This is a genomic window from Pararhodobacter sp. SW119 (assembly GCF_017811755.1).
In the GTDB taxonomy this organism is placed as follows: Bacteria; Pseudomonadota; Alphaproteobacteria; order Rhodobacterales; family Rhodobacteraceae; genus Pararhodobacter.
Map to the genome: position 1 here is coordinate 1 of NZ_JADDJF010000018.1, position 55,949 is coordinate 55,949.

A 55,949-nucleotide genomic window follows, 5' to 3' on the forward strand; every position below is an offset into this window, starting at 1 on the left:
CAGGAAAGGCTGAACGCCAGCTTCTGTCCAGGTAACGGGCAAATCCACGGCTGGGCCGCCCATAGGGGGGCGGAACGCGCCTTCAGCGGGAACCTCGGCGACAACGGTAAGCACGACAAGCATCTCTTGCCCACCGCGCCCGTGCTCATGAGCTACGGCGCGAGAAACGGCCTTCACGAGGCTCATGGGGCGGTCGAGAGGCAAGGGGCCGCGAGGGGTGTGGACTACCTGCGCCAGGTCTGACACGGCGTTTTCGTCCATGACGAAGGCTGGATCCATGTTCAGCACAGGCGACCAATCAGCCTGGAACACGGAGGGACCGAAGGGGATGCTGATCGGCGCCCGAACGCCGCGATGGATGCGGTTCGTACTTGCCTGAGCCGCATAGCTGTCGAAGCCCTGCTTGTCGGCGTCCGAGGGGTCGATCTGCAGGCCATGGACATAGCGGCCGATAAGATTGCGGCCGGCATAGGTGAAGGCGTGCGTGTCGTCGGTGCTTTCGACCCGGCGGCATGCCGGATCGGTCGCGGTCAGCTTGAGGCCTGGCTGCATCACCACGAACCAATCGCCGGTGCAGTACTGTCCGACCTGCGCGGGTTCGTTGAAGAAGAATGTCACGCCGTCCTTTTCGACGCTCGTGCGCAGTTCGATCGCCGCCGGCGTGTAGTCGGGCTCTGTCCCAGCATCTTCGCGCTCGAGCGTTATCTGGAAGCTGCTCGCGGCGCTGCCGCCAGAGTTCTGCGCGGTCACGGTGACTGTGCCGGAGGTCCAGCTGCGGTCCGTGTCGATCGAGACGCGGCCGGTCGTGACGTCGATCGTCACCCCCTCGGGGCCCGTCACGGCGAAGCGCAGGTTCTCGCCGGTGAAGTCAACCGCGACTTCGACCGTCCGGATGCCCTCGCCGTGATCGAGGATCTCGTCGGGCAGCGCCTTCGCCGCGGTGGGGGCGGGATAACGCGCGACGATTCCCTCGGTCACGGCAGAGCCTTCGCCCTCGCTGTTGCGCGCCGTCAGGCGACAGGAGAGCGTGGCAAGGTCATCCTCGGGCCGGATCGTGTAGTCGGGGCCGGTCACCCCGGGGATCGAGGTGCCGTCGCGCCGCCATTCGTAGCGGAGTTCGGGCGCCGGCTCGCCGGTGGCGAGCGTGCCGTTCAGCGACAGTTCCGTGCCGATCGTGCCGGTGCCGACCAGCGTCGGTGTTTGCGGGAACCGCGGCGCCTCGAGTGCGGCCGGCGCGGCATTGACGATGAGGCGGAGGATCCCGCCAGGAAGCTTAATGGACATCATTCACCTTTTGATGGGGGATTGTGGTGTTTCAGGCACCAAAGGAAAAGAGGTTGTGCCGAAATCACCCTTCCCGAATACGGAGGACGACGGCGCCCGACCCGCCCGGCGGGCTATCGTAGCCGAAGGCGCCACTGCCGCCTGCGCCGCCACCCAGCCCGTCGACGCCCCTCGCACCGATTTCGTTCGCGCCGCCGCCGTTGCCGCCGCCGCCCAGGCCGCCTGCGCCGCCCGGGATGGCAGTCGAGCCGCCACCGGCCCCGCCGCCGCCGTAATGGGCCGCCGCGCCGGTGATCGCGCTGGCAATGCCGTCGCCGCCATTGCCGCCACGGGTTTCCAGGCCGTCCTGGCCGGACCCGCCAGCACCGCCGCCTCCCGATCCATGCAGCGTGCTGAGGGGCGAGGAGCCGCCCCCATGGCCTGGATTGCCTGCCCCGCCCTGCGCCACGCCGCGGCAGGAACCGCCGCCGTTGCCGCCATTGGAGCCATTGCGCTGGCCGGCCGCAGCCGTGCCGCCGCCGCCGCCGCCCGCTGCTTCGATGCCGGCGAAGGCCGAGGTGCCGCCCACCCCGCCGCGGGCATTCGAGACGAAGGTGCCGCCGGCGCCCACGGCGACCGGGTAGGTCCCCGCCTCTACCGCCAGCGGGCTGGTGCCGGTATTGGCACCCTCGCCCGCGACGAATTTCGTCACCCAGCCGCCTGCCCCGCCGCCCGAGCCGCGCTGGCGCGACCCCGCCGCCCCGCCGCCGCCAACTATCAGGTATTCCACCTCACCGGGCTTGGCGAAGGTGATTGAGCCGCCGGCCGGGTCTTCGAAGCGGTAGACGGCGAATTTTCCGTCCTGGGTGTCGATCACCGTCTTGGTGCCGCCCGCGAAGCTGTCGACGGCCGCCCAGCCGTCATGCACCGCCGCCTCGATCTCGAAGGCGATCGACTGGACCTCGGAGAAGAGCCCTTGGTCATCCTGCAGGACAGCATGCAGGTGCCAGGCGCCCGGATCGAGCTTGGTAAGGTCGATGTCGTTCGAGGCCGTTCCCGACCCGACGGCGAAGGCGCCCGCGGCGGCGCCTCCGGCTGCGATCTCGGCCGCGCCGAGCTCTTTCTGCGCATCGATCCGCCAGAAGAAGGTACCCGGGGCATCTGTCGCCCACGACAGCGAGGGGGGCGTGGTCTGGAGATCGATCACCAGCGCCGAAAGGACCGGGGGCCGGGCTGCCGCCTCGACCGTTATGGCAAAACCGCGCTCGACCGCGCCACCGCTGTTCTCGGCGCGCACGACCACCGCGGCGGCCTCCATCACTGTCTCAGTGGGAAGGCTCACCCGGCCGGTCGTCGCTTCGACCGACACGCCGGCCGGGGCGGCGGCCAGGCTGTAGCTCAGCCCCTGCCCGGCAAAGACTGCGCCGGCCTCGACGACCTGCATCCCGGTGCCCTCGGTATAGTACACGTCGGCCAGTTGGCCGGTTGCCACCGGCGCGGGGTAGACCGCCTTGCGCGGCGCACTCTTCACCGCGGCATCACCGGCCTGGTTGGTCGCCACCACCCGGCAGAGGATCTCGGCCCGGTCGTCGGCCGGCTGTAGGACGTAGCGCATCTCGCTCGCACCGGGGATCGTCGCACCGTCGCGGCGCCACTCGTAGCCCAGGACCGGCTTCGGCGTGCCGCTCACGCTCAGCGGGCTGAGGATCAGCTCTTCGCCGATCAGCCCGCTGCCCAGGATCTCGGGCACGCCGCCGAAGGCGGGCGGTTCCTGCACCTGCAGGCTGAAGGTCGCGCTGTCCGAGCCGCCGGAATTGACCGCCGTCACCGTTACCGCGGTTGCAGCCATCGGATCGTCAGTGACGACCGAGACCATGCCGGTCTGCGGATCGATCGTCACGCCGATGACCGCATTGATGCTGAAGCGTAGATTTTCACCCATGAAGCTTGCCTCTGTTCTTATGGTTTGCAGACCGCTGCCGCGGTCCAAGGTCTGGTCGGGAAGGGGAAAGGCGCGGGGCGGCGACATCCCGATAAGGACGGGTTTGCGCCCGCGCTGTGTGGTGGCGGAAAGGGACAGGCCCAAATGCATGGCGGCCGGTCCTCAACTCAGCCCCACAAGCCCGGTTGCCGTCGTCCCGGTCGCCAGCACCTGGCGCAGGCGCAACGGATAGGACATGCCCGCCTGCATGCCGGCGAAGGTCACCGCTTCGCCCGAGATCATTCGTACGCGCAGATCGCCCGCGCCGCCGACGTAGATGGCGCGGGTTGCCCGGGGCAGTTCCGCGCTGTCGCTGGGAACGATCGCCTCGGCCCGCTCGGCCGGCGCGGTCAGGCTCGTCTCGTGGCGGCGGAAGTCATCCTGCATGGCAGCTCCGGGATCGGGGGACGTCGCGGCGGCGGGCGGTTCGGAGCGAGAGAGGTATCGCGAATCTCTGAAATCCCTGACGCCTGACCGTGCGCTGCTTCCGCAACACCCCGGCTCCGCCTTGCGGAGTGAGACGCGGTATATCGTCGCTGACTATCCCCGGTGACAGCGCTTGCAGGATCGGGCAGTCTTGCATCCATGTGGTTTCCCCTGCTGCCGGCCGCTGGCCTTGTCCTTCTCATTGCTGCCGCACCGGTGGGTGCCGACGAGACGCCGACGACGGGGCCTCTGACGGCACCCCCGTTGCGGATCGGGCTTGAGCAGCTGGCCCCGGGTCCGGCCCTGATCTCGCATGTTGCACCCGGCCCCGACCGGGCGGCACTGACGGACTTGCCGGTTCTTGACGCAGGCGTGCGCGACGAGGCCGCGACCCTGTTGCGCAGCCTGGCGGCGCGGGGCCGGGCGGCGGGGCTGGTGGGTGTGCTCTACGACAATCGGGATGCGGGTCATTCCCTACTGGACGTTTCCCGTTTTCCCCAGCTTACGCCTGTGGAATACGCCGAGGACGCGATCGCCGAGCGTCTGCACTACAGCCTGGCCGGGCCGATCCTGTTTCGCAGCCCGGTGATCGGCAATGCCTCGGTCGCGATGACCTCGGGTCTCCTGCAGCGCAGCATGGGACGGCTTGCCATGACCAGTCCCGGCGGGCCGGAGCGGGCGGCGATCGCCTATCTGTCCAACCACCTCTATGTCTATCCCGAGCATCGCGACCACGACGATGTCGACCTCTATCCGGCGAACTGGCCCTACACGCTTTTCAGCCAGGGGTCGTCCTACAGCGACCGCCCTTTCCTCGAGGCGCTGGTCTATGCGCTGGCCGCCTTTCGCCCCGAGACCCGCGCCCGGCTCGAGGCGGAGCGGCTGATCGCGCCGACGCTGCAGATGGTCCTACGCCGATCGCTTACCACCGTGCGCTCGCGGGAGGCGTATCTTTCAGGCGTTGCCCATCCGACAGTCTTCCGGCGCGGGGATCTTGCGGCGCAGCGGATGGTGGCGCTGGCCAATGCGATCACCCCCGCCGATATCCCTCCGCTTGTCGTGCTGCGGGTGGAGGCCGAGAGCTTCCGCCCCGTGGCCGGGCTGGCCGAGATGTCCGAGGGGCTCTTCGACACGCCCGCGGCGATCGCCCGCATCTGGCGTGGCTGGGAGAGCCGCAAGGAAATGATCGTCTCGGCAGCGGCCACTCGCGATCCGAACGGGCGGCCGCTGACCTTCACCTGGGTGCTGCTGCGTGGCGATCCCGAGAAGGTCCGGATCACGCCGCTCGATCCGGCGGGCACGCGCGCGCGGATCACGCTCGACTGGCACGACCGCTATCCGATCAGCCCGCACGGCCCGCGTCTGACCGAGCGGGTCGACATCGCCATCATCGCGCATAACGGCGTGCATGACAGCGCGCCGTCCTTCGTTTCGGTCAGCTTTCCGACGCATGAGTTGCGCCGCTACGAGGCCGGGCCCGACGGGATGCTGCGCCTGCACGAGATCGACTATGACGCGGTGGCGCGCGAGGCCCGGTTCGATCCGGTGCTGCACTGGTCGGCCCCCTGGCGCGACGTCTTCGACCATGACGGGGACGGCCGGATCACCGGCTGGACGCGTCATCACGCCGACGGCGGGACCAGCACGCATGTCCTGCCGGAAGGGGCGACGGGCTATCGGATCGTCCAGTCGGGCAACAGGGTGCCGCGTCTGGCCCCGCCCGAAGCCGCCGAGGCGTCCGAGGGAGGCGAAGACGGGCCCCCCGTCCTGGACGGATCGGACGGCCTGCCCGACCCGGCCGAGGCGGACACCCCCTGACCCTCGTTCCGGCGCGTGGGGCGAGGGCATGATCCCCGGTTCCGGTCTCGGCCCCTTTCGGTAGGGGGCGTGCAACTTGCACACCCTGCCCTCTCGGGCACGAAAAGCGTCTGCATATTGCGCAAAATGCCTCTGGCGTGAGAAATCGAAACGAAAAATCGCCTCAGATGAAATGAAGCGACGTTTTTCGACCCGCGACTTTCGCGCGATTTTCGGGTCGTTTTGGGGTTGGGGGCGTGCCGCATACCATATCTGGTGGCTCGCGCGGGCCGTGCGGCGCCATTTTCCGTCCGTGCCCGGTTAGTTCCTTGCAACAAAGATCGCTTGTCTTGCGCCGCACCCGATGAAGGTATATACATATGTATACACAAGGAGGGCGCGATGATAAAAACCAGGATCCGGAAAGTCGGAAATTCCGCTGTCATGACGCTGACAACGGAAATGCTGACCATACTGGATGCCAAAGAGGGAGACACCCTCTTCGTGGTGCGTGGAGATGATGGAAGTCTCAGGGTCATGGCGCATGACCCCTCCGTGGCCGCCGCGCTTGCGGCTGCCGAGGTCGTGATGGATGAGAACCGCGATCTGCTTCAGGCCCTTGCGTGAAGACACCCGTCTGGGTTCCGCTTGCCGCTGTCGTCATCATCCACGATCGGCAGATTTCGCGACATGGCGGGGCATCCGGGATGCGCGACATGCCCCTTCTGGAGATGGGCTGTGCCCGCGCGATGAATGCCGCCTATTCGAATGCGGGAATCGCGGAGATCGCAGCAGCCTATGCCTTCGGGATATCGAAGGCCCAAGCCTTCGTGGACGGCAACAAGCGCACGGCTTTCGTGACGGCCGTCACGTTCCTGCGCCTGAATGGATACGCCTTTCGTCCCGATCCAATCGATGGCGTCAGGATGATGGAAGCCCTGGCGACGGGGAAAGTCGACGAGGCCGGGTTTGCAGAATGGCTGACAGCCGGCTTGAAGCCGATCTGAGGCTTCGAAGATGGTCGCGGGGCGATAGGGCGCAATTCGGTCGATCTCCGCAGCGATCCGGCGCGGCTTTCAACGTCCACCGGGGGGCTGGACCGGCGGCTTACTTGCCGGTGCAGAGGAAGACGACGCGGATGGTTCCCAGGATCACCCTCAGGTCGGTGATCAGCGACATCTTGCGGTCATAGGCCGCGTCGAACTTCGCGCGGCTGGCGAACGAACTCCGGTTGCGCTGGGAGATCTGCCAGAAACCGGTGACGCCGGGCCGCAGGCGGTAATAGGCGGTGCCCGGGTAGAGAACCTGCTGGCAGGGCATCATCGGGCGCGGGCCGACAAGGCTCATGTCGCCGCGGATCACGTTCCACAACTGCGGCAGTTCGTCGAAGGAGGAGCGGCGCAGAAAACCGCCCAGCCGGGTGATGCGGGGGTCGTCGTCAAGCTTCTGCGACGTTTCCCATTCCGCGCGCGCTTCGGGGTTGGTGGCCAGATAGCCATCCAGCAGCGCGTCGGCATCCGTCACCATGCTGCGCAGCTTCCACATCCAGAAGGTGCGTCCGTCCTTTCCCACGCGGCGCTGGCGGTAGAAGGGCTGGCCACCGTCGCGCCATACCAGGATCGCCAGAAAGGCGACCAGCGGTACGAACACAGGCGACGCGAGCACGACCAGCAGGATGTCGACGATGCGCTTGATGCTGTTGCGGTAGAAACCGCGGGTGGCGGCGAAATCGGAAGAAGACGGAGATCTGGACAGTACCTCGGCATGCGGCTCGAAATGATTCAAATGAACCGTCATTCTTTGTCCTCACCCAAACTGGCCCGAATCGTGGACCCACCACCACACAAGGGCCGAATGACACACACATCGCCGTCGGCCCGATCAATCACACGACTTTACAAGAATCTGTCAGGAATTTGCAGAGAATTATTCCGATTCTGGCGGAAAAAAGCCAATGGCTGGTTAATGATAGGCCTTGACAGTGGGTTGCCGGGATGCGCTTCGGGGATCTGCGTCCCGCGCTTGCAACCAGAGCGGGCGACACTCCGAAGGCCCTACAACCCGGGCTTCCATCGGCGGAGGAAAATTCCGTCGGGGGCGGTTTCAGGGCGGGGTGATTCGAAGGTCACGAGCGATGGGCAGGCGAATCGTGAAGCCGGCGTGGAAAGATCAACGCCGATAGACTAAAAGACCTGATCCTCCGGCCGAGCCGGAAAAGCCGTGCGCGCGGCACGAGGGACAACGCAGATGCAGATGACTGGTTCGCTCGATCTCTACAACGATTTCTTTGGCCTGACCGAACGCCCCTTCTCGCTGGTGCCGGACCCCGACTTCCTGTTCTGGTCGGACAACCACCGCCGCGCCTACACGATGCTTGAATACGGCCTGATGACCGGCGCGCCGATCACGCTGATCACCGGCGAGGTGGGCGCGGGCAAGACGACGCTGGTGCATCACCTGCTCAAGCAGCTGCCAATCGAGATGACGGTGGGGCTGGTGTCGAATGCGCAGGGCGACCGGGGCAAGCTGGTGCGCTGGGTCTTGATGGCGCTGGGGCAGGAGGCCCCGACGAACGAGCCCTATGTCGACCTCTTCAACCGGCTGCAGACCTTCCTGATCGACGAATACGCCGCCGGGCGGCGCGTGATCCTGATCTTCGACGAGGCGCAGAACCTTTCCCGCGACGCGCTGGAAGAGTTGCGGATGTTCACCAACATCAACTCCAACAAGGACGAGCTGGTGCATCTGGTCCTTGTCGGCCAGCCCGAGCTGCGCGACATCATCCGCCGGCCCGACCTGAAGCAGTTCGCGCAGCGCGTGGCGGCGAGCTTTCACCTCAAGGCGATGGATGCCGAGACGGTGCGCGCCTATGTCAACCACCGGATGGCGAAGGCCGGCGCCAAGACCGAGATCTTTTCCGAACGCGCCTGCAAGCTGATCCACAAGGCGACGGGCGGCGTGCCGCGGCTGGTGAACCAGCTGTGCGATTTCTGCCTCGTCTATGCCAGTTCGGACGGCCAGGCCGGGGTGAAGCTGGAAACCGTGCAGCGGGTGCTCGACGACGGGGTGTTCTTCGGCGCCCTCTCCGAGCCGCTGAAGGACGACTGAGCCCTTCTCCCCCGGATATCGAACCCTGCGCGGGCCTGACGGATGCAGGGTCGGCGCGCGCCGCACGAGGGACCGCCATGCCCGATTTTGCCAGCCTCGACTTCTCCGACCTGCCCAAGCAATGGATCGTCGCGCCGAGCCCCCTGCCCGATCCTGTGGCGGGCAAACGCGACCGTTTCGCCGGATACGATCTGGCCATGGCCGACGCGGTGCCTGTCCAGATCCTGCGCGACGCGCGCGGCGCCGAGGTTGGGCGCCTGATCGGCTGGCCGATCCACGGCGAGACGCTGCATCGCGCCGACGGCACTCTCCGCCTGGCCGAAGGCGAAGGCCCCGAGGATTTGTTCGACACCCTCGGCGGGCGGTTCGTCCTGCTCTGGCAGGCCGAGGACGGCCGTGTTTTGCTGCGCGAGGATTCGGCGGGCAGCCTGCCGGCGATCTTCGCCCCCGCTGCGGGGATTGTCGCGGCGACGGTCACGCTGATGGACCAATTGCACCCGCTGCCGGTTGCGACAGAGGTCGAGGCGATCTTCGATTTTCCCACCCGCCGGGGCTTCCTGCCCTTCGGCCTGACCCCGCGGCAGGGGGCGCACCGGCTGATGCCGAACCATGCGCTGGACCTTTCCACGATGAGCACGCGGCGAGTCTGGCCCGATGCCGCCTTCGCCGCCCGCCCCCCCCTGACTGACACCCGGATCGCCGCGGGCGTGGCCGAGACCGCCGCCATCCTGCGCCGTCACATGACCGCGATCCTGAAGCAGGGCGAGACGGTGCTCTACCTCAGCGGCGGGCAGGATTCTCGCACGGTCCTGGCCGCGGCGCGCGGGATGACCGAAAACCTGCGCGCCGAGACACTGGGCGACGCGGGGCTGCTCGATGCCCATGTCGCGGCCCAGGTCGCCCGCGCCGCCGGCATCCCGCATGCCCGCGTCTCCGTCCTGCCGGTCTCGGGGACCGAGATCGAGACCTGGCTCACCCGCTCGGGCCGGATGATGTTCGACCCGGTGACGCTGCTGTCGGCGACGGCGGTGAAGATCCACACCGGCAACCACCCGATCTCGGGCACCGGGGCCGAGATCATGCGCGCCTCGAACTGGGGCGCGGACGACCTGGAGGCGCCGGAGATCGACGTCGACCGGCTCCTGGCGCGGGTGCGCATGCCCGACTTGCCGGTGACCCGCCGCGCCGCCCAGGCCTGGATCGACAGCCTGCCGCCGATGGATGCGGCACTGGCCATCGACCTTGCCAAGATCGAGCAGATCCACGGCTGCTGGTCCGGCGCCGAAGCTTATGGCCACCCGCTGCCATTCCCCACGCTCAACCCTTTCTCCGGCCAGCAGTTGAACGAGATCGCGCTGGCCATGCCGGGGAAGTATCGCCTGTCGAACGCGATGTTCGGCGAACTGATGCGCAGCCTCTGGCCCGAGCTTCTGGAGGTGCCGATCAACCGCGCCACGGGCCTTTCCCGCCTGCGCTTCTGGCGCGCCGAGATCACCCGGATGATCCCCGCGGGATTGCGTCGGAAGCTCAAGCCCTTGCGCTAACGAGGGCTCGCCCTGAGGTTGCGTAAGTAACTGAAAATACAGCTTTGTTTTCCATTCTGTACACGTCACCTTCAGCCGGCCGGATTTCGGCGCGATGGTTTTTGGGGTGAAGAATGTTCTGGAAAAAGCTCTTTCTCGTTTTGATCGTCTGTCTGGGAATTTCAGGACCTTTGGGGAGCCAGGCCCGCGCCGACAGCTGTTGGTCCTTTGAAGGAAATTTCTGGGAGGCATCGTCATCTGTCATGAGGGGGGTGCTGCATGACTGCATGCGGGAGTGGTACGTCCCGGGCATCGACATAAGGCCTTTTCAGTGGATGGGCTGGGGCAATGGTTCGTCAGGATCGGTTTCGATGCTTGAATGGCTCGGCGGCGAAGAGGACCATGCCGTCGCAATCTTCGATTTTCGATACGACCTTTCCCGGCACGGATTCTCGTCGTCCTTGGACGATCTTCCTCTCGGAACGTCTTTTTCATCCATCTCCTTCAGCATGAACCCACAATACATGGGCATTACCCTCGACGAATGGGCGTCGGGCGTCATGGCCAAGGGAACCGCGTCCCTGGCTTCTGCCAGACTGGATTTCGTGCTCGCCGGGCCTGTCGTCCTGACCGAACGCCCGGATAGCAAGGCGCTCTTTCTCTCGAGTTTTGCGAACGCTTACGGTGGCTGGGGCGAGTATGGCGAAGGACAATACATCGACCATCTCGGCACATGGGCCAACCTTTCTGGATTTCACGCGGATGTCTTGAAGGTGGTTCCCATCCCCCAGCCCCCCGCCCTGCCGCTCCTGCTCGGTGGCCTCGCCGGACTCGGCTGGATGGCGCGGCGGTCGGGATCGAGAACAGCTGTCGGCTGACCCCCGACCCTCCCCGCCTCGTCTTGCGACACGGCTCCGGGACCGTTGCAACCAGTCTTAGGCCTTTGTGTTCTGGGGCCGGGGAGGCTGGACAGAGAGTTGTGCGGACTTCACCCCCTGCAACTCGCAGGCCATCCGACCCACCGGCGTATCGGCTAGGCCGCCCCAAGAGTCTTCGAATATGTCCGGATCCCAGTTGTGGTTGGCTTCCAGAAGAAGCACGCCCTCTTCGGTTATGGCTACATCCCAACCAAGGGTTTGCAAGGGCAGCATCGCATCTGCGGCACGCGCCACGGTGTCGCGAAGAAGTTGCCAATGTGGCACGACTATCCCCTCGAAAACCACGCCCGTATCCGGGTGATGGTCATAGACCTTGGTGCTGAACTTCGGCTTCTGGCGGCCGACAGACTGAAGCTTCCCGGACTCCACGTCGATTCCGATGGACACTCCCCCCGCCGATCCGTTGTCCACGATGCTCTTGCCGACGCCGGCCTTGAGAACCGCGGCACTGTTGACCCAATGATCCTCAACGCGAAGCGTGTCTATGCGCACGGTGTTCGCCGAATGCGGCGAGAGTTCTTGCAGCAGTGGATGCTGACGAATGCGCGGCTGGACAATGACGTTGCGTGCAGTCAACACGAAGGTCGCGACATCATCCCCTGGGCGGATCAGCCGGACATCTCTCCCCATTCCTCCGTCGATTGGTTTTACGAAAAACTCACCCTCGCGGACCAGCATTGCCGCGTCTTCGGGTGCAAGCACCTGTCCATCGGGACTCTGGATCGCACCCGCTGCATCGATCGTGAATACCTCCCGGATCGTCGGCAGGCCGGCGGCTTCGATCCGCTCCCGGAAAAGCCGCTTGTCTTTGACAAACTTTTCTGCCTCTTTCGGATTAAGTTGGTTCTGCAAGCGCCGGATGAAAGCATATGGAAGTCGGTCCTGCCAATCTGCCGGCGCCGTTTTCATATAAAGGCCGTAACGCAAGTACTGCACGGGGGGATATCGATACCGCCAGAACATCTGGGCGGCCTCCACCGCTTGTCTTGCCAAAGATTTGCGGCCCGGCGATGCCAGCATTCGTTGAAAACGCTCTGCGTGAATTCCGCGCCAGTTGCGCACAAAACCTTTGAGCTTCATCAACCATTCCCTTTTAAAGCCGCCGACCCGGTCAGCCTACACCGCGATCACGGTATCTAAGAGGATATGCGTGGTTTTCGCCAGTAATTTTCCCAGCCCAGTCCGGCAAAGCACGGGCCGACCAAAGCTTCAGTGACTTCCAGGCCCGGATTGAAGTTCCACTCGAGAATGACGACCGACCCATCCTCCTCAACCGCAAGATCCCAACCAATCAACCGAACGTAAGGGAAGGCGGCATGCAAGCGCCGGGCCAATTCGACGGCTTCGGGGAAGCTTGGCAACGGATGCCCGTCGAAGACAATCCCCGTATCGGGGTGTATCTCGAACTTTTGCCAGTTCGCATCATATCCCGGGCTGCTCAGGCAACCGGTCGTGAAGTCAACGCCGGAAACGAAGCGCTCTCCCGATCCAACATGTGGCTGCCCTCGTCGGCCCATCCGCAGGGTGCTTCCCCGAGTAGAAACTTGCCCACTCTCATCCAGCCAGGTGAGAATGCGCAGGGTCGCAATCGGGCCGGGAGAGACCGCAGCCAAGTCTTTGTGTTGCGTAACGAAGCGCTGGAAGACGCCACTGCCGAAGTGTGTGAAACACGCGGTGTCGAATTGAGCGGAATCCAGTACACTTATTGATCGTGCCCCAAAGCTTGCATCTCCCTTGAAGATTATTTGATCATGATCATCTGATATCCTTTTGAAGAAATCCGATCTTGACTGTGCTTCACCACTAGCACTGATAAACATACCGTTGCTGAAGTATCCAATATCCGGAAGGGGTGCCTCCGGAAGCAACCGACGCGTGATCGTCTTCAGGCCAGATACTCTGAAAAGGTGGCCAGATGCAATTTGATCGACATGGCGTTGGCGATAGATCGCCGGAATCCATTCCCGGCGAAACTCTCCTGCTACAGCAGTGTTGAGCGCCAAGGGAAGCCAGTAGTCTTCTGACCCAAGCACTTCCCGGGCATGGGCACGAATCTGCTCGCGTGTACTGCTATCGATTTTACCGTAGATCTTCTCAAGCTTCGTCAGCTGAGATTTTTGACGCCAGCGCCGAGATTCGCGGTTCTTTAGGTCATCAAGTTTGCGTACAATCCTGGCCGGAGCATTGACCGAAAGCCGCGCAAAGTTTTTAAGAGAGGTCGATGAAAAATAACGATTAAGCATCATCTGCCTTTCGAGAATTATCTACGAATCTGTTCATTGTTCCGCACAATAGAGGCTTGTCAAAGACCGCTTGTCTTCCGCGAGGCTTTCAGCCTCCTTGGGGTTCCAATTGCGCAAAGTGCTCCTGATCACCATGAAATTTTAGCCTCTGAATGGATCAGATACGACGCACTCGTGCTCATCCGGATGACAGACCTCAGTTGCCGGCTTCTTTTCTAGGCTTCAGTCCATGCAATTCGCAGGCCATCCGCCCGACCGGGGTATCAGCCAGTCCGCCCCAGCCAATCTCGAAGATGTCGGGATCCCAGTTGTGGTTGGCTTCGAGGAGCAGCACGCCGTCTTCGGTGATGGCCACATCCCAGCCGAGAGTCTGAAGCGGCAGCATCACCTCGGCGGCGCGTGTGACCGTTTCACGCAGCAAGGCCCAGTGCGGCACGACGAAATCCTCGAACACCACGCCCGTATCGGGGTGACGTTCATAGACCGCGGTACTAAACTTTGTCTTCTGGCGCCCGATTGCCTGAAGCGTTCCCGACTCCAGATCGATGCCGACAAACACACCGCCGGCCGAGCCGTTGTCCACGATACTGTCGCCGACGCCGGCCTTCAGCACCGCGGCACTGTTGATCCAGGCCTTGCCAACGCGCAGTGTGTCAATCCGTACCGTATTCACCGAATGCGGCGAAAGCCGATGCAGAAGCGGGTGTTGGCGGATGCGGGGCTGGACGATAACCTTGCGTGCATCGGCCACGAAGGCTTCCACATCATCCCCCGGGCGGACCAGTCGAGCCTCCTTCCCCTGGATGCCGTCGATGGGCTTCGAGAAGAACTCGCCCTCGCGGATCAGCGCAGCGGCATCTCCGGGTGCAAGCTCCTGGCCGTCCGGATCGCGGGTCATCCCTGCCGCATCGACCGTGAAGACCTCGCGGATCGTTGGTAGGCCGGCGGCTTCCATACGCTCTCGAAAAAGTCGTTTGTCCTCGGCAAACTTTATGGCCTCTGCCGGATTGAGTGACTTCTGCAGACGAAAGATAAGCGGGTGCGGAAGGCGTTCTTTCCAGTCCGACGGAGCAGTTTTCAGATATAGACCATAACGCAAATATTGTGTGGGAGGATTCCGATACAGCCAGAACATCCTGGCTATTTCCACTGTCTGGCGTACGAATGACTTCCGATCGGGAGACGCCAGCATCCTAACAAATTCCGTGTGATAAAGTTCGCGCCAATTACGAATACGTGATTTCAACCTCATCATTAATTCCCATGGTTGATACGCGCCAATTGCCCAACCGGCGTGTTGCCAAGCCCCCCCCAACCTGCCTGAAAGAGATTTGCGCACCATTTGTCGTTCGCTTCGAGCAGGATCACGCCGGTCTCGGTGATCACGACATCCCAGCCTAGGCTTTCGAGTGGCAGCGCGGCCTCGGCCGCCCGCCTGATGGTTTCGCGCAACAGATCCCAGTGTGGAAGAACAAGTCCTTCGAAAGCGGAGCCCGTAGTGGGGTGATGGGTGTAGAGGCGATCGCCAAACTTCATTCGCTGACGGCCAAAGGGACGCAGCGTTCCAGTCTCGATATTAACGCCGACGATCAGTCCCCCGGCCGAGCCGTTGTCCACAATGCTGCCGTCGACCCCCAGCTTCAACACGGCGGCGTTGCTGATCCAGCGAGCCCCATCGCGCATCGTGTCGATGCGCACGGTGTTGACCGCATGCGGATAGAGGCGGTCGAGCAGTGGATGCTGACGGATGCGGGGCTGGACGATGGTGTTGCGCGCCTCGGCCAGGAAGGCGGGAACATCGTCACCGGGGCGGATAACGCGGGCGCCGCGGCCATAGGTACCGTCGGTTGGCTTGGCGAAGAACTCTCCCTCCTGCAGCAACACGGCGGCGGCCCCGGCATCCAGAACCGCGCCGGCGGAATCACGGATCACGCCCACATGGTCCAGCGTCAGCACTTCGCGCACGACGGGCAGGCCCGCTTCCTCCATCCGCTGCCGGAAGAGTTGCTTGTTTTTGGCGAGGATGCGCGCCTCGACCGGGTTCAGGCGTTCCTGCAGGTAGCGGATTAGGCGCGGCGGCATATAGGCGTCGATCGGCTCGGGTGCCGATTTCAGATAGAGGCCGGCCTTGAGATACTGATAGGGCGGATACCGGTAGCGCCGAAAGAGCTGCGACGCCTCCCGCAATTGCTGGATGAGCGGCTTACGGTCACGGGCTGCAAGGTAGGGCCGAAGCTCTTCGGCATGGATCTCTTTCAGCTTGTTCAGGAGCGAGCCAAGACGCACCAATATCACTCCTGAAAGACGACCCGGGTGCGGCGGGGCACCATCGGATCTGAAGTTGCGCGAAGAAACGGCATTTCGTCTGTCATCCTCAGGTTTTCAGCGGTTCCGACGCGATCGGTACGGATGCGCCAATGTGGCGCAGCCCGTGCTTCTGCGCGGCGTAGCGGCCGATTGTCGTGTCACGCAGGCCACCGCAGCTTTTTTGCATGACATTGATGTTCCAGAAATCGTTCGCCTCGACCAGAAGCGGGCCGTCCTCGGCGATGGCCACGTCCCAGCAGAGCGTGCGCAGGTCCGGCAGGGACAGGGCCGCGCGGATGACCAGATCCTTGACTGCGTCCCAGTGCGGCAGTTGATAGCCCTCGAACGCCACTCCAGTATCAGGGTGGCTTTCATAGGCGGTGTGATCGCCAAAGCGGGACTTCCGGTAGGCCAGCGGAAAGAGCTTTCCGGTCTGAAGATCGATGCCGACGGCCAGTCCCCCTGCCCCCCAGTTGTCGAAGACCATGGTGCCGGATCCCATCCGCAGCGCGCTGGCACTGTGCCGAACGTTGCCTCCGTCAAGGAAACTGTCCAACCGGATCGTGTTCAGCGCACGCGGAAAAAGCGCCGAAAGCGCCGGATGCTGGCGCACGCGGGGCTGGATCAGCGTGTCCACCATCCCGGCCAGGGCCTCGGGGGTCAGATCCTCGGCGCGCACCACTCGGACATCACGACCGAAACTGCCGCGTACGGGCTTGGCGAAAAGATCGCCGGTAAGGGCCGTCGCCGTCTCGCGGAAGACCTCATGGGGCACAACCTCGTCACGGGCGTTGCGCAGAACACCCCCCTCGGTCACCAGGCACGAGGGCGTGATGCAGCGGACGCCATGGGCATTCATGTGCGCCTCGAAGCGGCGCTTGTCGCGCACGATGCCGAGTTGTGGACCGCGGTTTTCAGCCTCCTGCACGTTTCGGATCAGCATCGACGGGATAAAGGCCAGGATGTCGCCCGAGAAGTCCTTCGCGTAGAGTTCGTACTTGACGTACTGGTAAGGTGCGTAGCGCCAGTAGCGCCAGAGTCGGTACATCTCGGCCAGTTGCACGTACAGCGGCTTCTTGCCCCGGTAGCGAAGATAGGGGCCGACCTCGCTGCTCAGGAAACTGCGAACGGCCGAGGTCAGGGTACCCATGGGATCCGTCCGTTTCCTGTCTGCGCGAAGACCTCAAATCCATCCGCCCGCAGCGATTTCCGGTAAAGGAATTTCGCGCGCCGTTCTTTCATGGTGCGCAGGATGGTGTCCAGCCTGCGATATTCGGACGACCCGTAGGCATAGGCCCCCGTGGCCAGGGCGTACTGAGTTCGCCGATAGAGATCGGGGGTGAACTTGTAGTGCTTTATCGGCAGCAGAATGTCGGAAGCGACAGGCAGGTCGGACCAGTGCGAATTGAGGAAAATGTCCCCTTCCTGCCATTTCACCACCGGCAGCTTGAAGGTCCAGTTCGCCGATGCATAGGCATTTCCGCGCCGCAACCGACGCAGGAGGCGCCACAAGATCGTCTCGCGTTTGAGGTAGTGAGATCTCAGCCGAGCGCGCACGCCGTGGTGCAGCATCGTCGGCTGTTCCGTGCCGTTCAGCTTCAGATGTGGCTCACCATCGAAATACCAGTCCCCGTCGGGATCGAACTCCGTGTTGCTTCGTAATGCCGAGACATCTTCGGGATACAGGTCCAGCATCACGCCAGCCACGCCGCGTACGCCCATCTTTTCGGCGTGGCGGAACAGGTCGGGGAAGTCCATTTTTTCAGGCAGGACTATGAATTCGTCAGCATCCAGGACCAGCGCCCAGTTTCCCAGGGTGAAGCGGCGCAGCAGAAGGGTTCTCCAAGCATGCACCATGCGAACCCTGCGCCGGTCCGGATCCGGATCGTCGGGAAAGATAGGCTCTCCGAAATGGCGGTCACTTGCTACCAGCAGCACATCGTCCTGAGCGGCCAGAAACTCTCGGCTACCATCGTCGGAACGGTCATCAAGCAGGACGAAACGTTCGATCCCCAGTCGCCGGTAATAATCCAGGAAATGGGGCAGGAAATAGAGTTCGTTCTTCACGACTGCGGTAACGCTTGGACCGGCTCGATCCGCCAGATGCGCGTTTGCGACCACTCGCAGATCATCACAATGCTCATACATGTTGCACACACTCGTTCTGATCTCAGTCTGCCTCCGCAGGCAGGCTGTCGAGCGTCTCGCGCGCGGTAAGGAACTGCGGCAACGGGCTGTTGCCGGCCAGTTCCAGGGCATGTTCCAGCGCGACGCGGGCGTCTGCGGGGCGTTCCAGCGCCGCGTAGGTCATGCCGAGGTGATATTGCACCAGGGCGCTTTCGGGCAGTCCGGCGGCGGCCGGTTCGAGATGTTCGAGCGCTTCGGCATAGCGGCCGCGGCGATAGGCAATCCAGCCGTAGGTGTCCTGGAAGGCCGGCATGTCGAGCCCGCGCAGGCGCTGTGCCACCGCATGGGCGCGTTCGAGGCTTTCATCATCGTCGCGATGGATCGACAGGAGGCTCGCAAGGTTGTTGGCGATCAGCGTGTTGTTGCGATTGGCCTCGTAGAGGCGTTCGTAGATGGCGATCGCCCCCTCGAAATCGCCGGCGCGCTCCATCTCGCCGGCGCGCAGCCAGTTCAGGAAGACCGACTCCGGCATGCGGTCGAGCGCGGCCTGCAGGGTCGCGCTGGCGGCCTCGGCATCGCCGGACTGCACATCGAGTTGGTAGAGCGCGCGCACCGGCGCCTCGTCGGTCGGGTACTCGGCGATCAGCGCGACATAGGTCGCACGGGCATCGTCCAGCCGTCCCTGCGCCGTCTGCAGCCCCGCCATCAGGAAGCGCAGCGACGGATTGGACGGATCCTCGGCCAGCCGCGCCGTCAGATATTCCTCGGCCTCGGCCATGCGGCCGGCCTGCAGGTGGCCCTGTACGACCAGCGCGGCGGCGCGGACATCGGCCTCGCCGCTCTGGATCAGTCCCTCCAGGAAGGCGATGCTTTCCTCGGTGCGGCCCTGGGCGACCAGGAAACGGTTGCGCAATTCGTTCGCGGCGGCGCGGGCCTCGGTCGTGCCCAGCTGCTGCAACGCGGCGATCATCGATTCCGCGCGTTCCCATTCCTGCAGCGCCAGATGGACCTGGCCCAGAACCAGCATCAGGTCGGCGTTCTGCGGATTGAGGCGCAGCGATTCCTGCAAGGCGGCGCGGGCGGTGGTCAGACGCTCTTCCGACACCAGGTAGCGCGCGTAGCGCAGCGCTTGCTCCGGCGCCTGTCCAGAAGCCTCCATCGCCAGCGCCAGCCGGTCGCCCATCAGTTGCCGATCGCCCATCCGCTCATGGGCTTGGGCCAGCAGGGTCAGCGCGCCCACATCGCGCGGCGCCCGGTCGAGCGCCCGGCGCAGAAGCGCGATGGCTTCCTCGGGGCGGTCGGCCCCGATCTGCCAGCCCGCCTGCATCTTCAGCGCCTCGACATGGCTGCCGTCCTCGGCAAGGATCGTCTCGATCTGCGCGCGGGCGCCGACGCTGTTGCCCTGCGCCTGGTAGACCCGCGCCAGAACCAGGCGGATATCGCGCAGCCGATCCGAAGCGGTGCCACCCTCGACCAGTGCCTCAAGCTCGGCCACGCCCTCGTTGACGCGCCCTTCCTCGATGTTCAGAACCGCCCGCGTGGCGCGGAAGGTCTCGGGATGGTTGCCCTCCGCGATCAGCCGGTCCAGTTCGGCAAAGGCCGCGTCGCTGCCTTGGGTCTGGCGCAGGAACCGTACTACCGCCACCGCCTGATCGGGGGTCTCGGCGCCCTCGGCAAGCTGGCGCAGGAAGGCTTCGGCGCCTTCCAGGTTCTCGGTCGAGATGTACCACTGGATAAGCCCGCTGCGCAGCGCCTCGTTCTCGGGGAAGCGGCGATACATCTCTTCGAACTGCTCGGTCGCGGCAGGCACGTCGCCCCGCGCGATCAGAAGGCGCAGCTTGACCTCCTGGTATTCCAGGTTGTCCGGGTCCTCGGCCAGCGCCGCCTCCAGTTCGGGCATGGCCGCCTGCGGGTCCTCGCCGGCGAGAAGCTCGTTGATTACCACCCGGCGGGCGATGATCCGGGCGCTATCCGAGACCGTCTCGTCGCCCAGCGTGGCTTGTGCCAGCTGCACCGCCTCCGTCCGCCGGGTGCCGTCCTCGGCGACAAGCGCCTCGCGGTATTCGAGCGTGGTAAGCATCGCTTGGACCAGAGAGTCCTCGGGCGCCAGGGCCTGCGCCTGAGTGATGTGGCGCTCGGCCTCTTCCCAATCGCCCGAAGCCAGCGCCATCTCGCCAAGCGCAAGGCGGCCGTCCAGATCCTCGGGGTATTGTTCGACGAGGCGCAGGTAGTGCCCGTAGGCGTCGCGCAGATTGCCGCGCTCGCGCATCAGGCGCGCATAGGCGGCGCGGGCCTCTCGGTGCTGACCGTCAAGGTTGAAGACGTTGCGGAACTCCACCAACGCGCGGTCGATGTCGCCATCTTCGACCAGCGCCATGCCGGACTGGTAATGCGCTTCGGCCCGTTCCGCCGCGCTGTCGCATTGACCGAGGATGAGAGGCAGCGCGACAAGACCGGCAATGAGGGCGGGAGAACGCAATATCATGGTCAATCCACTCAGAAATCCGGGGGCGGAGCACCGTAGCGATGCGCTAACCCGGCAAGGTTACGATGCCATGAAGTCTATGCCAGCTTGCGCCCCGATGCGAGGGGGGAAGCGGCTCACGTCTGCGCGCTTAGCGCTTACCCGGAGGGCCTGACCGTCGCCAACGGAGCCGGTATCCGCTTTTCCCGGTTCAACTCATGCTGAATAAGTGGGAAAATACGCTTTCGGTAATGGCATGGTGACCATCCTGACGCTAAAGGGGGCATGAGTTTGAGAAATTGCGCCAGGGGCGACGCCCTGTGGACGGGACCCTGTCCATACCGGCAAACAGTGTCATGATGCGACCGGCCGGGTCGAATGGAGAACCTGCATGAGCTTCGACATCAAGTATTACCTGTCGATCTTCTGGCGGCGGTTTCCTTATTTCCTGATCGTCGCCACGCTGATCGGCGCGATCGGCGTCTCTGTCGCTTCGGTCCTGCCACCCAGCTACCGGGCCGAGGCACTGCTCCTGGTCGAAAGCCCGCAGATCCCGACCAACCTTGCGGTCTCGACCGTGCAGACCGATGCCGCGACCGAAGTAGCGATCATCGAGCAGCGGCTGATGACGCGCGCCAACCTGATCGACACAGCCAACCGGCTGGGCCTTTACAGTGATGCACCCGGGGTGTCGCCCGACCAGGTGGTCGCCGACATGCGCCGGCGCATCCAGATCCGCTCGGCGGGTCTGGGAAGGCGCTCGACGGCGGCGCCGACCGTGCGCGTGAGCTTCCAGAGCCGCGATCCGCAGATGTCGGCCCGGGTCGTCAACGAATTCGTCGGCATGATCGAGCGCGAGAATGTCGACATGCGCCGCGGCGTGGCCAGCGAAACGCTGCGCTTCTTCCGCGAGGAGGCGAACCGGCTGAGCGAGGAAATCAGCATCCGTCGCGCGCGGGTGCTGGATTTCCGGGTAGAGAACCGCGAGACCCTGCCCGAGAGCCTCGATTTCCGGCGCTCCCAGCAGGGTCGACTGGAAGATCAGTTGCGCCAGCTGTCGCGCGAGGACACCCAGCTTGAGCAGCGCCGCACCGAACTTGTCGCACTGTTCCAGAGCACCGGCCGGCTGAGCACCGAACCGAGCGCGCCCGAGCGCGAGCTGGCTCAGGCCCGCGAACAGCTTGCCAGCGCGCTGCGCCTCTATTCGGCGCAGAACCCACGGGTGCGCGTGATCCAGGCCCGCGTTTCCGAACTGGAAAACATGGTAGAGGAACAGACGGGCACGCGCGGCGAGGCCGCTTCGGCCGAGTTCGAGCAACTGCTCGCCTCAATCGACGATTCTCGCGCCGCGCTGGACGAGGAGCGCGCCCGCATCGAGGCCGAAATCCTGGCGCTGCAGGAAACGATCGACGCCACCGCCACGACCGGGCTCCGCCTGGCCGAACTGGAGCGCGAGCTTTCGGCGATCGAGGCGCAGCATCGCAACGCCGTCGACCGGCTGACCCAGGCGCAGATGGGCGAGCGGATCGAACTCATGTCCCGTGGCCAGCGGATCACGGTGCTGGAACAGGCCTCGGTGCCCAATGCGCCCACCAGTCCCAACCGCCCGGTGATCGCCGCCGCCGGCGTCGGCGGGGGCATGGCGGCCGGACTGGCGCTGGTGGCGCTGCTGGAGTTGCTCAATCGCTCGATCCGCCGCCCCGGCGAGATCACCCGGCGGATGGGCATCACGCCCCTGGCCACCCTGCCCTACGTGCGCTCGCGCAAGCAGCAGATGGCACGCCGGGCTATCATCGGGGTGGCGCTGTTTGTCACGCTGGTCGGGGTGCCGGTCGCACTCTGGGCGGTTCATAATTTCTACCTGCCGCTCGATCTGCTGATCGACCGGCTTTTTGATCGGCTGGGCATCAATCGCATGTTGCAGAACTTCATGTGAATGTTGTCCCGCCGCGGTCTGGTGCGGCCTGAATTGGCGGGTATTCGAGAGGACGGGTTATGGAACGGATCCAGATGGCGCTGGAAAAGGCGCGGGCAAAGCGGACCGGCTCGGCGGGAACCAAGCCCGCGGCCCACGATCCCGCGGAGCCGGCGGGTCCGACCGCGGCGAATGCGGATGCACCGGCCCCCGCCGCACCGAGCCAGACGGCAGCAACCCCGGCTCGAACCCCCCCCGCCCCGCCGGACGCCCCCCGCCCCGCCGCCAGTTCTGCTAACGTAGCTGAAATCGCACCCGAGATCCGCGCGCGCTGGGAAGCCCTGCCCGCCTTCACGCCCAAACCCGCGCTGATGGCCAGCAACCGGATCATCGGCTATGCCGGCGGCCGTGACGCCGGACCGGTCGACATGATGCGCACGCGCATCCTGCAGGAGATGCGCAAGAACGGCTGGCGCCGGCTGGCTGTCACCTCGCCCAATCCCGGTTGTGGCAAGACCACGACCTGCCTCAACCTCGCCTTCAGCCTGGGCCGGCAGGCCAACCAGCGCACGGTTCTCGCCGACCTCGACATGCGACGGCCCGGCCTGGCGCGGATGCTCGGGCTGCAGCCGCCACACCGCTTCGCGCAGGTGATCGCCGGCAAGGCCCCGGCGCGGGATCACATGGCGCGCTACGGCACGAACCTGGCCTTCGGCACCCTGGACGCCCCCGCGCGCAACCCGGCCGAGTTGTTGCAGGGCGCCGAGATCGGCCCCGCGCTGGCACAGATCGAGACCGACTACGCGGTCACGATGATGGTCTTCGACATGCCGCCGATGATGATGAGCGACGACATGATGGCCTTCGCCCCGCATGTCGACTGCGTCCTGCTGCTCGCCGGCGCCGAAACCACCGCGCTCGACGACCTCGACCGCTGCGAACGCGAACTGGCCGGCGTGACCAATGTCCTGGGCGTGGTGCTGAACAAGTGTCGCTACATGGAGCCCGGCTACGGCTACGGCTACTACTGAGCCGCCGCACCGTTCCTGCGGAAGACTGCTGGGCGCTGAGGTCTTCTACTCGCTCAGGGAGGCCCAGATCCTCATCAAACGGTGGCGCCGCCACTACAACACGGTCAGGCCGCATAGCTCGCTGGGCTATCGGCCACCCGCAACGGAGACCTTCGTCCCGATAGACCAGAGACCGACGATGCACCAACAATCGACCCGCACGGCCTATTCGTCGAAGCACTCCGCCAGCAGCCCGTCGACCATGTCCTGACCCTTGCGCCGCTGGGCGGCGGCCACCGCCTTGCCTTGGTAGTAAACCTTGCTGCGCTCATCGCGTTGCGCTTCGAGGGCCAGGGCGGCCTCCACGCCCTCGGGGCCGAGCTGGCCCAGCTCGGTATGCACGCGGCTGCGCGAGACATGCGCGCCGGTCCCAAAATGCGCGCGCCAGACCTTGGAGGGGTAGGTTCGGGCGAGGATGCGGCCGTCCACGTCACGGAAGAGCGGCAATTCCTCGTTCATGGCCCGTTGCCGCATCTCGTCGAGCCAGGCCGGATCGAGGCCACGCAGCACCAGCGCATCGAGAAACGGCGTCAGCACCCTGTGCAGGGCGCCCCGCAGCGGCTCATCCTCCTTGGCGGTCTCGATATCGACCCGGTAACGGGTGCCGTCGAACCGGACGTCCCGACCCCAGCAGAGCTGCCCGTCGCGCCGCCGGAGCGGCAGCAGCGTCCAGATGGCGACGACGGCGGCCTCGTTGAGCAGGCGCAGCGCGGTCTGACGCCGTGCCGCCTCGGCGCTCTCTGCCAGAAGGCTCGCGGCCAGCGTCCAGGTGGCCTTGAGGCCGGGCAACTTGTCGAGCCTGGCGAATTTCAGCGGAACCACGGTTCCCAGTTGCCGGCGCAGCACGTTCTCATGGGTGCGCAAGTCGGCCAGTATCGCCGGATCGAGCCCGAGCGCCGCGCCGAACTGCTGCAAACGCATCACGGCGGTATGCCGTGTCGCGGGCCGGTTGCCCTGGTCACGGTATTTTGGCGCCTCGCGCGCCGCCGCATGGGCCGCGCGCGAGGCTTCGAACCGGCGCACGCCCTCTACGGAAATCTCGACCGGGGCGCCTGCGTCGAGCTGCACCTTCGCATACTCGCGCAGCACGTCCTCCATGCTGTCGACGAGAGAGGCCGGCGGCACAGCAACATGCAACGGCAGGGCGCCGAGGCGCATGTTGCGCAGCAGCGATTGCCACGCGTCGGGAAGCTCGGAGACATCGACACGCCGCACCGCCGCGGCGCGCAGGTTCCGTTTGCCGCAGACCGGGCGCGCGGGGGTCTTCGTCTTGATCGCCGCCGCCAGGACCACGTGCACCGCCGGATTGCCCGGCAGCAGGCGGTCGAGCGCGGATTTGAGACCGCGCAGACGCCGGCTTGAGCCGGTATCGGCGGTGAACGCCAGGTAATCCGCCTCGGTGGGCACGGTCACGCCCCGTTCCTCGGCGAGGGCGAGGAACCGCGCCAGCAGACGCAACTCCTCCAGCGGTACCTCCGCAAAGGCCGGCAGGTTGCGATAGGGCGCCAGCAGCGTATAATTGCGCAGCGCCTCACGGTTCCGCCAGTCGCAGGCCCGGCTGCGCGGGCGTTTCGCGCGGATCGCCGCGCGGACCGTGTCGCACACGGGCGTGCCTGCCGGCAGCAGCCGGTCGAACGCGACGCGCAGGTCGTCGAGCCGCCGCGTCGAGCTGCCTTCCCCGGCGAAGGCCAGAAAGTCGCCGACCGCCGGCACGGTGACACCGCGCACCTCGGCGAAGGTGAAGAAGCGGTCCAGCGTGCGGAGTTCGCGCAGATTGACCTGCGCCATCCCCGGCATCTCCCGGAACGCGTCGAAGTGGCCCGCCGCGAGGATGTCCTCGCGGCCTCTCGTGTCATAGGTCATCTCACTCCTCCATCAGCCCGACGAGCAGGTCCTGGCCGCGCTCGACGAGCTTCATCGAATTCAGCCAGCCATAGAACTGGCGCAGGGTCCCCGGCGTGTCGTCGATCCGCTTTGCGATCACGTCGACCTCAGTCGGGTGCCTGTCGAGGAGCAGCGAGGTCTGCCCGTGGCGCATCTGATGCGGCGTCATCGGGAGATCCACCACCGTCCGCATCAGCCCGGCGAATTCAGCCCCGAAATAGTCGGCATTGAGATGCGCGCCCGGCGTCGTCACCGCCGGGAACAGGAACGGGTTCGCCGCGGCATGCGGAAACAGCGGGCGGACCGCTTGCAGGTACCAGCGGATCGTGTCGTGACAGCCGAACCTGTTGGGCTTGATCGGGAACGCGATCTCGACCTTGTTCTTGGTAAGCTCCGCCGGGATGAGCACCTGGATCGCCTTCTTGCCCTTCGCGGGAACCCGGATCTGCGCATCCTCGCCGTCGCAGGTCAGGCACATGGCGTTCTCGACGCGGATCGGCGCACCGCCGATCTCGATCGCCGCGAAAGCGGCCGCGGTCCCGAGCATCCGCACGCGCACGATCTCGTGCGCCGTCGGCTTACGGTTTTCCGCGGCGGCCTGTGCCAGGATCGCCTCCGCGGCCTCGCGCAGCACCTTGAACGAGCCGAGAAACCGCCCGCGGATGGCCGGTGTTGCAACAACTTCCTCGCAGAACTTGCGGTTCTTCGGTGTCATGCATTTGTCGGCCTTCCTGCCCGCGCGCGCGACGGCGTTGTTGGACAGAACCAGGTCCAGCATGTGCGTGTTGATGCCGAGATGAGCGCGCACCTGATTCAGTGCCTTCAGGTATTTGCGCGCCGTGCGCGGCTCGAGGCGGCCGTCCTTTTTCGAACGCGTGCGCCGGGCAAACATCTCCCCTGCGATGGCACAGAGGATCTCGTCCTCGGCGAGAACGGCCTTGAGTTCCGCCTGGTCCGGGCGGATCTGGCCAAGCTCGAGACCTATCCGTAGGGCGGTGCGGAACGCCGATCGCATGACATGGGCGTGTTTGGCGTGATCGTCTGCGAAGACCTTGTCGACCGGATCCCAATTGGATTTCGTGACCTCCTCGATCCACGCCAGGAACTGCGCCTCCCAGTCCGGGTTCAGTGCCGCCAGCAGCGGGACGCGGCGCACGGCGGACAATCCGATCGGTCGCGCTGGCAGCAACGGCAGGAGCTGCGGAAAGTCCCGCAGCTCGTCGAGCCGCCGGAGCGCACGGTGGTTCGCGTCCCGCTTGTTGCCGCGGAAATCGGCGTCGATCCGCTGTGCCTTGACCAGCGTCAGGTCGCGCGGCTGCCAGCCGTAGGACCGGGCCACGAGCGCGAAGGTCTTGAGCGCCGCGAGCTTCATCGGGTGCCAGTCGGCGTTCTTGCCGACGCGCCCTTCCGTCAGCGGCTTGATCGCGGCGAGGAGCTGCGTCCAGTCATCCTGCTGCGCCCGCAGCGCGGCCTGCGCCGCGTGCACGCCCAGGAACTCCCGTAGGGGGGCCTGGAGCCGGCGCCGAAAGAGGTTGTAGGCGGCATTCGTGGTCCAGTGGCTGGCGTCATAGCCGTCGAGCGGAAACCGCTCCTCGACGAGGGACAGCTCGGCCAGGATCGCGGCGAGCGGCCGGTTGATGATGCGTCCCGCCTCATCGATCGCGCCGAGATATCGGGCACGGACCGACGGCTTGAGATCGGTGCGCGCCGCCACATGGGCGCGGAGCTCGGCGAGTGTCGGGCCGGGCTGACCCGACATCACGGGTGCGGGGCCGGCGGCGGCGATGGCCAGGGCGGAGGTTTGGGGGCGGCCGGTCAGATCAAGCATGGGATTTCCTTTCCTGTTGTGCTTGCGTCGAATTCGAGAGAGGGGGTGGGTCGCTTGCGCGCGCTTCCGGTCGCCAAAGCGCGCCCGGGACACACACGCCGTCGAGGTTGCCGCCCGTGAAACCGGCCGGACGTTCGTATCCCGGTCGCTTACGCGTGGGTCCGGTCGCTTGGGCGTGCAGCGCCGTGTCCCAGCCGCGGAAAGGCATCGATTCAGACCTCATGGCGTGGGGGTGAGGGCGCCGAAGACCGGCGCGGGTCTGGCGTATCGGGGAAGCTCATTACCGGTATGCCACGCGAGCACCTCGGCCCGGCGCCAGCGCTTGGCGCGGGCTCCCTTGCGACCGTTCGAGAGGTCGATGGAGGCGGGGAAAGACGACGCGCCAGCCGGCACCTTGCCTTTCTCCCAGCGGTAGACGATCGACGGATCAGCGACGCCGACGAGGTCGGCGACGCCCCGCGCCGTGAGCAGCGGCGCGGTCAGCTCGGCGTGGTGCGCGTGGTCCTGTTCGGCGGCGAGACCGAGCGCGCGCCAGACCACCGGCCAGCGCGTGGTACCGCCGCGCAGGGTGATCTTGAGATGGCGCAGGACACGGGCCAGCGGCCGAGTGTCCTCGGTCTCCGGCAGAGCGAAGAAGGCGATGAGATCGGTGCGGGTTAGGGGCTTGTCGAGCATGGCCCGACCGAATTAGGCCCCGTTTCAGAGATCCAAAAAATGGTTCCCGGAATTTTGGGTAACGGATCAGATGGCGTGTTTGCGCGGGCATCTATCCGGGTGAAAATCGGCTCCGAGGCGGCTTTTCCGGGTGCGTGAGAACGGACCTATCTGCTGATCAACGCGGTTCATTCCGATCCGCGCTGATCAGCAGAACAAGGACCTGCCCATGCTCGATAGACCCATAATCTCTACTTCCGACTGCCAACCCGTCTGGAACAGCCGTTTCAGGCAAACCGAAACATGGACGTTCGAGTGTGACGCTGCAAACCTGCGGTTCGACATCACCCGCGTCAACGGTGTCACGAATGCCCAGAGCATCCATGTCTGGACCGTCCACGGGGGCATGCAATACATCAAGAGCGTCGGGGAGCGCCGATGGACCGTCGGCATGGCGACCGGGCGTCTTCCCCTGGAACCTCCTTCGGAAGCCCGCGCACGAACCTTCGCCGGTGCCGCTCTCGCCGCGTTCGATGCGGTCTGGGAAAATCTTCCCGCGGACCACCTTCCGGGCTACGCGCTCGCCAACCTCGAAAGCGAAGACCGTGACCTCGTGCACAGTGTATTTCCCGAGGCCTTCGCGGCCAGCGAGGTGGTCTGTGCAAACTTTGGTGAGGGCTTGCTCGCCCTTGCCCGCGAAATCGTCGCCGGGCGGGATTTCGAGATCCGCCAGCGGGAGGAGGCTGAGTGGCACAGACGGGTCAAGAAACAGTTCAAGCAGTTGCCGAACGGGACCGTCCTGGTGCATCGCGACCACGCCGCGATGATTGGCGTCATCTCGAACGCGCCCGGGCGACGGACGAAGCGCAGCCTCAAGGTGTATTGGGGAACCGCCTGCATCGGGCGGAAGGACCTCACCAAGGCATTACGCACCAGTTACCGATTGATGACCCCGGAGCAGGTGGCAAAGCTCCCGCGATCCGTATTTTCGTCCCATGAGATTCTCGTGGCGGTGGGGCACGCAGGCAGGCTCGCGGCGCATTGCCCGGACCTTGCCTGATCGTAGAGAAGACATCCGCTCTGCCAAGAGCGACACATGCATGAGACCGCGGTTTTCAGCCCGCGGTCTCATTCGTTTTGCTGGCACCCGCGCCTCAAGCCCTCAGGATGGGCTGCGACAGTCCTGCGTTGCATCAGCCGGCGCTGTGGCCGCTATCGCGGATTGCGCGGCAGGCCTATACGGGCGTTAATCGTCTCGTCGCGCTCGATGAAGTCCTGCAGTCGGTCGGCATGCCAAAGGCAGGACTCCGCGACGGCACTCTGCGGATCGAGCGCGGCCAGAGATACGGGATGGGGGCCGAAAGGGCCGTCGAGATGTTCGAGCGTCAGAAACTCGAACAGGCCTGCGAGCCGAGTTGCGAACGAACTTTGCCAGGTTGTGGCGGAACGGATCGCAGCGCTGAGTTCACCCGCCTGCTTAGCCGCCGGCGCACCCGCGACCGCGTGCAGGGCATCGATCAGCGTGGAACCATGCTGGTCGAAGAACAGGCGGCAATTCGCGAGCAGCGCCGCGCGCCGGATCAGGAGCGAAGTGGCCGAGGCCTCATGGGAGAGACCCAGGCTCGGCGGTGTCTCGCCCGCGCGGGCATCGCCGTCGGTGTCGTGGTCGTCAGGGATTGTCATGTTGTCGCTTTCCTTTGCGTGAGGTCTCGGGGCAACGATCGCCGCCCAAGAAGAATGTGGTTTTGGGCCGGGTCGTCTGGAAACGCCGACAGGATATTTTCTGGCTCTGCCGGCATTTTTCGGGAGGAGCGGACCGGCTCCTTGTCGCCAGGGACGGAAAGAACCGGGCGTCGCGCGCCACGTCAGGCATGCGCGGATCCAGCGCGACAGCTGCAGCAATGTCCGGGGCCCTGTTTCTATTGCTGATCGCTACTCCGGCGTTCGCGTAAAAAACCTCTGCGTCGCCGCGGCGGCGTCTTTCCGGTTCACCTCGAGGCAGGTTTCCTGGTCGACGAGCAGAATCTTCCGCACCGTGCAATTCGGCATTGGCGCGGTCAGCGCCTCCCAGCTCCAGCGAGAATGCTGGTGGCGGAGACGAATGGTGGCCGTGTCCACGCCACGCCGCGTTCCCCGGCATTCCAGCAGCACCACGCAGCCAGACTGAAACCTTGCGGCGGACTTTTGCAGCGCATGCACGACATCTGCCCGCATGCGGTGCCATTCTGGCGCGCGGCCGAGCGAGGCTGCATATCCATCAAGCGACAGCGAAACCTCCGGCCGCCTCATCGCGCGCACGATTCCGAGCTCGCCATAGACCATGAGGTCAAGGGGCGCCCGGAAACCGGCGAGATCGCGGATGTTGAAATAGCCGTAGGGCTCGGTGCCGAAGAGGCGTTCGAAGAGATCGTTGCGCAGTCGCCAAGAGAGCCAATGATGGTCATGGACAAAGCCGATCCAGTCGAAAAGTTGAGCGACGCGCAGTTCCTCGATGCCATCCTCGAGGGCCCGATTTCCGTTCGAGCGCTCGAGGCCGAGGTGCCGACGGAAGACAAGGCATCCCTGCCCATCGCCCGCCTCGGGCTGGTCGACCGTCAGCCGGTGCCAGTCGGGCACCTGTCGGCAAATCGCATGAGCGATGAGATGCAAGAGCCGCAGGCCCTGGAGTCCGAGCCCGCGGCTCTGAACAATATCGAGGAAAGGCTGCGAGAGCCGGTAGAGCCCGTCGCGCGGGCGATCGGGGGCGGGTGTGAGGGTCTTGGCAATATGCATCATGAGGCTCCTTTGGATGGGAGGAGAATGATGGTGTTGACCGCGCCGCTGCGGAAATCGGATGGCTTTCAGGAACCCCGCTTACGGGCGGGGCCGCTCCGGATGTCAGCCACGGGACCCCGATCAGATACGGTGATCTCCCGGCGATCCCGGTGATTTGCCCGCGGTTCTGCGGGACCGGTCCCAACACGGGATTGATCTGAAATGGAAATAGCACCGCGGAATCCCTGAAACTCAGAACCCCCAGAAAAAGGAAATATTGGGGGCTCGCGAGCGCCGCGACCGGCCGGGCCTCTTCCGTTCCCTGTCAGGCGATCAGGGCGAAGGTTAGACATTTCCGCCGAAGCCGCCGCATCCCGGATTTTTTTGGCCACCTCAATCGACCCACGTCCTTCGGATAAATCACCGAAGGACCTCCTGTGCAATTTTCCCCCGTATCCGCCGGCGCTTTCGGCACCATTCCGGTCTGGCCCGCCGCGGCCGACTTGCCCGGCGTTTCCGCGGCTCTCGCCACCGCCCGCGTCCTCGTCAAGGATATCGACGCCCCGAGCGCAGTCACGACGGCGCGCGGTGTCCTGGTGGCCGCCATTGGCGCCTTTTGGACCGTCCTCTCTCCCGGCTCGAAACCGAGAGAGCCGATCTGGAAGGACGAGATCGTGTCGGTATCCCCGGACCTCATCGCGATCGCAGACCGAATTGGAACCGCCGCAGCGGGCCTCTGCCTGGAGGTGGCCTGCGACCTGCTCGGCAGGCTCTATTGCTCCCTTCTGCCCCGTAGCCTGCGGGCGAACCAGGGCAGCTACTACACACCGCCGGCACTTGCGGTGCTGTTGCTGCAACGGGCGACCGAGGCCGGCACGGACTGGCGTAGTTGCCGCGTCCTCGATCCCGCCTGCGGCGGTGGTGCGCTCCTGCTGCCAGCCCTGCGGCGCCTTCTCGCGGCAATCGGCGATTGCGGTCCAGTAGTGGTGCTGGCAGAGGTTGCGGATCGGCTCCGGGGCACCGATCTCGACCCGGCCGCCGCCTGGCTTGCCCAAGTCATGATCGACGCGGCGCTTCTGCCCTGGACCTCGCAAATTGGCCTTGGGGCGCCGCGCATCGTGCAGGTGGCGGACAGCCTCGACACGCGCCAGATGGCCGCCTTCGACCTGATCGTCGGTAATCCGCCCTACGGTACTATCGCACTTTCGGGCGAGCAGAAGGCGCGCTTTGCGCGCAGTACCCATGGCCGTGCCAACTTGTACGGCCTGTTCCTCGACCGGGCCCTCGACCTCGTTCTCCCCGGCGGCGTCATCGCCTATCTGACTCCGACGAGTTGCCTCGGCGGCGAGTACTACAAGAACCTGCGTGCGCTGCTTGCGCGCGAGGCGCCTCCGAACACGATCGACTTCATCGTCCAGCGCGGCGGTGTCTTTGATGCGTGCCAGGAGACGATGCTCACGACCTGGTGGCGGGGCGCATCGCCCGGTCCGATCCGGGTTTCGGAGATCCGCGTCAAGGGGCAGCAGACCGCGATCCGGCCACTGGGCCTGGGCCAGCTTCCCTGCGATCCGGCCGCCCCGTGGCCCTTGCCGCGCCGGGTGGCGCATGCGCTCGTCGCGCCAGCGTTGCATCGCGCGCCGCACCGGCTGGAGGATTGGGGCTACCGGGTGCGGACGGGTCCGGTCGATGCCAGCCGACACAAGGGCAGCGTCGCCGCCGAGCCAGCGCCGGGATATGTGCCGTTGATTTGGGCCGAGGCTGTCCGGCCGGCAGGTCTCGTCTGGCCGGGATCACCACGGCGTCAGGCCGCCTGGTTCGATGCGCGCGGCAACGAGCGGCTTCTCGTCCGGACGCCGGCCCTGCTGCTGCAGCGTACCACCGCGCCCGAGCAGCCGCGGCGCTTGGTTGCGGCACCCCTCACTGCGGCTCTTCTTCGGGAACACGGCGCCACGGCCATCGAGAACCATGTGAATCTTGTCGAGCCAATCGCGGCGACGCCGCCGGTTTCGCTGGAAGCGCTGGCAGCTTTTCTGGGCAGCGCTGCGGCGGACACGGCGTTCCGCTGCTTGAGCGGCAGCGTTGCCGTGTCAGCGTACGAGCTACGGGCGCTTCCGCTGCCACGCGCGGCGGAAATGGGACCGCTGTCGCGCATGCTATTGGCCGACACCGGGACGGTCGAGGTGGAGGCAGAGTGCCGACGCCTCTATCGCAACTGCACTGGCAGCTGATCCAAGCAGGTCAGCGGGGCCTCGGCGGTTCCACCTCTGGCCCGGCCACATCAGCATGAACGCATTCCCGATCGCTTTTTTGCGCTCGCCAAGCGACACCATATCCAGATTCCCAGTCGGAGGACGGGCATGTGAGCCACCGCACAGGCGGCTGAGAGCAAGGCAACGGAGTATCCGTCACCGAACCCGGCATCGCAAAGATGCATCAAACAGGTCCCTGCAGTCGCGGGGATGATCGAACCGACTGGCATCCTGCATTCGCGGGGGGTATTGAGGCGCTCCGGTCCGATTACGGAACCGGAACGCCTCAAGACGTTCGGATTTTCCTTATGATCATGCAGGTCTCCTGTCTTGTTGGGTAGGAAAAGCCCGGCCTCCAGCCGGGCGCCGCAGGTGGCCGCGGCGGAAGCGCCGCGGGTTCACTTGACGAATGCGGTCAAGGCGCGGACGGTAGCTATCGCCAAGCCGGCCGAGGACGGCCGTGCCATCGCGGCACTCGACGAAGCGGTCGCAGCAAAGGGGCACTTGGACGCGGCGCGCGCCGACGAACCGTGTCGGCCGGTTCAGCGAGGCCTCGTCGCAGTCGGCGCGCCCAGTGACGTGCAGTTCATGGCCTCGGTTCGGACCCGTCCAGCGGGACGTGCCGTAGACGACGACAGCATTGCCGGCGATCCGGTCGACATCGACGACGAGGCAGGGGCGTGGCTTCTCTGCCAGAGGCTCGTCAAGGCAGGGAAATCTAAACGCAACGATGTCGCCGGCCGCGAGCGTGTCGCGCCAGGTCAGGGGATGGGCGTTCATGTGGGAAACTCCTTGGCCCGCGCCCGGCGGTGCCGGAACGCGGGTGTCAGTCTGGGAATGCGCTCAGGCCGAGCGCAGCGGCCGCCGGACGGGAAGGCGCGGCAGGCGCATGGCGTGGGCGGAGATGGCGTCGCTGCGCGCGATCAGTGCCTCCAGGCGTTCGACATGCCAGCAGCAATCGGTCACGCGCGCGGGATCGGGGTCGAGCACCTCGGTGGGCACCGGATAGGGGGAGTCAGGATCATCGAGATGATCGAGACGCAGCAGCCCACACAGCGTGCACAGCCGTCGCGCGAAGGCCGCATGCCAGCGGTCAGCCGCGGCGATATCGCTACAAAGCTGATGCGCCAGGCGCGTGCCGGTGTCGCCTGCGGTGAAACCCGCCACTTCGATCAGCGAGGCCTTGTGGGCTTGAAGGTAGTTCTGGCATGTGTCGAGCAACTCGGCATGCGCCTGCGCAAGCGTGGTGGGGTATTGGATAAGAGAGGCAGTCGTTGGCATCGTTTTCTATCCCTTTTGCGGTTGATCCGACCTGCCCCTCTCCTTCCCCTTTCTCGGGCCGCGGAGGTTCGGGCGTGTCAAACCGACCACGCCCGGACCAGCCGCCGGCCCCCTTGCCAAGCTTCGGCGATATGCCTCCGACGTTTTTCCTGATTACAAGCAACCGCTAAACACTATATGATAGCGCAAGGTATTACCTTTGCTCGGAGGTCACATGGCGTCGGCAACATCCATCAAACTGGACGACAACATGAAAGGACGCGTCCAGCATCTCGCTAAAGTTCGTAAACGCACATCCCACTGGATCATGCGTGAAGCCATTGCGCAGTATGTCGAGCGAGAGGAGAAGCGTGAGGTGCTGCGTCTGGATACACTCAAGGCATGGGAAGAGTTTCAGGATGCCAGGCTGCACACGACCGCTGAAAAGGTCGACGAGTGGCTGGCGAGCTGGGGACTTGAGAACGAACTACCTGCCCCTGAATGCCACAAGTAGAATTTGCTCCGGCGGCAATCCGGGACCTGCAACGACTGCGTGATTTCCTGCGCCCAAAGAGCGCCGATGCAGCGCATCGGGCGGGTGAGGCGATCCGGCAGGGCTTGAACCTGCTTGGTACGCATCCCCGCCTCGGACGGGTGGTCGACGATCTGCCCGAAGAGTTTCGGGAATGGCTCATCGACTTCGGCGACAGCGGCTATGTCGTTCGATACCACCTTGACGATGATACCGTGACAATCCTCGCAATCCGGCACCAGAAAGAGGCCGGATATCACTAAGGTGTTGCTTCAGAAAAAGCGCCCCCGCAGAAATCTGCAAAGGTGATTATCCATTTGAAAGCACATCCCGCTTCGCTTCTGGCCGTTTGGCACCTGCACGTCCGGACATAAACGGTCGTTTTTGTTCCTCCGGTGACGGCAGACGATCCGTCAATCGCTTGACGCAGACAAAAATCCCTCCCAAAACCGTTGTGCTTTTGGGAGGGTTTTGGCCATGATCCTGGGCTATGCGCGCGTCTCGACCTTGGAACAGAGCCTCGACAGCCAGCGCGATGCGCTGACCGCCGCCGGGGCGGAGCGTATCTTCGCCGACACAATCACCGGCACTGCCCGCAACCGCCCCGAACTCGACCGGCTGCTGGAGCAACTGCGTCCTGGCGATGTGGTCGTGGTGACCAAATACGATCGCCTTGCGCGCAGCCTGAAAGATCTCCTGGAAATCGTCGAGCACATCAAGAAGCACGGAGCGGGGTTCCGCTCGCTGGCCGAGGATATCGACACCACCACCCCGGCCGGGCGGCTGGTCTTCCACGTCTTCGCCTCCATCGCCCAGTTCGAGCGTGAGCGCATCGCCGAGCGCACGCGCGAGGGGTTGGAAGCCGCGCGAAAGCGGGGCCGGGTCGGCGGACGGCCGCGCGCGCTGACGCCGGCACAGGTGACCGAGGTGCGCCGCATGCGCGACGAAGAGATGCGACCGCTTCCCGAGATTGCCGCGCTTTTCAAGGTCAGCACGAAGACCGTCAGAAGAGTGACGTGATCGGCGCAATCTCGTCGCCGGACCCCCTCGGTTCCGGATCGATCCGATCCGACGGCTGGCCCGCGGCCCGCGCGACCTTCGCCGTCCGCCTTGCAACTTCAGCGGTTTCGATGGCGCAAAAAGCGGGTTTCCGCGCAACGTCGCAACTGTGGCGGGAACTGAAGGAACGGCCTCTCCTTCCTGCTGTTGTGTTGCGAAGCCGCCGGACGGCTTCCTGACAACTGAGAGGAAAAGACCATGAAGAAGCATCTTGCAATCGCCGCCAGCGTGATCGCTCTTGCCGGCGCGCCGGCCCTGGCCGACAGCCATGACGCTGCCGAGCATGAGTTCCCGCTGACAATGGCAGACTTCATGATGGCCTATCCGGACGTCACGCCCGAGGAGTTCGAGCAGATCGACACCGATGGCGACGGTCAGGTCTCGGAGGACGAATACAACGAAGCCCGCGAAAGCGGTGTGATCGGCGACGACGAAAGCGAAGGCTGATCACCACACGGTTGCCCGCGCGTCGGGCACCACAGGACGGCGGTGCTCCGGCACCGCCGTTCGTCGTTGCGCCCCGACCCGGCGCAGTGCCCGCCTGAAAGGCCCTCCTTTCCGATCTGGTCCCGCCAAAAGGCGCGAACTACGCTGCAACGCGAATCGCGGCACGAACGCGGAACCGATACAGCAAGGGCCTGATAAGGGACGGGCACCCGGGCGGGCAGGAACCGGATGACAGCGAAAGACGGGCCGGCCTTTCGGCCTTCCTTCCGGCGATGGCCAGTGATCTCGGCCCTGGGTGTCGTCCAGATCCTGGCCTGGGGCAGTTCCTATTATCTGCTGGCGGTGCTGGCCGCCCCGATCGCCCGGGATACCGGCTGGCCGCTGACCTGGATCGTCTTCGGCCTGTCGATCGGGCTGTTCGTGGCGGGCATGGTTTCACCGCGTGTGGGAGAGGCCATTCGCCAGAACGGGGGCCGGCCTGTCCTGGCGCTGTCGGCCCTTCTTCTCTCGGCGGGACTGCTGACCTTGGCCATCGCCCCGGTGCTGCCGGTCTTCGTCGCCGGCTGGGTGCTGATCGGGCTCGGCATGGGCGCGGGGCTTTACGATGCGGCCTTCGCCACCTTGGGCGGCCTTTACGGACGCAGCGCACGGCCGGCGATCACGGTCCTCACGCTCTGGGGAGGGTTCGCCAGCACGGTCTGCTGGCCGCTCTCGGCGTTTCTGGTCGCGCATCTGGGCTGGCGCGGGGCCTGCGCAGGCTATGCCGCGCTTCAACTGGCGGTCAGCCTGCCGCTGATCCTGATGGTCCTGCCCCGAAAGATCGCCACACCGCCTGTAACGCCCGGCGCCATGCCCGCGAATGCACGGCTGGCACCGATGGAGCGGCTGGTCTTCATCCTTCTCATGGCCATCGCGGTGCTGTCCGGGCTGACCGTCACCATCGTCTCGGTCCATCTACTGACCATTCTGCAGGGCCGCGGCCTGTCACTGGCCGAGGCGGTCGCCCTCGGCGCGCTGATCGGCCCGGCGCAGGTGGCGGCACGGCTGCTGGAAATGGCCAGTGGCGGACGGCATCATCCGGTCTGGACCCTGGCCGGCGCCACGGGCCTGGCGGCCGCGGGGCTGGGCATGATGGCGCTGGGGCTGCCCTTCGTCGGCGCAGCGATCTTTCTCTACGGAGCCGGCAACGGCATCTTCTCGATCGCGCGCGGCACGCTGCCGATGGCACTGTTCGGCCCCGACCGCTACGCCCCGATAATGGGGCAGTTGGCGCGCCCTGCACTAATCGCTCAGGCGCTCGCCCCTTCGGTGGGGGCGGTCCTGCTGTCCGTCGGCGGTGCCGACCTGACGCTGGACACCCTGGGCCTGCTCGCCCTGCTCAACGTGGTCCTGACGGCGCTCCTGTGGCAGAGCGCACGCGCCTTGCGCTGAGTGGCAAGCCCGCCCCCCCTGCCCCGCCGCGTCGGCGCGATATCGGTTCGGGGTGTTTCGCGCGCGAAACGCCTGCTTCACCCCAGACGCTTTTCCAGCCAGCCGAGGAAGGCGCGGTCGGGGTTGCGCAGGCGCCGCCGGCCCGAGCGCAGCCAGAACCCCTGCCACTCGGCAACAAGCGCATGCACGTCCCAGCCCGCGGCGCGGGTGCGCGCGCGATCCAGCGTGGCCTCGGCCAGAAGCGGCACGGTGCCCGGCTCGATCACCACGGCGCGCGGGCAGACGCGGAAGATATCGCCCGGCTCCTCGGACAGCGTGTAGTCGGGCAGCGTGTCGGCGACGATCATGTCGCGGATCATCTTGCGAAAAACCCGCCGCGGGCTGGCCGAGCCCGACTTCTTCAGGAGCACCTCGAGCGAGACGCGCCATTCGGGCTGGTGGCCGCAATGCTTGCGCGCCAGTTCGTAGACCCGGCGCTCCAGCGGCTTTCGCAACCGGAAATACTGCCGGCTCAGGGTCAGCACCGACTTCGCCAACACCGCGCGAAAAAGCCATTCCGACAGCTGCACGGTGACCGAGATCATCCGGCCGCCCTTCGACCGGCGGCGGATCTGCCAGGTCTCGATCATGCCGAAGCCTGTCGTCACCTCCTCGCCACCGGTCACCACATTGGTGGTGATGCGCGTGCCCGAGAGCCGCTCAAAGGCCTCGCGCAGGCGAGTGTAGCCATCGCCCGAGGTTTCGCGGTTCGTCGCCACCAGCAGGTCATGGGCCTTCAGGTGCAACACGCGCGCGACGGGCCGGCCGGCGTTCAGCGCCGCCATGAGCTGGCTGATGCAATAGATCAGGATGTCCTTGTCGAAGATCGTCGCCAGCCCCTTGACCGACGGCGTCACGGTGATCGCGACGCCGTTGTGGTCGTAGCGCAAGATGCGCCGGTCGGGCCGGGTGGAGAGCGAGAACATCGGATGCTCCATGCTCGCCAGATCATCCTTGGGCAACGCGCCCAGGATGTCACACAGAAAGAAATCCGCTGTCGGGTGACGGTCGGGCAGAAGCCCCTGCCCCGCTGCTATCGCCTGGCCCATGCCTGCCCTCGTGCCCAAGCCTTGCCGCCCCGTTCCGGGATCTGATCGTGGCTCTCTGGTCTGCTCGCGGGGCGACTTCGGACCGTGAAATCCGGCCACCCTCTATCGTGGTTTCAGTGACACCGAGCCTAAAGTTATCCACAGCCTGCGTCCAGCCTGGAATGACCGAAGGATCGGGGGTTCGGAATCGTTTCTTCGGGGGATCCGATTCACCCTATCGGGGGTTCGGATTCACTGCCCTTCCGACCAGTAGGTTCAACCGCTTGGGAAACAAGCCATATCCAAAGAACCCAGAAGGCTGTAACTAATGAAATAACTGGAAACTAACTGGGAAGAAATCTGCGACACGCCTGACGCACCATCGGTCATACCCTCCCACAGCCTGAAATTGCTGAGAAAAAGCAGTGATGTGCGGAAAATGCTTCCGGGTGCTGCGAATCGTGATATGCTGTGAAAAACACGATACATGACCGGATCGAACGGTCGGGACATCGAGCAACCGGCAAAAAGGGCGGCACCAGAACCGGGCCGCCTAAACACCGGACAGGAGGCGGGCATGGCAGAGGTGCCGTCCTATTTCAACATCGCGCCCGACCAGGCGATGGCCGCGCTTGACGCGCCGACGACCTCGGCCGGCTTTGCAGCCATCGCAGAAGCCTGCGCGCGCGGACGGGCGGACCTAGCCGGCCGGGGGCTGGATGCGCGCGGCGAGCGCGTACTCCGGCGCTTCTCGACCTGGGAAATCACGCGCTACCTGATCCCTGTCGCGCCGGCCCATTTCCGCCGGGTGCTGCGCGCCAACCCCGAGCTGCCGCAAGGCCTGAGCCAGACCGAAGGCGGCGCGAAATGGTTCACCCTCGACGAGGTGCTGCGCCTGCGGGCCCACTTCGCCGCGGAGGGATCGCGCGCCAAGGAGTACCTGCCCTACCGGCCCCAGGGCCTGCCCGCGAAGATCGTGGCGGTCGCCAACTTCAAGGGTGGCGTCGGCAAGACGTCGACCGCGGCGCATCTGGCGATGTCGGCGGCGCTGGATGGCTACCGGGTGCTCGTCGTCGATCTGGACAGCCAGGGGTCGATGACCTCGATCTTCGGGGGGCAGGTCGCCGACGAATGGGGCACGGTCTTTCCGCTGCTGGCCCGCCACTACGCCCGGCATCTGCGCGAGGCCAACCAGGCGCGGCTCGAGCGCGGCGAGAATCCGCAACCGCTGGACGACACGCTGGCCGAAGCGCTGAAGATCACCGCCGGCGATCTGATCCGGCCCACCCACTGGCCGACCATCGACCTGATCGGCGCGCAGCTGAACCTCTACTGGGCCGAATTCCAGATCCCGGTCTGGCGGATGGCGGCGCGCGGCTGGAAACTCTGGGACGCGCTGACCGAGAGCCTGGAGGCCGATGGCGTCCTGGACCGCTACGACGTGATCTTCGTCGACACCCCCCCTGCCCTTGGCTATCTGACGATCAATGGCCTCGCCGCGGCCGACATCCTGCTGGTCCCGTTCGGCGCCTCGTTTCTGGAATTCGACTCGACCGGGCGCTTCTTCGACATGCTGCATTCGACCTTTGCGAGCATCGAGGAGGCCGAAAACATGGCCGCCCGCGCGCTGGGAACCGAAGGCCTGCGGTTCGAGTGGGACGCGGTGCGCGCCGTGCTGACGCGCTACGACGCCAACCAGCAGGGCGAGCTGGCGGCGCTGATCCAGGCCTATCTCGGGCGCACGCTCTCGCCCTCGCGGCAGGAATTCACCGCGCTCATCGGTCAGGCCGGCGAGCAGGTCTCGGGCATCTACGAGGCCGACTACCGCGACTTCAACCGCGACACCTATGCGCGCGGCCGGGAAACCTTTGATGAAACCTATGCTGCTTTCAAGAAGCTGCTGGTCGGCGTCTGGCGGCGCGACGAACTGGCGGCAAGGGCGGCCGCGGAATGAGGAGGTCAGGCATGGACGAAATGGGCGGGAACGGGACGGGCATGTTTCGCGCGCGAAACGGCACGACTGCTTTTAAGGTGGTTTGCCAATGGGACGCGGGTCCCCGGCGCGCGGTGTTTCGCGCGCGAAACGCAGGCAGGGTCTGAGCCATGGCCAAGCGTCGTCGCCTGACCGCCGCGCCCCTGCTCGCCGGATCCCCACCCGCCGAAGCGGCCGCCCCGATCCCCCTGCGCCGTCCGCCGATCGCCGAAGTGGCCGGCGAGGCGGCCGCGACCTCGGCGCTCGCCGACATGGCGCAACGGTTCGAACGCGCGCGGACCGAGGGACGCATGATCCAGTCCCTGCCGCTGGATGCGATCGAGACCGACTGGCTGGTCCGTGACCGGCTGAGGATCGAGGACGAGGGGCAGGCGGCGCTGATCGCCTCGATCCGGGCGCGCGGCCAGCAGGTCCCCGTCGAGGTGGTGGACCTCGGCGACGGGCGCTACGGCCTGATCTCGGGTTGGCGGCGGATCGCGGCGTTGAGATCGCTGCACGAGGAGACCGACGAGGCGCGTTTCGACGCCGCGCTCGCCATCCTGCGTCGGCCCGCCGATGCCCCCGAGGCCTATCTGGCGATGGTCGAGGAGAACGAGATCCGCGCCGGGCTTTCCTATTACGAGCGCGCCCGCATCGTCGCCCGCGCCGTCGAGGCCGGGGTCTTTCCCGGCGACACGGCGGCGCTTCAGGCACTCTTCGCCGCCGCCTCGCGACCCCGCCGGTCCAAGATCGGCTCGTTTCTGCGCATCGTGCGGGAACTGGATGCGGCGCTACGCTTTCCCGCCGCGATCCCCGAGCGGTTGGGGCTGCGGCTGTCGGCCGCGCTGGCCGAGGATCCGGACCTTGGCGCGCGCATCACCGGCGAACTGGGCCAGAACCCGCCCGAAAGCGCCGAGGCGGAACTTGCGCGCCTCTCCCGTCTTGCCGCGCCTGCCCCAAGAACCCCCCCTGGCCAAACCCGGAAGCCGGCGGGGTCCGCGACCGAACCATCGGCGCAAACGCCCATCGTCACCTACGAGCCCGAACGCGGCCGCATAACCCTCACCGGTTCGGGTATCGACGCCGCGCTGGCCCGCCGGCTGCGCACCTGGCTGAGCGACGGGCAGGGCTGACACGCGGACGACGGACGGGCAGGGCGTTTCGCGCGCGAAACGGTTTCGTCGCGGTTCTCGCGTCGTCAGGCGGCGCCGCTATTCGGGGATGAACCGGGGCAGGGCGGGGATGGTCTGGCGCATGAACTCCTGCAGGCGGGCATCGGCCGCGCCCTCGGGTTCGGACGGGTCGATCGGGGTGATGAAGCGCACGATCGCGCCGTCGGTGCGGTCGATCATCAGGCTGTCGTAGACCACGGTCATCTTCGCCACGAAGTCGTTGGTGATGCGCCGCCCGCGCTGTTCGAACCAGTAATAGACCAGCTGTTCTTCCATCCCCTTGCGGATGACCGCGCGGTTGACCGCGAAATCGCCGAAGGGCGTGGCGGACATGTCCAGCGGATGGTTCTCGAAACTGGCGATCTCCCAGCCGCCGGCGGGCAGGCAGACCTCGGGCGAGTGGATGCCCGAGCCGCCGGTCTGTTCGTCGTAATAGGCCACGAAGAGGTTGATCCGCTCGCCGCTTGCGGGGTTGGCGAAATGCATGTCCATGTAGTCGGTCGCCCCGAGCACCCGTTCGATGCCGGGATCGAGGAAGGCCTGCCGCCCGCGCCATTCGCCCACGTCGCGCGGGAAGATCGAGAAGGGGTCGCGGTCGGGGCGGATCGGATCGCTGCCGGTCTCGATCAGCTGGACCGCCGAGGCGCCCATGGTCAGCATAGCGGCCAGCGCCAGCCCCAGCGAGGCCCGGATGCCGAGCCCCCGCGCCGCGATCCCGCCCAGGCCCTGAGTGTCCAGGTCGATCGCGCGGCTGAGCGGCAGCGGGTTTGGAGTCAGCCGTTGCAGCGCGATCGCCACCAGGAACAGGATGCCAATGCAGGTGATGAAGATCACCCAGCCCTCGAAGGCGTGAAGGAAGCCCTCGGCATGTTCGATCCCGTAGGAATTGACGAGGATCGCGATCATCCCGATGCGGAAGGAATTCATCAGCACCGTCAGGGGGGCGGCCAGCAGGAACAGGAAGACCTTGTGCCACATCGGCCCGCGATAGAGGATCGCGAAGAGATAGGTGAACGACAGGATCGGGAAGAGGTATTGCAGCCCGGCGCAGGCCTCGGCCACCTGCAGCTTGTAAACGCCGAGGTCGATGACGTTGCCTTCCAGGAAGACCGGAATGCCCATCAGACGGACGAACAGCACCCCGATCTCGGACGACACGCCCTGCAGGAAGATGATCAGCTTGAAATAGACGAAGGTCGGCAGCGGCAGCATGAAGATCAGGTGGAAGACTGGCAACTGGTGGCGCCGTCCGCGGTCCCAGCCGAAGACCGTCAGCACCACGCCGCCCACCCAGAGGATCAGCCCGTAGGTCACCAGGTCGTTGATCCGCGTCAGGTTCCCGGCCATCGCCACGGCGAGGCCCAGAAACACGACCGCCAGTCCCTGCCAGCGTTGTGCCAGCCCCATCGCGGGCAATTGCGGAGGGGGCGGTGCCCCCCGCAACTCGCGCAGGAAGAGGAAAAGCGAGATGGCGGGGATCAGCCAGCCGTGGCTGTATTCCGGCGTCGACCAGGCCCGGACGAGCGAGCGGAACCCGTCCCAGAAGACCGGCAGCGAGGCGACGACGAGGCCCAGGAACAGCGCCACGCCGAGCGGATTGAAGGCCACGGACCCGCCGCGCGGGAATCGGGTCAGCGTGTCAGAAAACGACATCGTCGAAACACCACTTTCTTCATCGACGCCGTCCGGTTTCCCGCGGGCATCGGAACCAAATCTGATCGTTTCCTACCGCAACGGCCTGATCGATGCGACAGATTCCTCCATGGGATCACGCAAATGACACTGTCGGCTTAATTATTCGCGCCCGGATTCCGTTCAGGGTTGTGAAGTGCCAGGACTGGTTCGCGCGGTGGGTGAAGGGGGCGCCGCGTCCTCGCGCGCTCCTCGGGTGGCCGAGGACCGGGAGCGGTGCGCACCGAGCCGGGGTACAGAAGTTCGACAGCAAAACCGATAAGTGTATGATTTAACTATGTCCGGATAGACCATTTTGTGACTACACGTCGGCCGTTAGCTGGGTTTGGGCAGGTTCAGGGTGTCGAAAAGCTCCAGTTGTTCTGGCGTTGTTGTCGATAGGCCGTCGACCATGCTCTGTCCGATCCTTGCCCTGTGCATCTGGATGCGCGCGAGCATGTCGAGGGCGGTGCGCGGGCTGGCGCTGTGGCCCTTGACCTTCATGCGCATGCGCATGACCCGCCAGAGGACGAGGGCGAGGAAGCAGATCAGCGCATGGGCGCGGATGCGCTCCGGCAGGCGGTGGTGGACCGGGGCGATCTCGATGTCTGATTTCAAGACGCGAAAGCCGCGCTCGATATCGGCGAGCGCCTTGTAGTGCGCGACGGCCTCCGCTGGGGTCAGGTCTGGGGCGTTGGTGATCAGCGCGAGCTTGCCGTCGAAGAGTGCGGCTTCGGCGATGGCATCCTCGTCGACGCTGTAGCTGAAACGGTCGGCCTGGAGGTCGGCTTTCAGGAAGCGGGTGAGTTCCGCCTCGGCGACCGCGCGGGTGAACCGGCTGTAGGCGCCACGGTCCGAGGCGCGGCGGCCGCGGGCGGTCTGGCCGTCGTCCTGGGCATCGAGTTTCTTGACCATCTTGCCGGCCATGTCCTCAAGTGCGGTGATGCGGGCATGGCGCCGATCGGATTGCTCGGCGGCGCGCAGGGGATCATGAGCGACGATCAGGCGGTGGCCGGCGAAGGTGCTTTCGGCCAGGCCTTCTTCATCGAAGGGGAGTCCCCTGAAAGTCCCCACGAGTTCCGCGTAGCGCCGCGCCGGCACGGCGAGGATGAACTCCAGCCGGCGGCTGCCCCGCTCTGCCAGGGCAGTCAGCTCGCCGATGTTCTCAAGGCTCAGCAGCCCGCGGTCAGCCACGAGGATCACGCGCTGGATCGGGAAGCGCTCCAGCACCGTTGTCAGCATGGCCTGCAACGTCTTCGTCTCCGCCACGTTGCCCGGGTGGACGGTGTGCATGAGCGGCAGCCCCTCGGCAGTCTGCACCACGCCGAGCACGAACTGCCGGGCGATGCCGCCGATCTCCTTGTTCATGCCGAAGGCGCGGATGTCGTCCTCGACTGCGCCTTCCCCGTGGATGCGCACGGTGGTCAGGTCGTAGAAGACGATCGACAGGTCCTGATCCACCAGCGGTCGGATCTGTTTGGCCAGTTCCATCTCGACCCGTTCGGCATGGTCCATCAGCGCGTCCATCGCGCGCAGGAGATGCTGGTGGGTCACGGCGTCGGGCATGGCCGGCATCGCGACGGTCTCCAGCCAGCGCAGGCAGCCCAACTTCGAGTCCGGCGCGCACAACCGGTTGAACACCATGGCCCGGATGAGGGCCTCGACGTCGAGCTTGCGCTTGCCGGAGCGCAAGCTTCGGCTGAGTGCCCGATCGAAGCCAAGATCCTTCCAGAGTTCGTGCAGAGCGAAGACGTCGCCATAGGCGCGTGCCGGCTCATGGGTGATCTCAAGCTTGGCGGGCTCCTCGCGTCCGGCCGCACGACAGAGCCCTCGGATCAGAGCATCGAGCTGGCTGCCATCCTTATCGTCGAGGCGCCCGAGATTGGCCACGACACGATGCCGCGGCTTGCCCGCTTCGTTGCGGAAGGACTCGACAATCTGAAGATAGCGTCGCCCTCCGCTCTCGTTGATGCGCACGAACATGCCTACAAATTGCCACGCAAACCCTAACCATGCAAGAGCATGAATGAGCCATTCGTGTGACTACACAAGATTCACATCATGGCTCATCTAACCTATTGAACGGATTCTCTCAGGCATCGCAAATCGCGCCCAATCGAAGGCGATTTTGTCGAACTTCGGGGGGTAATGGCGGGGATCGCGGAAGAGTGCCGCAGGGGGGCGTTTCGCGTGCGAAACAGCGGCGCGGTGCCCGGTCGCCGGAGCCGGCGACCGAGCAGGGGGCGTCAGGACTTGCGCTTGCCCTTGGGGTTCACGGCTTCCACGGCGAGCGCGGTCAGCTTCGCGTTCGCCGCCTTCTCCTCGTCGAGGATCGTGCCGAGAAGCGCATGGGCCTCGTCATGGCCAAGCTCTTTAGCCCATTCGCGCAGGGTGCCGTAGCGGGCAATCTCGTAATGCTCGATCGCCTGTGCCGCCCCGATGACGGACACGTCCAGCGCATGCCCTTCGGCTTCTTCCAGCAGCCCGTCGGCTTCCTTCAGAAGGCCGTCCATCGCGTCGCATTTCTCGCCCGAGGCCGACTTGCCGAGGCTCTTGAAGACCTTTTCCAGGGTCTTGATATGGCCCTTGGTCTCCTTGAGGTGATCGTCGAAGGCCGCCTTGAGATCGGCATTGCCAACCGCCTTCGAGACCTTGGGAAGCGCCTTCGAGAGCGCGTTCTCGGCCCAGTAGATGTCCTGGAGGGTGTGTTCGAAGGCTTCGTTCAGGGTCTTCATGTGAAAGCTCCTTTCACGGTATGAGGTGTTGCGCCCCTGGATCCGCGCGGCACCTGTTCGCCCGCCCGCCCGCATGCGGGCGCGCCCGAGCGTGCGCCGTCTCCTTGAGCCACCTTGATTCCGGTCTGCCATGAACGCGGTTCCGTTCTGCCAGCCCGTCGAGAGCGCAACTCGGCAACCCGAGCGGGGGTTCCCGCGCTTCGGCGTCGCTTCGCGGGTTCCTGCCGGGCAAGCCCAAGTCCTCGCTTGCCATCGCATTCCCCGGGCTGGTAAGTGCCGAACACCGATGCGGAGAGGTGGCCGAGTGGTCGAAGGCGCACGCCTGGAAAGCGTGTAGGCGGGAAACCGTCTCGGGGGTTCGAATCCCCCTCTCTCCGCCAGTCCGGCTGGCGGTCCGATCGGCCTCCCGCAGGGGCGGGGCTTCTGGCCTCCGGGGGGTGTCGCCCAAGCTTGCGCGGTATTCGGATCGGGCGTAGACTTATGCCCATTACCTCGTTTCCTGATCATCGGCGGCCTTCCGGGCACTCCTTCCGGGGCCCTGAAGTCTGTTCCGATACCTGTGACAGAAACGGGTCCGGGTGCCCGACCGAGACGCCCGGCCCTGCGCATCGTTTTCGATGCCGGTCGAGGAAAACGATCATGGCGGAAGCCTTCCATCTGCCTTGGGAATATGTCGACCACCTGATCAAGCCCGGCCTTCTGACCACGGGCGGGCGGGTGAAGCTCAACCAGTATCTCTGCTCGACGCGGTCGAACGGGGGCAACGACGGGGCCACAAGCTTCTACAAGAACTTCCGCTGGATCCGCACCGCCAGCGGCGAGCGGCTGCACGACCATGTCGGCGGCTCGGCGATCGACCTGGCGCTGAAGGGGCAGGGCAACGACAAGGCGTTCGTGAAGATCTGGAACTTCATGCTGAAGAACAAGGATCTGCTGGACAAGTACACGGTCGAGGTCTGCGACCGGGCGAAGAAGGATGGCAGCAAGAACACCCGCAAGAGCGGCAAGATCAAGCGGATGTATTTCGACAAGATGTCGGATGCCCAGGCGCTGCAGACGATGGTCGAGGACCGCTTCTTCGGCATGGACTGCATCGGCTTCGTGGCGAACTACCTGATCTGGGTGGGCGAGTGGGACCGTTATCATTCGGTCGGCGCGCGCCACTACCCGCGTGATGTCTGCAAGATCAACATCGACGATATCACCGAGGTGAAGCCCCTCGACTTCATGTGCTGGCCGGGACACGTGGCGCTGATCGACTGGGTCTGGAAGCAGCTGCCCGACAAGCGCGCGCAGATCGACATGTGCCAGAGTTCGAGCGGCAAGGCGACGGGCCCGCAGACGAACGAATACGTCATCCTGCGCCAGACCGGCCAGAAGAGCGAGGGCGGCAAGCGGCTCTTCACCATCGATGGCGGCAACCCGGCGCCGCCGGTGCGTGGCCATTTCACCATCTGGCGGCGCGAAGGCTTCTGGTACTGACCGCACCCCCGTTTCGCGCGCGAAACACCCGCCCCCTGCGGCTGAGCATTCCGCGCAGTGGGAGATGCCTGGCCGCCAACCTGTCGCAAAAACGTCGGCGGTGCACGTTCAGCCCACGTTCAGATCGCGAGGTCGGCCGCGTAGACGCCGAGAATCCAGCGCGGCAGCGTCGGCGCTGCCTGAACCAGGCGGCCGCTTGCAAAGACCAGCATCTGTTGCGGCGGCGTATTGAGGCGGGAGTTGTCAAAGACCATACCCCTATCAGCGCCCAACACCGCCTGGCGAATGAGCGGCTGGCTGCGTTCGTATCGCGCGCGGATCTTGTCTTCGGGAACGCCGTGGCCACCTTCTTCAGCGCGGCCGCGCACGCGTTCGACGGACAGGTCCGGGCTGTCGACGCCGACATGCATGACCACAACGAGGTATCCACGCGCCCGGGCGCTCTCGATGATCTCGAGCTTGGAGGGATGGGAGAAGACCGTCTCTGCGGCAAAGCTCGTGCCCGCCAGCAGCATCTCCTCACGGCGCCTTTCGGCGATCCGGGCGGCCTCATAGGAGGCCTCCATCGACGGATCTCGCAGCTCGTCACGCTGGATGATGTCGGCATTGATGAAGGGACCCGCGAAGCTGGGGGCCACGCGGGTCTGGTAGAGGGTGGACTTGCCGGCGCCATTGGGACCGGCAAGCAGGACAAGGCTGGGCCTCATGCAGCAGCATCATCCTTGGCGTAGACGAGGTTGCCACCGGCATCGAGCCCGACGCCCCGGCCGAGGGCCTGGCGGCCAGCGTGGAAGGCCTCTTCAGTCTCGGAGGGTTGCCCCATCTTTCTGGTGAAGGCGTCGAGCCAGGCGGCCTCCTCCTCCGCGCGCAGCTGAGTAGTATCAAGCCGCCCCTCCAGGGCCGCAGTGACGCGCGCATGATCGTAAGTGCCGGATTGCTCTATCGCTCGGCCGATCCTGAGCCAGTGGGTGATCTGGCCGGCCACCGAGCGGCTGTGAAGCTCTGCTTCACGCCGAACCAGAGCCATGACTTCGTCGGCAAGTTTCACGGATTGCGCCATGTTCGCCCTCCTTGTGTCAAGCTATAGGTAGCAAAATGCTACCTTAAAATCAAGGATCGAGCCCATTTTGATAGCTCCCACCGCGCGGAATGCGTCACCCTGCGGCGCCCGGTTCCCAGCCCCTGACGGTAAAGTTGAAGGCAGCGCCGTGGCGGGCGCCGGCTGTTCTTGGGTCGTTGAATTTTGGCCTGATTGGCGAAAGTCTCAGTATTCGGTGCCTTGCCTGATATCCCAAAGCCGAAGAACCCCGATCTGGGTTGGCATCACGCGATAGACGACCATGAAGGGAGTCCGGGGTATGGAAAACTCCCGCACTGTCTTTCGTGTGTCACTGGAATGACCAGCGTAGGGATTGGCAGCCAATGTTGCCTGGATGGCCTTCATCTTGTCGCGAGCCTTGGCGCTGCCCGCGGGGAAAACAGATCGATAATAGTAACGGAACCATTGGATGTCCTGCACCGCGCTTTCCAGGAAGACGATCTTCATGCGCTGTCGCGCGTGATGTCAGCCTTCGGTGCGGGGAGTTCGTTTTCGCTGTCCCACGAGGCGATCCAGGCATTCACCGCTTCGGCAGAGATAAATTTCCCCTGATCTGCTTCTTCAAGGGCTGCGTCGATGGCCGCGCGCTTGGCTGCCTTGGCTTTCAGCATCGAGCGAATGGCGCGTACCGCGAGCTGCGCAGGCGGACGATCCTCGATCTCCGCTTCTTTCTCCAGTGATCTCCTCAAGTCATCGTCGAGACGAATCGAATAGGGTGTGGTGCCCATGGCGTATTCCTTTCGGCTGCGATGAACTACAATGGAATACGAAGCGGGGTCGAAGGCAAGCGGCGTTCGATGAACCTCACGTCAAACGGGGCTCTCGAAGATTTATTCGGGGAATGCCGCGTTGGAACAGGGAAGTCTGCCCAAGTGACCAGCGATGTCTTCAACATTTACCGTCAGGGGCTGGGCCCGGTTCGCGCCCTTCGTTCGCCCCGTCCCCTGGGCCAGACCCGCATTGCACGACGCCCGCGCTGGTCCTATGAGGGCCCCAGCGGATGGGTGGCCGAGTGGTTTAAGGCACCGGTCTTGAAAACCGGCGTGGGGGAGACCTCACCGTGGGTTCGAATCCCACCCCATCCGCCATCAGCCGCAAAGCTCCTCGCCATCGTCGCCGCTCGGTGATCCGGACAGGTCTTGCGCCATGATCTTTCGGTTCAGGCAGTTAACTACGCCGGTGTTTCGTCACTATGCGCCACGCCGCCGTCATTCTACGGTCCAGAAATTGCCGGATTCAAGGCGCGTTATCTACGGTCTATCGTGCGCGTATGCAGGAGTAGCGAGTGGAAGCCCGATTTCCGAAATGGCAAAAGGCCTGGTGCGGTCGCCTGGCCGACGAGTCCGGCAGCGCATCGCTGGAAGCGGTGCTCTGGACGCCCGTCTTCATCGCCTTCATCGCGCTTGTTTTCGATGCATCCATGATCCTGATGAACCGTGCGCATGTGCTGCGGGCAATCCAGGACGGCAATCGCGCTTACGCCGTCGGTCGGCTTGACAGCCTGGAGGCGACCGAGGCGGCGATCGCGGCGGGCGCGGCGCGCTTCGGCGCCATTGTCGCGCCCGAGAGCACGCGGCAGGGAGACATCGTGCAGAGCGTCGTGCGCGTGCGTGCGGGCGATCTTTCCGGCGTGGGGCTGCTGCAGCCCTTTGCCAACATGCAACTCACCATCTTCTCTCATCACCTGATCGAAAATTGAGGACCGATAGCGAGAAACGGCATGCGCATGACTGAATCCTCCATCTTCCGTCCGCGCGATTTCTTCAGCAATGAGGACGGCTTCTTCACGGTCTTCAGCCTCTACGTGCTGATCGTCATGATCCTGCTGTCCGGCTTCGCGCTGGATCTCGCCAACCACTACTCGGCGCGCACGCAGCTGCAGACGGCCGCCGACAGCGCCGCCCATGCCGCGCTGGTTGTCCGGCAGCGCGAGGAGGCGGTCGATGCCGTCGACTTCGCGCTCGCGGTGCACGTGGCCAACATGTCGCCCGAGCGCTTCGGCGCGGTGCTCACCGACGAGGACATCGAGTTCGGCACCTGGAGCTTCCAGGCGCGCGAATTCGTGCCGGATCCGGACTCGCTCACCGCGGCGCGGGCCACGACGCGGCTGGCCAACAGCCGCGCCAACCAGCTGCGCACCTTCCTGTTGCGCTTCGCCGGCGTCGACTCCTTCGACGTCCAGGCGACCGCGGTCTTCGCGCGCTACCAGCCGGCCTGCCTGCGCGAGGGCTTCGTCGCCGAGGGCAAGGTCGACATGCAGTCGAACAACAACTTCTTCAACGGCTTCTGCATCCATTCCAACGACCACGTACGCTTCAACCAGAACAACTATTTCGAGGAAGGCACGATCGTCTCGATGCCCGATCTTGACAAGCTCGACATCCCTAACAGCGGTTTCTCGCAGAACGAGGGGCTGGAGGCGGCGCTGCGCGAGGGGAAGATGGACATCCGCATCCTCGACGAGCTGGAGAACATCATCGAGGGGCTGGGCGATCGCGAAGCCGCCTACCTGCCCGACTACGTCAACCCGCTCGATCCGGTGATCACCATCGCGCCGAACAACAACCTCGAGGCGGGCGACTTCACCCCGGGGCGGGTCCACCGGATCAACTGCAGCAATTCCAACGGCAAGTTCGGGTTCAAGAACAACGTGGTCCTGACCGAGGTCGTCATCGTCACCAATTGCCAGGTCAGCATGAGCCAGAACATGCGGCTCGAAGACGTGATCCTGGCAACCACGAATACCAACACCAAGTCGATCAGCGGTGCGTCGAGCGCGAATTTCGGGCGCGACGACGACTGTGCCCCCGGCGGCGGGGCGCAGATCATCACGCTCGGCGGGATGGAGTTCCCCTCGAGCCTGGGGATCTTCGGCAGCCAGCTTTTGGCGCAGGGCAACATCGAGTTCGCGGCGCGGGCCGACGGGATCCAGGGCGCGTCGCTGGTTGCCGGCGGTCAGATCGACGGCACCTCGAATTCCAGCATGTCGCTGTGCGGTAGCGGCATGGAGGGCAACTTCGAGGCCAACTATTTCCGCATGGTGTTCTGAGACGCCCTTGTCGATCGCTTCGGGCGTGCGCGTGCGCACACATGGCCCGTCGGGCCTGAAAATCGTCTAGGGATTGCATGAAATCCCCCGTAGATGAGATTCAGGAACGGAAAACCGCCCGAAAGTGAAAAGAATCGACGTTTTTTGCCCCGGGACTTTCGCACGATTTTCGGGCCGTTTTGGGGTTGGGATGGTGGCGCATACCATATCTGGGGGGTCAACCCGGCCGCGCGGCTTCATTTCCCCTGCCGCGCCCCCGACCGGGCGGCGCGGCGGGGGCCTGACCACGTTGCATCCAGGTGCCTCGGGGGCGTCAGCCCGCTTCCTGGTCGCAGGCCCCGTCGCCGCCGCCGAAGCGGTGGGACGACCAGCCCTCGGCAATGACCGGCTGGCCCGGGCCGTTGGTCACGCTCAGATACGCCCAGCCGTCGCGCGGCCAGTATTCGGAATAGACGAACTGCCCCGGCGCCACCCGGCCGGTCACCGGCGCCGCGGCCGAGGTGCCGGCATGCAGCGTGAAGGGCGCGCCGCGGTAGCCCAGGCAGCCCCAGCCGAGTTCATCGGGCTCGGGCAGGTCGATCAGCCGCGACAGGCGGGCGTGGATGCCGCGCTGTCCGGCGGAGGGCGCGCGCGACGTGTCCATCCGGCAGCCGATGCGGCCCTCAAGCTCGCGCATCCGCGCCACCGCTGCCCGGTCCGTGGCCGACAGCGCGGGATCGGTGCCGGTGCAGCCGGAATTGCCGAACAGCTGCTGCGCCAGCGGGCTGGAAAAGCAGTAGCCGGCGCGGTGAAAGATCATGTTCCGCGTCACCCAGAGCAGGTCGCAGAAGGTGTCGGCCCGCGCCGCGGGCGCCAGCGCCGGCTGGAACAGGACCGAAAGCAGAAGGGCAGGCAGCAGGTGTCGCATGGCGCGGTTCCTTCGCGGGGGATGCGGCGAAGTCTATCATCGCGCGCCGGGTCCGGAGAAGGCGTTTTCCGTCCGTCCCGGGGGTGGGGCAGGGCGGAATTGACATCCCGGCCCGCGCCGCCTTTTCTGGCCTGGCACAGGCGGGGCGACACAGCCGAAGTCCAGGCCATGCGCGCGCAGGAAGATCCGGCGGCGCTATGCGCCGGGCAGGGGGCCGCGCCGGCGTGACGCCCTGAAGGGCAGGGGGCGGCTTTGGAACCGGGGGCAGAGGGCAGGGCGGAAACCGGCGGTGCGGCGCGCAAGATCATCCATGTCGACATGGACGCCTTCTATGCCTCGGTCGAGCAGCGCGACGACCCGGCCTTGCGCGGCAGGCCCGTCGCCGTCGGCGGCTCGGCCGCGCGCGGCGTGGTGGCGGCGGCCAGCTACGAGGCGCGCGCCTTCGGCGTGCGCTCGGCCATGCCGTCGGTCACGGCGCGGCGCAAATGCCCCGAACTGGTCTTCGTGCGCCCGCGGTTCGAGGTCTATCGCGCCGTCTCGGGGCAGATCCGCGCGATCTTTGCCGAGTTCACCGACCTGATCGAGCCGCTGTCGCTGGACGAGGCCTATCTGGACGTGACCGCGAACAAGCAGGGCCTCGCGCTCGCGACCGAGGTCGCGCGCCGCATCCGCGCCCGCATCCTGGCGGAAACCGGCCTCACCGCCTCGGCCGGGATTTCGTACTGCAAGTTCCTGGCCAAGATCGCCAGCGACATCAACAAGCCCGACGGGCAGGCGGTGATCCCGCCGGCGCGCGGGGCCGCCTTCGTGGCCGCGCTGCCGGTGACGAAGTTCCACGGCGTCGGCCCGGCGACGGCGGCGCGGATGGAACGGCTGGGCATCCGCACCGGGGCCGACTTGCGGGCCTGCGATCCGGCCTTCCTGCAGGCGCATTTCGGCAAGGCCGGGCGCTGGTATTTCGACATCAGCCGCGGCATTGACACCCGCCCGGTGCAGCCCCACCGGCCGCGCAAGTCGCTGGGCACCGAGGACACCTTTGCCGCCGACCTTTTCGATGCCGACGCCGCGCGCGCCGAACTGGCGACGCTGGCCGCCAAGGTCTGGCGGCAGGCCGCGGCGCGCGATCTGCGCGGGCGGACGGTGGTGGTGAAGGTGAAATATGCCGATTTCCGGCAGATCACCCGGTCGCGCACGCAGGCCACCGCCGTCGCCTCGGAGCCCGAACTGGTGCAGCTGGCCCAGGGGTTGCTGGCGCCGCTTTTCCCCACGCCGCGCGGCATCCGCCTGCTGGGGGTGACGCTGGCCACGTTCGACCGCGGCGCCGAAGGGGCGGTCCAGCTGCCGCTCTGGCAGGAGGACCCGCCGGGCTGAGCCCGCGCAGCCGGAACCCGGCGGGGGGCCGCGCGTTGAAAGGACAGGCGTCGATCGATGCGCCCCCGGCGCAGCCTACCCGCCCCGATCGACAGGAAATGGAGATCGGCAATGCGCAGGACACCCATTCACGAGACGTCAGAGCAGAGTACCCCGGAAAACGGATGGGGACGGGCCGCGCCCCTCCTCGGCTTTGCCGCGGTGGCGACGGTGGTCGCGGTCGGTCTGGAAGGCATCGTCTTCGGCACGGTCCTGCAGGCCGCGGCGGTGGCGATGGCCCTGATGCTGGCGCTGGTTCTGGGGGCGTTCGTGCTTCTGGTCGTGACCGGGTCCCGTCAGGAGCCGCCGGCGCGCGCCATCCGGATCGAGGCCCGGCCGGACCCGCGCGTTTCGCGCGCGAAACACCCCCGCCGCCCGTTCTGAGGTTTTCCCTCCCTTCCGAACCGACGACTTTCCCGCAGAGCGTGCTGAAGCGGGCTGCGCGCGGGTGAAATCCGCTTGTTGCCCCGACGATACGCTTCGGGGCAAAGTTTGGTGCTTGCGGGCGAAGGGCTTCTGTTGTTGCCTGCATCCGGTATAGGACAAATACAACTTTGCCCGGATTGCGGGTTCAACAGGCTGGACATCCGGCGCGTCGGGTCACCAGCGGTGAGGATTGAAGAGGGACCCATGAGACAGATCTTGCCAATCAGACGGATCGTGCTGGCCATGGTGCTGACACTGGTCGGCGCGGCGACCGGCCTTCTGGCGCCGGGGGCGGCGCAGGCCCAGGACTACCAGGTGCGTCCGGGCGACGTGTTGCGTGTCGAGGTGCTGGAGGATTCGAGCCTCAACCGCGAGGCGCTGGTGCTGCCCGACGGGCGGATCTCGTTCCCGCTGGTGGGCACGGTGCCGGTGGGCGGTCGCTCGCTCGATCAGGTGCGCACCAACCTTTCCGAGGCGCTGGCGCCGAATTTTGCGGTGCCGCCCAGCGTCTTCGTCTCGATCGCGCGGCTGCGCGACCCCGGCCCGGTCGGCCCGGCGGCGGCAGCGGCCACGATCCGCGTCTACGCCCTGGGCGAGATCGCCAACCCCGGCCTGCGCGAAGTGGTGCCGGGAACCACCATCCTGCAGTTCCTCAGCCAGTCGGGCGGGCTGTCGCGCTTTGCCGCGACGCGCCGCATCCAGCTGCGCCGGATCGACGCCCAGGGGCAGGAGCGGGTTTATCCGATCGATTACCGCGCGCTTCAGCAGGGAGCGGCGCTGCCCAACCCGATCGTGCTGCAGGAGGGCGACGTGGTCCTGGTGCCGGAGCGGCGGCTCTTCGAATAAGGCGGGACGCCGGATGCAATCCACCATGCGCAACAGCCGGTCGCGGGCGGTCCGTGCCGGGATCGGCGCGGCCTTCGCGGCGGGGCTTCTGGCCAGCGTGCCGGCCCTGGCGCAGCAGGGCACGGGCATGCGCGCGGTCTTCGGCTTCTCCCAGGGCTTTGCCGCTGACAGCAACCGCGAACTGGCCCCCTCTGACCCCGGGAGCAGCCTGGTGTCGACCACGGGGCTGAACTTCGGCCTGCGGTCGGAAACGCGGACCGAGCAGTTCAGCCTGCAGGGGCAGCTGAACGCCCGCCTTTTCGACGTGCCGAACGATTCGCGCCGCTTCCGCTTCACCGGCCCGAACCTGACCGCCTCCTACCGGCGGGACGCGGCAAACTCGGGCATCGCCCTCAGCGCCAGCTACAACCGCGACAGCCTGGCCTTCCGCCGGCCGATCGACGACTTCCTGGTCAGCCTGCCGGTCGTCGACGACACCGGCCTGCCGGTCCTGGACGAGGCCGGCGAGCCGACCTTCGTCGATGTCATCATCCTGCCCGAGGACGAGGCGGCGCTTCTGGGCAGCGGCACACGCACCGCCGGCAGCCTGTCCGGGCGGATCGACCTGGGGCGCGAGGGGCCGATCGGCTTTACCGGCACCGCCAGCCGCAGGACGCTGCGCTATTCCGTTCCCGCCTCGGGCGCTGACAGCACGCGCGATCAGCTGGGCCTGACCCTGCGGCTGCGGCTGAGCCCGGTCACCACCGGGCGTATCGCCTTCTCTGCCTCGCGCTTCGATGCCGAGGACGCGGTTCGCACCCTGCGCGACCGGATCAGCCTGCGCTTCGGCGTGCGGCACGAATTCTCGCAGGTG

General features: G+C 65.5%; 51 protein-coding genes, 2 tRNA genes and 1 pseudogene (1 of these 54 running past the window's edge). 27 read left to right on the top strand and 27 right to left on the bottom strand.

Features of this window, described 5'->3' with window-relative positions:
- From IM708_RS11895 to IM708_RS11905, 3 genes are all read right to left on the bottom strand, one after another.
- On the bottom strand, positions 1-1,284 hold a 1,284-nt coding region (locus tag IM708_RS11895; protein WP_209426779.1), incomplete at its 3' end, for a hypothetical protein.
- A 64-nt stretch (positions 1,285-1,348) separates the two neighbouring features.
- Positions 1,349-3,205, bottom strand: a complete 1,857-nt coding sequence (locus IM708_RS11900) for a glycine-rich domain-containing protein (protein WP_209426781.1) — start codon at positions 3,203-3,205, stop codon at positions 1,349-1,351.
- 162 nt (positions 3,206-3,367) lie between these two features.
- A complete protein-coding gene (locus IM708_RS11905) occupies positions 3,368-3,631 on the bottom strand; it encodes a hypothetical protein (protein WP_209426783.1) in 264 nt (87 codons plus the stop codon).
- Between the two features lie 198 nt (positions 3,632-3,829).
- Here IM708_RS11905 and IM708_RS11910 point away from each other — a divergent pair, with 198 nt between their 5' ends.
- The 3 genes from IM708_RS11910 (at position 3,830) to IM708_RS11920 (ending at position 6,474) form a co-directional block, all read left to right on the top strand.
- Positions 3,830-5,488 (top strand): hypothetical protein, encoded by a 1,659-nt coding sequence (locus tag IM708_RS11910; protein ID WP_209426785.1) that lies wholly within the window; start codon positions 3,830-3,832, stop codon positions 5,486-5,488.
- A gap of 381 nt (positions 5,489-5,869) precedes the next feature.
- Positions 5,870-6,094, top strand: coding sequence for a transcriptional regulator/antitoxin MazE (locus IM708_RS11915; RefSeq protein ID WP_209426787.1), 225 nt, complete (start codon positions 5,870-5,872; stop codon positions 6,092-6,094).
- The gene (locus IM708_RS11920; RefSeq protein WP_209426788.1) at positions 6,091-6,474 is read left to right on the top strand and encodes a type II toxin-antitoxin system death-on-curing family toxin; all 384 of its coding nucleotides are present in this window, start codon (positions 6,091-6,093) and stop codon (positions 6,472-6,474) included. Before IM708_RS11915 ends, IM708_RS11920 begins: the two co-directional genes overlap by 4 nt.
- A 100-nt stretch (positions 6,475-6,574) precedes the next feature.
- Here the strand turns inward: IM708_RS11920 and IM708_RS11925 are convergent, their stop codons facing one another.
- Positions 6,575-7,264, bottom strand: coding sequence for a sugar transferase (locus IM708_RS11925; protein ID WP_209426789.1), 690 nt, complete (start codon positions 7,262-7,264; stop codon positions 6,575-6,577).
- Between the two features lie 456 nt (positions 7,265-7,720).
- Here IM708_RS11925 and IM708_RS11930 point away from each other — a divergent pair, with 456 nt between their 5' ends.
- The 3 genes from IM708_RS11930 to IM708_RS11940 all read left to right on the top strand — a co-directional run bounded on the left by IM708_RS11930 (position 7,721) and on the right by IM708_RS11940 (position 10,976).
- Positions 7,721-8,575 carry an AAA family ATPase gene (locus IM708_RS11930; RefSeq protein ID WP_209426791.1) on the top strand — a complete coding sequence of 285 codons (855 nt, stop codon included), beginning with the start codon at positions 7,721-7,723 and terminating at the stop codon, positions 8,573-8,575.
- Between the two features lie 77 nt (positions 8,576-8,652).
- On the top strand, positions 8,653-10,119 hold the full coding sequence (locus tag IM708_RS11935) for a hypothetical protein (protein WP_209426793.1): 1,467 nt from the start codon (positions 8,653-8,655) through the stop codon (positions 10,117-10,119).
- Positions 10,120-10,232: 113 nt separating this feature from the next.
- On the top strand, positions 10,233-10,976 hold the full coding sequence (locus tag IM708_RS11940; protein WP_209426795.1) for a hypothetical protein: 744 nt from the start codon (positions 10,233-10,235) through the stop codon (positions 10,974-10,976).
- Positions 10,977-11,033: 57 nt separating this feature from the next.
- Here IM708_RS11940 and IM708_RS11945 read toward each other — a convergent pair whose 3' ends face one another.
- The 7 genes from IM708_RS11945 to IM708_RS11975 all read right to left on the bottom strand — a co-directional run bounded on the left by IM708_RS11945 (position 11,034) and on the right by IM708_RS11975 (position 20,198).
- Positions 11,034-12,116, bottom strand: a complete 1,083-nt coding sequence (locus IM708_RS11945) for a sugar-transfer associated ATP-grasp domain-containing protein (protein ID WP_209426797.1) — start codon at positions 12,114-12,116, stop codon at positions 11,034-11,036.
- Between the two features lie 56 nt (positions 12,117-12,172).
- Entirely contained in the window at positions 12,173-13,282 is a 1,110-nt protein-coding gene (locus tag IM708_RS11950; protein WP_209426799.1) for a sugar-transfer associated ATP-grasp domain-containing protein, read from the bottom strand.
- Between the two features lie 193 nt (positions 13,283-13,475).
- Positions 13,476-14,414 (bottom strand): sugar-transfer associated ATP-grasp domain-containing protein, encoded by a 939-nt coding sequence (locus tag IM708_RS11955; protein WP_209426801.1) that lies wholly within the window; start codon positions 14,412-14,414, stop codon positions 13,476-13,478.
- Positions 14,415-14,533: 119 nt separating this feature from the next.
- Positions 14,534-15,565 (bottom strand): sugar-transfer associated ATP-grasp domain-containing protein, encoded by a 1,032-nt coding sequence (locus IM708_RS11960; protein WP_209426803.1) that lies wholly within the window; start codon positions 15,563-15,565, stop codon positions 14,534-14,536.
- A gap of 88 nt (positions 15,566-15,653) precedes the next feature.
- Positions 15,654-16,736: a sugar-transfer associated ATP-grasp domain-containing protein gene (locus tag IM708_RS11965; protein ID WP_209426805.1), complete on the bottom strand. Its 1,083-nt coding sequence runs from the start codon at positions 16,734-16,736 to the stop codon at positions 15,654-15,656.
- Complete coding sequence (locus IM708_RS11970) at positions 16,724-17,734, bottom strand: glycosyltransferase family 2 protein (protein ID WP_209426807.1); 1,011 nt, start codon at positions 17,732-17,734, stop codon at positions 16,724-16,726. The genes IM708_RS11965 and IM708_RS11970 overlap by 13 nt, the downstream gene beginning before the upstream one ends.
- Before the next feature lie 22 nt (positions 17,735-17,756).
- Positions 17,757-20,198, bottom strand: a complete 2,442-nt coding sequence (locus IM708_RS11975) for a tetratricopeptide repeat protein (protein WP_209426809.1) — start codon at positions 20,196-20,198, stop codon at positions 17,757-17,759.
- 370 nt (positions 20,199-20,568) lie between these two features.
- On the opposite strand from IM708_RS11975, the gene IM708_RS11980 reads away from it, so the two are divergent.
- From IM708_RS11980 to IM708_RS21275, 3 genes and pseudogenes are all read left to right on the top strand, one after another.
- On the top strand, positions 20,569-22,113 hold the full coding sequence (locus tag IM708_RS11980; protein ID WP_209426811.1) for a Wzz/FepE/Etk N-terminal domain-containing protein: 1,545 nt from the start codon (positions 20,569-20,571) through the stop codon (positions 22,111-22,113).
- A gap of 59 nt (positions 22,114-22,172) precedes the next feature.
- Positions 22,173-23,123 carry a CpsD/CapB family tyrosine-protein kinase gene (locus IM708_RS11985; protein ID WP_209426813.1) on the top strand — a complete coding sequence of 317 codons (951 nt, stop codon included), beginning with the start codon at positions 22,173-22,175 and terminating at the stop codon, positions 23,121-23,123.
- 15 nt (positions 23,124-23,138) lie between these two features.
- Positions 23,139-23,373, top strand: a pseudogene (locus IM708_RS21275) (integrase core domain-containing protein); the annotation flags it as partial.
- Here the strand turns inward: IM708_RS21275 and IM708_RS11995 are convergent.
- From IM708_RS11995 to IM708_RS12005, 3 genes are all read right to left on the bottom strand, one after another.
- Entirely contained in the window at positions 23,328-25,025 is a 1,698-nt protein-coding gene (locus IM708_RS11995; protein WP_209426815.1) for a hypothetical protein, read from the bottom strand. The pseudogene IM708_RS21275 and the gene IM708_RS11995 overlap by 46 nt on opposite strands.
- Before the next feature lies 1 nt (position 25,026).
- Positions 25,027-26,967, bottom strand: a complete 1,941-nt coding sequence (locus IM708_RS12000) for a hypothetical protein (protein WP_209426817.1) — start codon at positions 26,965-26,967, stop codon at positions 25,027-25,029.
- A 126-nt stretch (positions 26,968-27,093) separates the two neighbouring features.
- Positions 27,094-27,549 (bottom strand): hypothetical protein, encoded by a 456-nt coding sequence (locus IM708_RS12005; protein ID WP_209426818.1) that lies wholly within the window; start codon positions 27,547-27,549, stop codon positions 27,094-27,096.
- A gap of 208 nt (positions 27,550-27,757) precedes the next feature.
- Between IM708_RS12005 and IM708_RS12010 the strand changes: the two genes are divergently transcribed.
- Positions 27,758-28,588, top strand: a complete 831-nt coding sequence (locus tag IM708_RS12010) for a hypothetical protein (protein WP_209426819.1) — start codon at positions 27,758-27,760, stop codon at positions 28,586-28,588.
- A 152-nt stretch (positions 28,589-28,740) separates the two neighbouring features.
- Here the strand turns inward: IM708_RS12010 and IM708_RS12015 are convergent, their stop codons facing one another.
- The gene (locus tag IM708_RS12015) at positions 28,741-29,211 is read right to left on the bottom strand and encodes a hypothetical protein (protein ID WP_209426820.1); all 471 of its coding nucleotides are present in this window, start codon (positions 29,209-29,211) and stop codon (positions 28,741-28,743) included.
- 249 nt (positions 29,212-29,460) lie between these two features.
- Positions 29,461-30,300 (bottom strand): hypothetical protein, encoded by an 840-nt coding sequence (locus IM708_RS12020; RefSeq protein WP_209426821.1) that lies wholly within the window; start codon positions 30,298-30,300, stop codon positions 29,461-29,463.
- 419 nt (positions 30,301-30,719) lie between these two features.
- Here IM708_RS12020 and IM708_RS12025 point away from each other — a divergent pair, with 419 nt between their 5' ends.
- Positions 30,720-32,510 (top strand): N-6 DNA methylase, encoded by a 1,791-nt coding sequence (locus IM708_RS12025; protein WP_209426822.1) that lies wholly within the window; start codon positions 30,720-30,722, stop codon positions 32,508-32,510.
- A 333-nt stretch (positions 32,511-32,843) separates the two neighbouring features.
- On the opposite strand, the gene IM708_RS12030 is transcribed toward IM708_RS12025, so the two are convergent.
- A complete protein-coding gene (locus IM708_RS12030; RefSeq protein WP_209426823.1) occupies positions 32,844-33,311 on the bottom strand; it encodes a hypothetical protein in 468 nt (155 codons plus the stop codon).
- A gap of 63 nt (positions 33,312-33,374) precedes the next feature.
- Positions 33,375-33,812, bottom strand: coding sequence for a hypothetical protein (locus IM708_RS12035; protein WP_209426824.1), 438 nt, complete (start codon positions 33,810-33,812; stop codon positions 33,375-33,377).
- A gap of 214 nt (positions 33,813-34,026) precedes the next feature.
- Between IM708_RS12035 and IM708_RS12040 the strand changes: the two genes are divergently transcribed.
- The 5 genes from IM708_RS12040 (at position 34,027) to IM708_RS12060 (ending at position 37,260) form a co-directional block, all read left to right on the top strand.
- Positions 34,027-34,305, top strand: coding sequence for a CopG family ribbon-helix-helix protein (locus tag IM708_RS12040; protein ID WP_209426825.1), 279 nt, complete (start codon positions 34,027-34,029; stop codon positions 34,303-34,305).
- Positions 34,293-34,586, top strand: a complete 294-nt coding sequence (locus IM708_RS12045) for a type II toxin-antitoxin system RelE/ParE family toxin (protein ID WP_209426826.1) — start codon at positions 34,293-34,295, stop codon at positions 34,584-34,586. The genes IM708_RS12040 and IM708_RS12045 overlap by 13 nt, the downstream gene beginning before the upstream one ends.
- Before the next feature lie 214 nt (positions 34,587-34,800).
- Positions 34,801-35,343: a recombinase family protein gene (locus IM708_RS12050; RefSeq protein ID WP_209426827.1), complete on the top strand. Its 543-nt coding sequence runs from the start codon at positions 34,801-34,803 to the stop codon at positions 35,341-35,343.
- Positions 35,344-35,580: 237 nt separating this feature from the next.
- Positions 35,581-35,829, top strand: a complete 249-nt coding sequence (locus tag IM708_RS12055; protein WP_209426828.1) for a hypothetical protein — start codon at positions 35,581-35,583, stop codon at positions 35,827-35,829.
- A gap of 279 nt (positions 35,830-36,108) precedes the next feature.
- On the top strand, positions 36,109-37,260 hold the full coding sequence (locus IM708_RS12060; RefSeq protein WP_348524967.1) for an MFS transporter: 1,152 nt from the start codon (positions 36,109-36,111) through the stop codon (positions 37,258-37,260).
- A gap of 77 nt (positions 37,261-37,337) precedes the next feature.
- Here IM708_RS12060 and IM708_RS12065 read toward each other — a convergent pair whose 3' ends face one another.
- Complete coding sequence (locus IM708_RS12065; protein WP_209426830.1) at positions 37,338-38,348, bottom strand: replication initiator protein A; 1,011 nt, start codon at positions 38,346-38,348, stop codon at positions 37,338-37,340.
- 556 nt (positions 38,349-38,904) lie between these two features.
- On the opposite strand from IM708_RS12065, the gene IM708_RS12070 reads away from it, so the two are divergent.
- Both IM708_RS12070 and IM708_RS12075 read left to right on the top strand, forming a co-directional pair.
- Complete coding sequence (locus tag IM708_RS12070; protein ID WP_209426831.1) at positions 38,905-40,281, top strand: AAA family ATPase; 1,377 nt, start codon at positions 38,905-38,907, stop codon at positions 40,279-40,281.
- A gap of 149 nt (positions 40,282-40,430) precedes the next feature.
- On the top strand, positions 40,431-41,432 hold the full coding sequence (locus IM708_RS12075; RefSeq protein WP_209426832.1) for a ParB N-terminal domain-containing protein: 1,002 nt from the start codon (positions 40,431-40,433) through the stop codon (positions 41,430-41,432).
- A gap of 78 nt (positions 41,433-41,510) precedes the next feature.
- On the opposite strand, the gene xrtD is transcribed toward IM708_RS12075, so the two are convergent.
- The 3 genes from xrtD to IM708_RS12090 form a co-directional block, all read right to left on the bottom strand.
- Positions 41,511-43,124, bottom strand: a complete 1,614-nt coding sequence (gene xrtD, locus IM708_RS12080; RefSeq protein WP_209426833.1) for a VPLPA-CTERM-specific exosortase XrtD — start codon at positions 43,122-43,124, stop codon at positions 41,511-41,513.
- Between the two features lie 354 nt (positions 43,125-43,478).
- The gene (locus IM708_RS12085; protein ID WP_209426834.1) at positions 43,479-45,125 is read right to left on the bottom strand and encodes an IS1634 family transposase; all 1,647 of its coding nucleotides are present in this window, start codon (positions 45,123-45,125) and stop codon (positions 43,479-43,481) included.
- A 263-nt stretch (positions 45,126-45,388) separates the two neighbouring features.
- Entirely contained in the window at positions 45,389-45,877 is a 489-nt protein-coding gene (locus tag IM708_RS12090) for a ferritin-like domain-containing protein (RefSeq protein ID WP_209426835.1), read from the bottom strand.
- Between the two features lie 290 nt (positions 45,878-46,167).
- Here IM708_RS12090 and IM708_RS12095 point away from each other — a divergent pair.
- Together IM708_RS12095 and IM708_RS12100 are read left to right on the top strand one after the other, a co-directional pair.
- Positions 46,168-46,257 (top strand) — tRNA-Ser (locus tag IM708_RS12095).
- A gap of 259 nt (positions 46,258-46,516) precedes the next feature.
- A complete protein-coding gene (locus IM708_RS12100) occupies positions 46,517-47,359 on the top strand; it encodes a hypothetical protein (RefSeq protein WP_209426836.1) in 843 nt (280 codons plus the stop codon).
- A 119-nt stretch (positions 47,360-47,478) separates the two neighbouring features.
- Here the strand turns inward: IM708_RS12100 and IM708_RS12105 are convergent, their stop codons facing one another.
- From IM708_RS12105 to IM708_RS12120, 4 genes are all read right to left on the bottom strand, one after another.
- Positions 47,479-48,066 carry a zeta toxin family protein gene (locus tag IM708_RS12105; RefSeq protein WP_209426837.1) on the bottom strand — a complete coding sequence of 196 codons (588 nt, stop codon included), beginning with the start codon at positions 48,064-48,066 and terminating at the stop codon, positions 47,479-47,481.
- Positions 48,063-48,419 carry a hypothetical protein gene (locus tag IM708_RS12110; RefSeq protein ID WP_209426838.1) on the bottom strand — a complete coding sequence of 119 codons (357 nt, stop codon included), beginning with the start codon at positions 48,417-48,419 and terminating at the stop codon, positions 48,063-48,065. The genes IM708_RS12105 and IM708_RS12110 overlap by 4 nt, the downstream gene beginning before the upstream one ends.
- A gap of 204 nt (positions 48,420-48,623) precedes the next feature.
- Entirely contained in the window at positions 48,624-48,905 is a 282-nt protein-coding gene (locus IM708_RS12115; RefSeq protein ID WP_209426839.1) for a type II toxin-antitoxin system RelE/ParE family toxin, read from the bottom strand.
- Positions 48,902-49,186 carry a hypothetical protein gene (locus IM708_RS12120; protein WP_209426861.1) on the bottom strand — a complete coding sequence of 95 codons (285 nt, stop codon included), beginning with the start codon at positions 49,184-49,186 and terminating at the stop codon, positions 48,902-48,904. Before IM708_RS12120 ends, IM708_RS12115 begins: the two co-directional genes overlap by 4 nt.
- 270 nt (positions 49,187-49,456) lie before the next feature.
- Here IM708_RS12120 and IM708_RS12125 point away from each other — a divergent pair.
- From IM708_RS12125 to IM708_RS12135, 3 genes are all read left to right on the top strand, one after another.
- Positions 49,457-49,546, top strand: a tRNA-Ser gene (locus IM708_RS12125).
- Positions 49,547-49,743: 197 nt separating this feature from the next.
- On the top strand, positions 49,744-50,157 hold the full coding sequence (locus IM708_RS12130; protein ID WP_209426840.1) for a TadE family protein: 414 nt from the start codon (positions 49,744-49,746) through the stop codon (positions 50,155-50,157).
- Positions 50,158-50,184: 27 nt separating this feature from the next.
- Positions 50,185-51,507, top strand: coding sequence for a pilus assembly protein TadG-related protein (locus IM708_RS12135; protein ID WP_209426841.1), 1,323 nt, complete (start codon positions 50,185-50,187; stop codon positions 51,505-51,507).
- A gap of 313 nt (positions 51,508-51,820) precedes the next feature.
- Here IM708_RS12135 and IM708_RS12140 read toward each other — a convergent pair whose 3' ends face one another.
- The gene (locus tag IM708_RS12140) at positions 51,821-52,414 is read right to left on the bottom strand and encodes a DUF4453 domain-containing protein (RefSeq protein WP_209426842.1); all 594 of its coding nucleotides are present in this window, start codon (positions 52,412-52,414) and stop codon (positions 51,821-51,823) included.
- Positions 52,415-52,666: 252 nt separating this feature from the next.
- On the opposite strand from IM708_RS12140, the gene dinB reads away from it, so the two are divergent.
- The 4 genes from dinB to IM708_RS12160 all read left to right on the top strand — a co-directional run.
- A complete protein-coding gene (dinB, locus tag IM708_RS12145; protein WP_245243156.1) occupies positions 52,667-53,785 on the top strand; it encodes a DNA polymerase IV in 1,119 nt (372 codons plus the stop codon).
- A gap of 111 nt (positions 53,786-53,896) precedes the next feature.
- Entirely contained in the window at positions 53,897-54,208 is a 312-nt protein-coding gene (locus IM708_RS12150) for a hypothetical protein (protein ID WP_209426843.1), read from the top strand.
- 246 nt (positions 54,209-54,454) lie between these two features.
- Complete coding sequence (locus tag IM708_RS12155; RefSeq protein WP_245243157.1) at positions 54,455-55,096, top strand: polysaccharide biosynthesis/export family protein; 642 nt, start codon at positions 54,455-54,457, stop codon at positions 55,094-55,096.
- A 13-nt stretch (positions 55,097-55,109) separates the two neighbouring features.
- A protein-coding gene (locus tag IM708_RS12160) for a hypothetical protein (protein ID WP_209426844.1) crosses the window boundary here: on the top strand, positions 55,110-55,949 show its 5' portion. It continues 612 nt past the right edge of the window; the window shows 840 of its 1,452 coding nt (coding positions 1-840); the start codon lies at positions 55,110-55,112; its stop codon lies off the right edge, out of view.

What these genes read in the sequence shown, in the direction of transcription:
- IM708_RS12140 (WP_209426842.1), bottom strand. Translation starts at nt 52,414, where the DNA reads ATGCGACACCTGCTGCCTGCCCTTCTGCTTTCGGTCCTGTTCCAGCCG.
- IM708_RS12110 (WP_209426838.1), bottom strand. Translation starts at nt 48,419, where the DNA reads ATGGCGCAATCCGTGAAACTTGCCGACGAAGTCATGGCTCTGGTTCGG.
- IM708_RS12050 (WP_209426827.1), top strand. Translation starts at nt 34,801, where the DNA reads ATGATCCTGGGCTATGCGCGCGTCTCGACCTTGGAACAGAGCCTCGAC.
- IM708_RS11935 (WP_209426793.1), top strand. Translation starts at nt 8,653, where the DNA reads ATGCCCGATTTTGCCAGCCTCGACTTCTCCGACCTGCCCAAGCAATGG.
- IM708_RS12015 (WP_209426820.1), bottom strand. Translation starts at nt 29,211, where the DNA reads ATGACAATCCCTGACGACCACGACACCGACGGCGATGCCCGCGCGGGC.
- IM708_RS11945 (WP_209426797.1), bottom strand. Translation starts at nt 12,116, where the DNA reads ATGAAGCTCAAAGGTTTTGTGCGCAACTGGCGCGGAATTCACGCAGAG.
- IM708_RS12150 (WP_209426843.1), top strand. Translation starts at nt 53,897, where the DNA reads ATGCGCAGGACACCCATTCACGAGACGTCAGAGCAGAGTACCCCGGAA.
- IM708_RS12005 (WP_209426818.1), bottom strand. Translation starts at nt 27,549, where the DNA reads ATGCTCGACAAGCCCCTAACCCGCACCGATCTCATCGCCTTCTTCGCT.
- IM708_RS11930 (WP_209426791.1), top strand. Translation starts at nt 7,721, where the DNA reads ATGACTGGTTCGCTCGATCTCTACAACGATTTCTTTGGCCTGACCGAA.
- IM708_RS12100 (WP_209426836.1), top strand. Translation starts at nt 46,517, where the DNA reads ATGGCGGAAGCCTTCCATCTGCCTTGGGAATATGTCGACCACCTGATC.
- IM708_RS12065 (WP_209426830.1), bottom strand. Translation starts at nt 38,348, where the DNA reads ATGGGCCAGGCGATAGCAGCGGGGCAGGGGCTTCTGCCCGACCGTCAC.
- IM708_RS12075 (WP_209426832.1), top strand. Translation starts at nt 40,431, where the DNA reads ATGGCCAAGCGTCGTCGCCTGACCGCCGCGCCCCTGCTCGCCGGATCC.
- IM708_RS11995 (WP_209426815.1), bottom strand. Translation starts at nt 25,025, where the DNA reads ATGACCTATGACACGAGAGGCCGCGAGGACATCCTCGCGGCGGGCCAC.
- IM708_RS11965 (WP_209426805.1), bottom strand. Translation starts at nt 16,736, where the DNA reads ATGGGTACCCTGACCTCGGCCGTTCGCAGTTTCCTGAGCAGCGAGGTC.
- IM708_RS11985 (WP_209426813.1), top strand. Translation starts at nt 22,173, where the DNA reads ATGGAACGGATCCAGATGGCGCTGGAAAAGGCGCGGGCAAAGCGGACC.
- IM708_RS11980 (WP_209426811.1), top strand. Translation starts at nt 20,569, where the DNA reads ATGAGCTTCGACATCAAGTATTACCTGTCGATCTTCTGGCGGCGGTTT.
- IM708_RS12155 (WP_245243157.1), top strand. Translation starts at nt 54,455, where the DNA reads ATGAGACAGATCTTGCCAATCAGACGGATCGTGCTGGCCATGGTGCTG.
- IM708_RS12020 (WP_209426821.1), bottom strand. Translation starts at nt 30,300, where the DNA reads ATGCATATTGCCAAGACCCTCACACCCGCCCCCGATCGCCCGCGCGAC.
- IM708_RS12010 (WP_209426819.1), top strand. Translation starts at nt 27,758, where the DNA reads ATGCTCGATAGACCCATAATCTCTACTTCCGACTGCCAACCCGTCTGG.
- IM708_RS11970 (WP_209426807.1), bottom strand. Translation starts at nt 17,734, where the DNA reads ATGTATGAGCATTGTGATGATCTGCGAGTGGTCGCAAACGCGCATCTG.
- IM708_RS12090 (WP_209426835.1), bottom strand. Translation starts at nt 45,877, where the DNA reads ATGAAGACCCTGAACGAAGCCTTCGAACACACCCTCCAGGACATCTAC.
- IM708_RS11955 (WP_209426801.1), bottom strand. Translation starts at nt 14,414, where the DNA reads ATGTTCTGGCTGTATCGGAATCCTCCCACACAATATTTGCGTTATGGT.
- xrtD (WP_209426833.1), bottom strand. Translation starts at nt 43,124, where the DNA reads ATGTCGTTTTCTGACACGCTGACCCGATTCCCGCGCGGCGGGTCCGTG.
- IM708_RS11940 (WP_209426795.1), top strand. Translation starts at nt 10,233, where the DNA reads ATGTTCTGGAAAAAGCTCTTTCTCGTTTTGATCGTCTGTCTGGGAATT.
- IM708_RS12120 (WP_209426861.1), bottom strand. Translation starts at nt 49,186, where the DNA reads ATGGGCACCACACCCTATTCGATTCGTCTCGACGATGACTTGAGGAGA.
- IM708_RS12070 (WP_209426831.1), top strand. Translation starts at nt 38,905, where the DNA reads ATGGCAGAGGTGCCGTCCTATTTCAACATCGCGCCCGACCAGGCGATG.
- IM708_RS12135 (WP_209426841.1), top strand. Translation starts at nt 50,185, where the DNA reads ATGACTGAATCCTCCATCTTCCGTCCGCGCGATTTCTTCAGCAATGAG.
- IM708_RS12055 (WP_209426828.1), top strand. Translation starts at nt 35,581, where the DNA reads ATGAAGAAGCATCTTGCAATCGCCGCCAGCGTGATCGCTCTTGCCGGC.
- IM708_RS12115 (WP_209426839.1), bottom strand. Translation starts at nt 48,905, where the DNA reads ATGAAGATCGTCTTCCTGGAAAGCGCGGTGCAGGACATCCAATGGTTC.
- IM708_RS11905 (WP_209426783.1), bottom strand. Translation starts at nt 3,631, where the DNA reads ATGCAGGATGACTTCCGCCGCCACGAGACGAGCCTGACCGCGCCGGCC.
- IM708_RS11925 (WP_209426789.1), bottom strand. Translation starts at nt 7,264, where the DNA reads ATGACGGTTCATTTGAATCATTTCGAGCCGCATGCCGAGGTACTGTCC.
- IM708_RS12035 (WP_209426824.1), bottom strand. Translation starts at nt 33,812, where the DNA reads ATGCCAACGACTGCCTCTCTTATCCAATACCCCACCACGCTTGCGCAG.
- IM708_RS11915 (WP_209426787.1), top strand. Translation starts at nt 5,870, where the DNA reads ATGATAAAAACCAGGATCCGGAAAGTCGGAAATTCCGCTGTCATGACG.
- IM708_RS12085 (WP_209426834.1), bottom strand. Translation starts at nt 45,125, where the DNA reads ATGTTCGTGCGCATCAACGAGAGCGGAGGGCGACGCTATCTTCAGATT.
- IM708_RS12105 (WP_209426837.1), bottom strand. Translation starts at nt 48,066, where the DNA reads ATGAGGCCCAGCCTTGTCCTGCTTGCCGGTCCCAATGGCGCCGGCAAG.
- IM708_RS12045 (WP_209426826.1), top strand. Translation starts at nt 34,293, where the DNA reads ATGCCACAAGTAGAATTTGCTCCGGCGGCAATCCGGGACCTGCAACGA.
- IM708_RS11975 (WP_209426809.1), bottom strand. Translation starts at nt 20,198, where the DNA reads ATGATATTGCGTTCTCCCGCCCTCATTGCCGGTCTTGTCGCGCTGCCT.
- IM708_RS11900 (WP_209426781.1), bottom strand. Translation starts at nt 3,205, where the DNA reads ATGGGTGAAAATCTACGCTTCAGCATCAATGCGGTCATCGGCGTGACG.
- IM708_RS12030 (WP_209426823.1), bottom strand. Translation starts at nt 33,311, where the DNA reads ATGAACGCCCATCCCCTGACCTGGCGCGACACGCTCGCGGCCGGCGAC.
- IM708_RS12040 (WP_209426825.1), top strand. Translation starts at nt 34,027, where the DNA reads ATGGCGTCGGCAACATCCATCAAACTGGACGACAACATGAAAGGACGC.
- IM708_RS11950 (WP_209426799.1), bottom strand. Translation starts at nt 13,282, where the DNA reads ATGATGCTTAATCGTTATTTTTCATCGACCTCTCTTAAAAACTTTGCG.
- IM708_RS11910 (WP_209426785.1), top strand. Translation starts at nt 3,830, where the DNA reads ATGTGGTTTCCCCTGCTGCCGGCCGCTGGCCTTGTCCTTCTCATTGCT.